The 57671-nt window shown below is 52.7% G+C and carries 56 protein-coding genes, 1 other RNA gene and 1 pseudogene (1 of these 58 only partly in view); 34 read left to right on the plus strand and 24 right to left on the minus strand.

The window, feature by feature from the left end; genetic code table 11:
- Positions 1-46: 46 nt before the first annotated feature.
- Positions 47-322 (minus strand): oxidative damage protection protein, encoded by a 276-nt coding sequence (locus tag E4Z61_RS20760; protein ID WP_042998071.1) that lies wholly within the window; start codon positions 320-322, stop codon positions 47-49.
- A gap of 27 nt (positions 323-349) precedes the next feature.
- Positions 350-1402: an A/G-specific adenine glycosylase gene (gene mutY / locus E4Z61_RS20765; protein WP_135324360.1), complete on the minus strand. Its 1053-nt coding sequence runs from the start codon at positions 1400-1402 to the stop codon at positions 350-352.
- A 161-nt stretch (positions 1403-1563) separates the two neighbouring features.
- Here mutY and trmB point away from each other — a divergent pair, with 161 nt between their 5' ends.
- The 5 genes and pseudogenes from trmB to E4Z61_RS20790 all read left to right on the plus strand — a co-directional run bounded on the left by trmB (position 1564) and on the right by E4Z61_RS20790 (position 5289).
- Positions 1564-2283, plus strand: a complete 720-nt coding sequence (gene trmB / locus E4Z61_RS20770) for a tRNA (guanosine(46)-N7)-methyltransferase TrmB (protein WP_135324361.1) — start codon at positions 1564-1566, stop codon at positions 2281-2283.
- Positions 2283-2609, plus strand: a complete 327-nt coding sequence (locus E4Z61_RS20775; RefSeq protein WP_135324362.1) for a YggL family protein — start codon at positions 2283-2285, stop codon at positions 2607-2609. The genes trmB and E4Z61_RS20775 overlap by 1 nt, the downstream gene beginning before the upstream one ends.
- Positions 2610-2658: 49 nt before the next feature.
- Entirely contained in the window at positions 2659-3378 is a 720-nt protein-coding gene (locus E4Z61_RS20780; RefSeq protein ID WP_135324363.1) for a YggN family protein, read from the plus strand.
- Positions 3379-3566: 188 nt separating this feature from the next.
- Positions 3567-4613, plus strand: coding sequence for an L-asparaginase 2 (ansB, locus tag E4Z61_RS20785; protein ID WP_135324364.1), 1047 nt, complete (start codon positions 3567-3569; stop codon positions 4611-4613).
- A 116-nt stretch (positions 4614-4729) separates the two neighbouring features.
- A pseudogene (locus E4Z61_RS20790) lies at positions 4730-5289 on the plus strand (DUF1202 family protein).
- Between the two features lie 66 nt (positions 5290-5355).
- Here the strand turns inward: E4Z61_RS20790 and hemW are convergent.
- The 5 genes from hemW to E4Z61_RS20815 are packed head-to-tail and all read right to left on the minus strand — an operon-like array spanning position 5356 to position 8662.
- Positions 5356-6492, minus strand: coding sequence for a radical SAM family heme chaperone HemW (gene hemW / locus E4Z61_RS20795; RefSeq protein ID WP_135324365.1), 1137 nt, complete (start codon positions 6490-6492; stop codon positions 5356-5358).
- The gene (locus E4Z61_RS20800; protein ID WP_135324366.1) at positions 6485-7078 is read right to left on the minus strand and encodes an XTP/dITP diphosphatase; all 594 of its coding nucleotides are present in this window, start codon (positions 7076-7078) and stop codon (positions 6485-6487) included. Before E4Z61_RS20800 ends, hemW begins: the two co-directional genes overlap by 8 nt.
- A 7-nt stretch (positions 7079-7085) precedes the next feature.
- A complete protein-coding gene (gene yggU, locus E4Z61_RS20805) occupies positions 7086-7376 on the minus strand; it encodes a DUF167 family protein YggU (protein ID WP_003027101.1) in 291 nt (96 codons plus the stop codon).
- Positions 7373-7939: a YggT family protein gene (locus tag E4Z61_RS20810; RefSeq protein ID WP_003825417.1), complete on the minus strand. Its 567-nt coding sequence runs from the start codon at positions 7937-7939 to the stop codon at positions 7373-7375. Before E4Z61_RS20810 ends, yggU begins: the two co-directional genes overlap by 4 nt.
- Positions 7940-7957: 18 nt before the next feature.
- Complete coding sequence (locus E4Z61_RS20815; RefSeq protein ID WP_135324367.1) at positions 7958-8662, minus strand: YggS family pyridoxal phosphate-dependent enzyme; 705 nt, start codon at positions 8660-8662, stop codon at positions 7958-7960.
- A gap of 17 nt (positions 8663-8679) precedes the next feature.
- On the opposite strand from E4Z61_RS20815, the gene E4Z61_RS20820 reads away from it, so the two are divergent.
- Positions 8680-9660, plus strand: a complete 981-nt coding sequence (locus E4Z61_RS20820) for a type IV pilus twitching motility protein PilT (RefSeq protein WP_135324368.1) — start codon at positions 8680-8682, stop codon at positions 9658-9660.
- Here the strand turns inward: E4Z61_RS20820 and ruvX are convergent.
- From ruvX to metK, 8 genes are all read right to left on the minus strand, one after another.
- Positions 9657-10073, minus strand: coding sequence for a Holliday junction resolvase RuvX (ruvX, locus tag E4Z61_RS20825; RefSeq protein ID WP_135324369.1), 417 nt, complete (start codon positions 10071-10073; stop codon positions 9657-9659). The two genes, E4Z61_RS20820 and ruvX, sit on opposite strands and share 4 nt — an antisense overlap.
- The gene (locus E4Z61_RS20830) at positions 10073-10636 is read right to left on the minus strand and encodes a YqgE/AlgH family protein (protein WP_205746873.1); all 564 of its coding nucleotides are present in this window, start codon (positions 10634-10636) and stop codon (positions 10073-10075) included. Before E4Z61_RS20830 ends, ruvX begins: the two co-directional genes overlap by 1 nt.
- A 111-nt stretch (positions 10637-10747) precedes the next feature.
- A complete protein-coding gene (gene gshB / locus E4Z61_RS20835) occupies positions 10748-11695 on the minus strand; it encodes a glutathione synthase (RefSeq protein WP_135324371.1) in 948 nt (315 codons plus the stop codon).
- Positions 11696-11852: 157 nt separating this feature from the next.
- Positions 11853-12584 (minus strand): 16S rRNA (uracil(1498)-N(3))-methyltransferase, encoded by a 732-nt coding sequence (gene rsmE, locus E4Z61_RS20840; protein WP_135324372.1) that lies wholly within the window; start codon positions 12582-12584, stop codon positions 11853-11855.
- A 75-nt stretch (positions 12585-12659) separates the two neighbouring features.
- Positions 12660-13367 carry a deoxyribonuclease I gene (gene endA / locus E4Z61_RS20845; RefSeq protein ID WP_135324373.1) on the minus strand — a complete coding sequence of 236 codons (708 nt, stop codon included), beginning with the start codon at positions 13365-13367 and terminating at the stop codon, positions 12660-12662.
- Between the two features lie 94 nt (positions 13368-13461).
- Complete coding sequence (locus tag E4Z61_RS20850; RefSeq protein WP_135324374.1) at positions 13462-13959, minus strand: SprT family zinc-dependent metalloprotease; 498 nt, start codon at positions 13957-13959, stop codon at positions 13462-13464.
- Positions 13960-14037: 78 nt separating this feature from the next.
- Positions 14038-15432 carry a galactose/proton symporter gene (gene galP / locus E4Z61_RS20855; protein ID WP_135324375.1) on the minus strand — a complete coding sequence of 465 codons (1395 nt, stop codon included), beginning with the start codon at positions 15430-15432 and terminating at the stop codon, positions 14038-14040.
- 382 nt (positions 15433-15814) lie between these two features.
- Positions 15815-16969 (minus strand): methionine adenosyltransferase, encoded by a 1155-nt coding sequence (gene metK, locus E4Z61_RS20860; protein WP_135324376.1) that lies wholly within the window; start codon positions 16967-16969, stop codon positions 15815-15817.
- Between the two features lie 419 nt (positions 16970-17388).
- Between metK and E4Z61_RS24260 the strand changes: the two genes are divergently transcribed.
- The 4 genes from E4Z61_RS24260 (at position 17389) to speB (ending at position 20797) form a co-directional block, all read left to right on the plus strand.
- Positions 17389-17526: a hypothetical protein gene (locus E4Z61_RS24260; RefSeq protein WP_276608736.1), complete on the plus strand. Its 138-nt coding sequence runs from the start codon at positions 17389-17391 to the stop codon at positions 17524-17526.
- A 91-nt stretch (positions 17527-17617) separates the two neighbouring features.
- The gene (gene yqgB, locus E4Z61_RS20875) at positions 17618-17749 is read left to right on the plus strand and encodes an acid stress response protein YqgB (RefSeq protein ID WP_135324377.1); all 132 of its coding nucleotides are present in this window, start codon (positions 17618-17620) and stop codon (positions 17747-17749) included.
- A gap of 8 nt (positions 17750-17757) precedes the next feature.
- Positions 17758-19734: a biosynthetic arginine decarboxylase gene (gene speA / locus E4Z61_RS20880; RefSeq protein WP_135324378.1), complete on the plus strand. Its 1977-nt coding sequence runs from the start codon at positions 17758-17760 to the stop codon at positions 19732-19734.
- A gap of 142 nt (positions 19735-19876) precedes the next feature.
- The gene (gene speB / locus E4Z61_RS20885; RefSeq protein WP_135324379.1) at positions 19877-20797 is read left to right on the plus strand and encodes an agmatinase; all 921 of its coding nucleotides are present in this window, start codon (positions 19877-19879) and stop codon (positions 20795-20797) included.
- 150 nt (positions 20798-20947) lie between these two features.
- Here speB and loiP read toward each other — a convergent pair whose 3' ends face one another.
- Entirely contained in the window at positions 20948-21706 is a 759-nt protein-coding gene (gene loiP / locus E4Z61_RS20890) for a metalloprotease LoiP (protein WP_135324380.1), read from the minus strand.
- Between the two features lie 279 nt (positions 21707-21985).
- Here loiP and tkt point away from each other — a divergent pair, with 279 nt between their 5' ends.
- From tkt to srsR, 14 genes are all read left to right on the plus strand, one after another.
- A complete protein-coding gene (gene tkt / locus E4Z61_RS20895; protein WP_135324381.1) occupies positions 21986-23977 on the plus strand; it encodes a transketolase in 1992 nt (663 codons plus the stop codon).
- A 316-nt stretch (positions 23978-24293) separates the two neighbouring features.
- On the plus strand, positions 24294-24737 hold the full coding sequence (gene cmtB, locus E4Z61_RS20900) for a PTS mannitol transporter subunit IIA (RefSeq protein ID WP_135324382.1): 444 nt from the start codon (positions 24294-24296) through the stop codon (positions 24735-24737).
- Positions 24738-24764: 27 nt separating this feature from the next.
- On the plus strand, positions 24765-26141 hold the full coding sequence (locus tag E4Z61_RS20905) for a PTS mannitol transporter subunit IIBC (RefSeq protein ID WP_135324383.1): 1377 nt from the start codon (positions 24765-24767) through the stop codon (positions 26139-26141).
- 24 nt (positions 26142-26165) lie between these two features.
- Positions 26166-27443 carry a zinc-binding dehydrogenase gene (locus tag E4Z61_RS20910; protein ID WP_135324384.1) on the plus strand — a complete coding sequence of 426 codons (1278 nt, stop codon included), beginning with the start codon at positions 26166-26168 and terminating at the stop codon, positions 27441-27443.
- On the plus strand, positions 27440-28411 hold the full coding sequence (gene glpX / locus E4Z61_RS20915; protein WP_135324385.1) for a class II fructose-bisphosphatase: 972 nt from the start codon (positions 27440-27442) through the stop codon (positions 28409-28411). The genes E4Z61_RS20910 and glpX overlap by 4 nt, the downstream gene beginning before the upstream one ends.
- A gap of 15 nt (positions 28412-28426) precedes the next feature.
- Positions 28427-28936 (plus strand): MltR family transcriptional regulator, encoded by a 510-nt coding sequence (locus E4Z61_RS20920; RefSeq protein WP_135324386.1) that lies wholly within the window; start codon positions 28427-28429, stop codon positions 28934-28936.
- Positions 28933-29643, plus strand: a complete 711-nt coding sequence (locus tag E4Z61_RS20925) for a nucleoside/nucleotide kinase family protein (RefSeq protein ID WP_135324387.1) — start codon at positions 28933-28935, stop codon at positions 29641-29643. Before E4Z61_RS20920 ends, E4Z61_RS20925 begins: the two co-directional genes overlap by 4 nt.
- A 288-nt stretch (positions 29644-29931) precedes the next feature.
- Positions 29932-30951, plus strand: coding sequence for an erythrose-4-phosphate dehydrogenase (gene epd / locus E4Z61_RS20930; protein ID WP_135324388.1), 1020 nt, complete (start codon positions 29932-29934; stop codon positions 30949-30951).
- Positions 30952-30999: 48 nt separating this feature from the next.
- Positions 31000-32163, plus strand: coding sequence for a phosphoglycerate kinase (pgk, locus tag E4Z61_RS20935; protein WP_135324389.1), 1164 nt, complete (start codon positions 31000-31002; stop codon positions 32161-32163).
- A gap of 89 nt (positions 32164-32252) precedes the next feature.
- Positions 32253-33332 carry a class II fructose-bisphosphate aldolase gene (gene fbaA / locus E4Z61_RS20940; RefSeq protein WP_135324390.1) on the plus strand — a complete coding sequence of 360 codons (1080 nt, stop codon included), beginning with the start codon at positions 32253-32255 and terminating at the stop codon, positions 33330-33332.
- A 190-nt stretch (positions 33333-33522) separates the two neighbouring features.
- Complete coding sequence (locus tag E4Z61_RS20945) at positions 33523-34383, plus strand: small-conductance mechanosensitive channel MscS (protein ID WP_135324391.1); 861 nt, start codon at positions 33523-33525, stop codon at positions 34381-34383.
- Between the two features lie 146 nt (positions 34384-34529).
- Positions 34530-35165, plus strand: a complete 636-nt coding sequence (argO, locus tag E4Z61_RS20950) for an arginine exporter ArgO (protein ID WP_135324392.1) — start codon at positions 34530-34532, stop codon at positions 35163-35165.
- Between the two features lie 93 nt (positions 35166-35258).
- The gene (locus E4Z61_RS20955) at positions 35259-36005 is read left to right on the plus strand and encodes an oxidative stress defense protein (RefSeq protein ID WP_135324393.1); all 747 of its coding nucleotides are present in this window, start codon (positions 35259-35261) and stop codon (positions 36003-36005) included.
- 123 nt (positions 36006-36128) lie between these two features.
- Complete coding sequence (gene srsR / locus E4Z61_RS20960; protein ID WP_135324394.1) at positions 36129-37025, plus strand: LysR family transcriptional regulator SrsR; 897 nt, start codon at positions 36129-36131, stop codon at positions 37023-37025.
- Here the strand turns inward: srsR and E4Z61_RS20965 are convergent.
- The 5 genes from E4Z61_RS20965 to argP all read right to left on the minus strand — a co-directional run bounded on the left by E4Z61_RS20965 (position 37022) and on the right by argP (position 43556).
- On the minus strand, positions 37022-38488 hold the full coding sequence (locus E4Z61_RS20965) for an acetyl-CoA hydrolase/transferase family protein (RefSeq protein WP_135324395.1): 1467 nt from the start codon (positions 38486-38488) through the stop codon (positions 37022-37024). The genes srsR and E4Z61_RS20965 overlap by 4 nt on opposite strands.
- Before the next feature lie 24 nt (positions 38489-38512).
- Positions 38513-39298, minus strand: a complete 786-nt coding sequence (gene scpB / locus E4Z61_RS20970) for a methylmalonyl-CoA decarboxylase (RefSeq protein WP_135324396.1) — start codon at positions 39296-39298, stop codon at positions 38513-38515.
- Between the two features lie 10 nt (positions 39299-39308).
- Positions 39309-40304, minus strand: coding sequence for a methylmalonyl Co-A mutase-associated GTPase MeaB (gene meaB / locus E4Z61_RS20975; protein ID WP_135324397.1), 996 nt, complete (start codon positions 40302-40304; stop codon positions 39309-39311).
- Positions 40297-42441 (minus strand): methylmalonyl-CoA mutase, encoded by a 2145-nt coding sequence (gene scpA, locus E4Z61_RS20980; protein ID WP_135324398.1) that lies wholly within the window; start codon positions 42439-42441, stop codon positions 40297-40299. The genes meaB and scpA overlap by 8 nt, the downstream gene beginning before the upstream one ends.
- Before the next feature lie 221 nt (positions 42442-42662).
- A complete protein-coding gene (gene argP / locus E4Z61_RS20985) occupies positions 42663-43556 on the minus strand; it encodes a DNA-binding transcriptional regulator ArgP (protein WP_003825477.1) in 894 nt (297 codons plus the stop codon).
- A gap of 170 nt (positions 43557-43726) precedes the next feature.
- Between argP and rpiA the strand changes: the two genes are divergently transcribed.
- A complete protein-coding gene (gene rpiA / locus E4Z61_RS20990) occupies positions 43727-44386 on the plus strand; it encodes a ribose-5-phosphate isomerase RpiA (protein WP_136345248.1) in 660 nt (219 codons plus the stop codon).
- A 272-nt stretch (positions 44387-44658) separates the two neighbouring features.
- Positions 44659-45891, plus strand: a complete 1233-nt coding sequence (gene serA, locus E4Z61_RS20995; RefSeq protein WP_135324400.1) for a phosphoglycerate dehydrogenase — start codon at positions 44659-44661, stop codon at positions 45889-45891.
- A gap of 381 nt (positions 45892-46272) precedes the next feature.
- On the opposite strand, the gene E4Z61_RS21000 is transcribed toward serA, so the two are convergent.
- From E4Z61_RS21000 to zapA, 3 genes are all read right to left on the minus strand, one after another.
- Complete coding sequence (locus tag E4Z61_RS21000; protein ID WP_135324401.1) at positions 46273-46869, minus strand: 5-formyltetrahydrofolate cyclo-ligase; 597 nt, start codon at positions 46867-46869, stop codon at positions 46273-46275.
- Positions 46870-46888: 19 nt separating this feature from the next.
- Positions 46889-47072, minus strand: a non-coding RNA gene (gene ssrS, locus E4Z61_RS21005) — 6S RNA.
- 41 nt (positions 47073-47113) lie between these two features.
- A complete protein-coding gene (gene zapA / locus E4Z61_RS21010) occupies positions 47114-47443 on the minus strand; it encodes a cell division protein ZapA (protein WP_096755784.1) in 330 nt (109 codons plus the stop codon).
- Positions 47444-47609: 166 nt separating this feature from the next.
- Here zapA and E4Z61_RS21015 point away from each other — a divergent pair, with 166 nt between their 5' ends.
- The 8 genes from E4Z61_RS21015 to E4Z61_RS21050 all read left to right on the plus strand — a co-directional run.
- Entirely contained in the window at positions 47610-48188 is a 579-nt protein-coding gene (locus tag E4Z61_RS21015; RefSeq protein ID WP_135324402.1) for a YecA/YgfB family protein, read from the plus strand.
- A gap of 25 nt (positions 48189-48213) precedes the next feature.
- Positions 48214-49530, plus strand: a complete 1317-nt coding sequence (gene pepP, locus E4Z61_RS21020) for a Xaa-Pro aminopeptidase (protein ID WP_135324403.1) — start codon at positions 48214-48216, stop codon at positions 49528-49530.
- Entirely contained in the window at positions 49527-50705 is a 1179-nt protein-coding gene (ubiH, locus tag E4Z61_RS21025) for a 2-octaprenyl-6-methoxyphenyl hydroxylase (RefSeq protein ID WP_135324404.1), read from the plus strand. Before pepP ends, ubiH begins: the two co-directional genes overlap by 4 nt.
- A gap of 70 nt (positions 50706-50775) precedes the next feature.
- Positions 50776-51978 carry an FAD-dependent 2-octaprenylphenol hydroxylase gene (gene ubiI, locus E4Z61_RS21030; protein WP_135324405.1) on the plus strand — a complete coding sequence of 401 codons (1203 nt, stop codon included), beginning with the start codon at positions 50776-50778 and terminating at the stop codon, positions 51976-51978.
- Between the two features lie 452 nt (positions 51979-52430).
- Positions 52431-53525, plus strand: coding sequence for a glycine cleavage system aminomethyltransferase GcvT (gcvT, locus tag E4Z61_RS21035; RefSeq protein ID WP_135324406.1), 1095 nt, complete (start codon positions 52431-52433; stop codon positions 53523-53525).
- 25 nt (positions 53526-53550) lie between these two features.
- Positions 53551-53940, plus strand: a complete 390-nt coding sequence (gene gcvH, locus E4Z61_RS21040) for a glycine cleavage system protein GcvH (RefSeq protein ID WP_135324407.1) — start codon at positions 53551-53553, stop codon at positions 53938-53940.
- Positions 53941-54065: 125 nt separating this feature from the next.
- A complete protein-coding gene (gene gcvP, locus E4Z61_RS21045) occupies positions 54066-56939 on the plus strand; it encodes an aminomethyl-transferring glycine dehydrogenase (RefSeq protein ID WP_135324408.1) in 2874 nt (957 codons plus the stop codon).
- A gap of 61 nt (positions 56940-57000) precedes the next feature.
- On the plus strand, positions 57001-57671 hold the 5' portion of the coding sequence (locus tag E4Z61_RS21050) for an SDR family oxidoreductase (RefSeq protein ID WP_135324409.1). It continues 73 nt past the right edge of the window; the window shows 671 of its 744 coding nt (coding positions 1-671); its start codon is at positions 57001-57003; its stop codon lies beyond the right edge, outside the window.

A 57671-nucleotide genomic window follows, 5' to 3' on the forward strand; every position in this document is an offset into this window, starting at 1 on the left:
AGGCAGCCAACAAAAAGGCAGCTTGAAAGACGACGGGTATAGCCGCTTATTTTTTATCTTCCGGCGTATAGCCTTCAATGTGCACGTCTTTGCCTTCAAACAGGAAGTTGATCATCTCCTGTTCCAACAGTTTGCGGTGCTCGACGTTCATCATGTTGAGTTTCTTCTCGTTAATCAGCATGGTTTGCTTATGCTGCCACTGCGCCCATGCTTCCTTCGAGATTTCGTTATAAATGCGTTTTCCCAGCTCGCCTGGGTACAGCTGAAAATCCTGACCTTCTGCTTCGCGTTGCAGGAAAGTACAAAAAATCGTTCTGCTCATAAAAAATCCTCTTAATTGACCGGCACGTTAAACTTGCGCACCGACGCGTAATTGCTGTAACAAACGCTCCACGGGAGCCGCCAGTCCGACCGATGGCGGTTGCGCTAAGTTATACCAGAGCGCGTTGCCTTCATCCATGCAGGCGGTGAATGAGGACACGGGAAGCCACATAGGCACAATATCTAAGTGGAAATGGCTAAAGGTATGGCGAAACGCAGTAAGCTGGGTCAGATTATCTGCGTTAATTTGCCGTTGCGCCAGCCACTCACGTAGCCCGTCTTCATCTTCAAACTGCGGAAAACAGTATAAACCACCCCATAAGCCGCTGGGTGGCCGCTGCGCGAGTAACACTTCATTGTTATGCTGCATCAGCAAAAAATAGCCTGTACGCTCCGGTAGCGTTTGTTTCGGCTTCTTGCCGGGATACTGTGACCAGCTTTCATTGGCGGCAGACAGGCAGCCATTTTGTAATGGGCACAGGGAACATTTGGGCTTCGAACGCGTACAGACCAGCGCGCCTAAATCCATCATCGCCTGATTAAATCGCTCAACGCCGTTGGCGGGCGTAACCTGTTCGCTCAACTGCCACAGCTTTTTCTCGACCTCTTTTTTTCCCGGCCAACCGCTGACAGCATAACAGCGAGCCAGCACGCGTTTAACGTTACCGTCAAGAATCGGAAAATGCTGACCCAGGGAGAGTGAAAGTATCGCGCCAGCGGTGGAACGCCCAACGCCAGGTAGAGCGGCTACTTCATCAAATGTTTGTGGAAATGCGCCGCCGTGCAGCGTTGCCACCTGCTGCGCGGCTTTATGCAGGTTACGCGCACGCGCGTAGTACCCCAGCCCGGTCCACAAATGCAGGACTTCATCGAGCGGGGCATGGGCCAAATCGGTTACCGTTGGAAAGCGCGCCATAAAGCGTTCAAAATAAGGAATAACGGTCGCAACCTGCGTTTGTTGCAGCATGACCTCAGAGAGCCAGACTTTGTAAGGCGTCTTGTCAATTTGCCAAGGCAGCGTTTTCCGCCCGTATTTGTCGTACCAGCTCAACACCTGAGCTGAAAATTGAGACGCTTGCATGGTTACCGTTTCATCATTGCTGGGGGCAAGATTGCAGCACAGAGGCTGCAGGGTGTAAACCGGAACTTTCCGCCGCTGACTTTCTTCCTTTACTTGCATCCGGCAACTAACTTTGGATAATGCCCGTTTTCAGAACTCAATCACAAGCAGACTAAACTTTTATGAAGAACGACGTCATTTCACCGGAATTTGATGAAAACGGCCGCCCTCTGCGCCGGATTCGTAGTTTTGTTCGTCGCCAGGGGCGACTGACCAAAGGGCAAGAACACGCGCTGGAAAACTACTGGCCGGTGATGGGCGTTGAGTTCAGCGAAGAGCCGGTAGATTTTTCCGCACTGTTTGGCCGCGACGCTCCGGTGACGCTTGAGATCGGTTTTGGCATGGGTGCTTCGCTGGTGGCAATGGCTAAAGCGCGCCCGGAACAGAACTTCCTCGGCATTGAGGTACACTCTCCGGGTGTTGGCGCGTGCCTGGCTTCGGCCCATGAAGAGGGTGTCGAAAACCTGCGTGTGATGTGTCACGACGCCGTTGAAGTGCTGCATAAAATGATTCCTGACAATTCTTTATCTATGGTTCAGCTGTTTTTCCCTGACCCATGGCATAAAGCACGTCATAATAAGCGCCGTATCGTTCAGGTACCGTTTGCTGAGCATATCTTAAGCAAGCTGAAACTGGGCGGTGTGTTCCACATGGCAACAGACTGGGAAGCCTACGCGGAGCACATGCTTGAAGTGATGTCCTCCATTGATGGGTATAAAAACCAGTCAGAGAGTAACGATTATGTACCGCGCCCGGAATCGCGCCCGGTAACCAAATTTGAACAACGTGGTCATCGTCTTGGCCACGGCGTATGGGACTTAATGTTCGAGAGGGTGAAATAATGGCAAAGAACCGTAGCCGTCGTCTGCGTAAAAAAATGCACATCGACGAATTCCAGGAAGTAGGATTTTCGGTTGCATGGCGTTTCCCGGAAGGTACAACCGGCGAGCAGGTCGATCAAATCGTTGATGACTTTATCAATGAAGTTATCGAACCGAACAAGCTGGCCTTTGACGGCAGCGGCTATCTGGCCTGGGAAGGTCTGATCTGCCTGCAGGAAATCGGCAAATGTACTGAAGAACATCAGGCAATTGTGCGTAAGTGGCTGGAAGAGCACAAACTTGAAGAAGTGCGCACCAGCGAACTTTTCGATGTTTGGTGGGACTAAGTAGCGAAGGGCCGGCAAATGCCGGCCCGATTTGTATTGAGGGATAGATATGATGCGCAAAACGCTGCTGGCGGCACTCCTGACGTTTACGGCGATGGCCGCACATGCTGATTATAAGTGCAGCGTCACCCCGCGTGACGATGTGATTTTGAGTCCGCAAACGGTGCAAGTGAAGGGTGAAAACGGCAACCTGGTTATTACACAGGCTGGTGATGTCACCTTCAACGGTAAACAGTACAACCTGAATGCCGCACAACGTGAGCAGGCAAAAGATTATCAGGCGGCGTTGCGTAGCAGCCTGCCGTGGATTGATGACGGTGCCAGAGAGCGCGTTGAGAAAGGTCGCGTAGCACTGGATAAAATCATCGCCAAAGAAGTCGGTGAAAGCAGTAACATGCGTGGGCGTTTAACCAAGCTTGATGCCCAATTGAAAGAGCAGATGAACCGGATCATCGAGCATCGTACTGACGGTCTGACCTTCCATTATAAGGCGATTGATCAGGTACGTGCTGACGGACAGCAACTGGTGAATCAGGCGATGGGCGGTATCCTACAGGACAGCATCAACGAAATGGGCGCCAAAGCTGTACTCAAAGGTGGCGGTAACCCGCTGCAGGGCGTGCTCGGTAGCCTTGGTGGTTTGCAAACCTCGATTCAGAACGAATGGAAGAATCAGGAACAAGACTTCCAGCAATTTGGCAAAGACGTTTGCGCCCGTGTGGTGACGCTGGAAAACGATCGTAAAACGCTGGTTAGCACTCTGAAATAATCTTCACCTCTTTTTAACGGCACAGAAACATTCTGTGCCGTTTTATTTTGTACTTTTCTGTCTTTTTGATATCCATCTCTAAGAATAACAATTTCATGGAAATATAAATCTGGTTAATTGGATTGCGTCACATTATTCATCTACGAGATAGACATAATGCAGCAAATTCAAGTAACTGGAGAGATAACATGGAGTTTTTCAGGAAAACGGCACTGGCTGCACTGGTTATGGGATTCAGCGGCGCGGCACTCGCCTTACCTAATATCACCATTCTGGCTACTGGCGGGACGATTGCTGGTGGTGGTGATTCCGCAACAAAATCTAACTACACGGCTGGTAAGGTTGGCGTAGAAAATCTGGTCGATGCAGTGCCGCAACTGAAAGATATTGCCGTCGTTAAAGGCGAGCAGGTGGTGAATATCGGCTCTCAGGACATGAACGACGACGTCTGGTTAACGCTGGCGAAGAAGATCAATACCGAGTGTGATAAAACCGACGGCTTCGTGGTGACTCATGGTACGGATACCATGGAGGAAACCGCGTATTTCCTCGATCTGACCGTCAAGTGCAATAAGCCGGTGGTACTGGTGGGCGCAATGCGTCCGTCTACAGGCATGAGCGCCGATGGCCCGTTCAACTTGTATAACGCAGTGGTGACGGCGGCTGATAAAGCCTCTGCCAACCGCGGCGTACTGGTGGTGATGAACGACACCGTACTGGATGGTCGTGACGTGACTAAAACCAACACCACTGACGTTGCTACCTTCAAAGCAGTGAACTATGGCCCGCTGGGCTATATCCATAACGGCAAAATCGACTACCAGCGTACTCCTGCGCGTAAGCACACGACCTCTACACCGTTCGATGTATCTAAGCTGACTGAACTGCCGAAAGTCGGAATTGTTTACAACTACGCTAACGCCTCCGATCTGCCGGCAAAAGCGCTGGTCGATGCCGGTTACGCCGGGATTGTGAGCGCCGGTGTGGGTAACGGTAACCTGTATAAAACCATTTTCGATACGCTGGCAACTGCCGCGCATAAAGGAACCGTTGTCGTGCGTTCTTCTCGCGTACCGACCGGTGCTACCACGCAAGATGCAGAAGTTGATGATGCGAAGTACGGATTTGTGGCTTCTGGCTCGCTGAACCCGCAAAAAGCCCGCGTGCTGCTGCAACTGGCGCTGACGCAGACCAAAGATCCTAAACAGATCCAGGAAATGTTTAATCAGTATTAATCAAATTACCCCGGTCATTTGGCCGGGGTTCATTCTTTATATACATCAGTTAATTCCGCAAAATAGTATCATTTATCATAATAACCATTGTGATTATATTGGGTGGAAGCCCACGAATGAAACAACAATGGATTGCTGGAATTGCATTGCTGACGCCAGCCTCAACGTACTGCCAGGCTGACGATATAACCCCGCCAACAGACAATATTCTTAAAGACCAGTTTTATGCAGACTTCAACGGTCTGATGCGACTGGATAATATCTCGTTAAAATTGATTAGTGCTGAGGGCAATCGGGCAACCTAGTCTGCAGAGGGCGATATGTCCGCTACGGAAGATCTCTATAACATAGCAGGGATGGCGGGCGATTATAACTTTATGGAAAAAACTGGGTTAAAGGACGTCTGGTTAAGTTTTCGGCTATGGTGACATCCGTTGGCACGCCCGTTTCAGGATGGAGGACGGAGTTTTTTTCCCTGCAGACAGCGGCAAAAGATATAGGTTATCCACTGCCAAAAACGGAAAATAAAGATAAATACCTCGTGATTACTGACAGCAATTTTTACCCGAAGCTGGCTAAGATAGAGGCCAGTTTTCATGATAAAAAAGTTGTACAAGAAAAAGCTCATAGCCAGATGGAGCAAATAGAAAAACAGATTGCTGAAAGGCATTATTAAATAAACCCGTAGCCCAGTAGCGCTACTGGGCTCGACATCCATGTGCCTGTCAGCACATGGATGTCATTACTCCGCCAGGAACAATTCCAGTAGTGAGTTTAAAAACAACTTACCGTGCTGGGTAATTTGCCAGTACTCCTCGCACTCCGTCAGGTACCCCTGTGCGATAGCCTCATCAATCTCTTTACGAATCACCTCTTCAGCAAGCCCGGTGTAGTGCGTGAATTCCGCACGCGGTGCAGCCTCAAGCAACCGAAAGCGGTTCATAAAGAACTCGAACGGTTTATCGGCCTGTGCCACATCGCGCTGGCTTTCCAGATAGCGCCCCTGCATGTAACCGCGCGGATGCCGCGTTTTGGTTGTGCGCAGGATGCGTCCGTCCGGGAAGGTGACTTTGCCGTGCGCGCCGCAGCCAATGCCAAGGTAGTCGCCAAAACGCCAGTAATTCAGGTTGTGTTGACACTGATAGCCCGGCTTAGCATAGGCTGAGGTTTCGTACTGTTGATACCCGGCGGCGGTCAGCAACCGGTGGCCTTGCTCAAAAATATCCCACAGCGCGTCATCGTCTGGTAACACCGGTGGCCGGGAGCCAAACAGGGTATTGGGCTCGATGGTGAGCTGGTACCAGGAGAGGTGCGGCGGATTAAGCGCAATGGCCTGCTGTAAATCGCCCAGCGCTTCTTCCAGCGTTTGATCGGGCAAGCCGTGCATCAGATCGAGGTTAAAGCTGCGTAGCCCCAGACCGTTCGCCAGATGTGCCGCGCGTTTAGCTTCTTCTGGTCCGTGAATACGTCCCAGACGCTCAAGCTTAGTGGCGCTAAAACTCTGTACTCCAATAGAGATCCGGTTTACCCCGGCGCGTTGATAATCAACAAAGCGATCGGCTTCTACTGTTCCAGGATTGGCTTCCATCGTGATTTCAGCATCTGCCGCCAGATTCAGACGTGCCCGCACGCCATCCAGCAGCGTTTGCATTGCCGGCCCGGAAAGCAGGCTCGGCGTACCGCCACCAATAAAAATGGTCTTTATCTCACGGCCCTGCGCGTAGGCAACGTCGGCATCCAGATCGCTCAGCAGATGCCCAACGTAATCATCATGGGGAACTTCGCCCTTTAACGCATGCGAGTTGAAATCGCAGTAGGGGCATTTCTGCACGCACCACGGGATGTGAATATAAAGACTCAGCGGTGGCAGCTTAACCATTACGCAGCGCATCCAGCAGCAGCTTCAGCGCCTGTCCACGGTGTGAGATGGCACTCTTCTCTTCGCGAGTCAGTTCGGCTGCAGTTTTACCCTCAGACGGCACAAAGAAGATGGGGTCGTAGCCAAAACCGCCGTTTCCGGCAGGCTCACGGGTAATGATGCCCGGCCAGCTTCCGTGGCAAACAACAGGCGTTGGATCGTCGGCGTGGCGCATATAGACGAGTACACAGTGGAACTGCGCCTGACGTTTCTCGTCTGGGATATCCTGCAGAGTGTGCAGCAGTTTTTCCAGATTCTGTCTGTCAGTCGCATCTTCACCAGAATAGCGGGCAGAATAAATCCCCGGTGCGCCGCCGAGGGCGTTAACCGCCAGGCCGGAATCATCGGCAATGGCTGGCAGGCCGGTGATTTGTGCGGCATGACGGGCCTTCAGAATGGCGTTCTCAATAAACGTCAGACCGGTTTCTTCTGCGGAATCAACGCCCAGATCCGTTTGGGCAACGACATCAAGCCCGAAATCGCTCAGGAGAGAGGCGAGTTCACGCACTTTACCGGCATTACCGGTTGCGAGGACAACTTTTTGCATGGGATACCTAATCAGTTAGCGCCGCAATTTCTGGCGGGATCTGTTGCGGATGAATAATTTTAACCTGTTTATGGCGGCCAAGCTCTCCCTTCTCAATGACGACCTGGCTTTTCGCTACGCGGAACTGTTTGCCGAGAAATTTCACCAGATGGCTGTTGGCTTGCCCATCGACCGGCGGGGCGGTAATGGCGACTTTTACTTCGTCGCCATGTAAACCCACAATACTGTCACGGCTGGCTTTAGGCTGAATGTAGAGCCGTAAAACCAGACCGTCATCGCAGGGTGTTACGGCACTCATAGCGCCATCCACAGCCCCGGCAGCAGCATGTTGCCTGTCGCTTGTAAAACTTCTGCGATCCCCATGTTGATGACATAGAGCAGCAGAACCAGGATCATCGGAGAGAAATCGATCCCACCCATTCCCGGAAGGATACGACGAATAGGACGCAGCAGCGGGTCCGCCAGTTGAATCAGCACGTATTCCACAGGGCTACGGCCCTGGCTGACCCAGCTCATAATCGCCATTACCAGCAGTACCCAGAAAATCAGCAGCCCGATAGTCTTCAGGACAATCAGTACGGCAGCGATCCAGATAATGGGCTGGAACGTGACCACTTTGAACAGCACAATGGCCTTGATAAAGCTTAGAACGAGCGCGACTAATGCTGATGCGCTGTCAATTGGCCCCATCGGGGGAATAATACGGCGTAACGGCCCAATAATAGGCTGAGTGATTTTCACAATAAACTGCGAGAACGGGTTGTAGAAATCGCAGCGAGACCATTGCATCCACACGCGCAGCAGCAGCGCCATGGTATACAGCTCAATTACCGTTGAGAGCAGGAAGGTCAACGTATTCATGGTGTTCCTTAGTTTTCCTTATTTTTTAGTGTAATCACGAGCACCAAAAATGGCAGTGCCGATGCGCACCATCGTGCTACCCGCCGCGATGGCGGCATCCATATCATCAGACATCCCCAGTGAGAGCGTGTCGATACTTGGGTAGCGTGTTTTCAACCCGGCAAATGCTACAGCCATTTGCTGTGCAACTTCAAACTGCCTTACATAATCTGACTCTGGCGCCGGAATCGCCATCAGCCCACGCAGGGTAATGCGCGGTAGTGCGGCGATTTCAGCGGCCAGTGCATCAAGCTCCGCCAGAGGAATACCTGACTTGCTGTTCTCATCGCTGATATTAATCTGGATAAGCACATTCAGCGGCGGTAAATCTGCCGGGCGCTGTTCACTTAAACGGACGGCGATGCGCAGACGGTCTATCGTATGACACCAGTCAAAATGTTCAGCGACTAGACGACTTTTGTTGGACTGCAGCGGGCCGATAAAGTGCCACTGCAGACCGGTAGCATCGTTTTCTTTGAAGTAGCGGATCTTGTCCACACCTTCTTGAACATAGTTTTCACCAAAGGCTTTCTGTCCGGCAGCAATGGCTTCTTCGATGGCGCTCGCAGGTTTGGTTTTGCTCACTGCAAGTAACGTAACTTCTTCTGAAGACCGCCCGCAACGCGTCGCGGCGGCTGAGATTTTGTCCCGGACATGTGCCAGGTTATGCGCGATATCGTTCATTTTCCGAGGATGTTCATATGAATATGGAAGAAATAGTGGCCCTTAGTGTAAAGCATAACGTGTCGGATCTACACCTGTGCAATGCATGGCCTGCGCGCTGGCGCATATGTGGAAGGATGGAAACCGCACCGTTTACCGCGCCTGACGTGGATGCGCTGCTATTGAGCTGGCTCAGTGAGCAACAACAGGTACAGTGGCGGGAAAATGGCCAGGTTGATTTTGCCATCGCGTTGGCAGATTCCCGGCGTTTGCGGGCTAGCGCATTTGCCCATCAGCAGGGAACTTCGCTGGCGCTGCGACTGTTGCCAGTTGCTTGCCCGCAGTTAGATGAGCTCCAGACGCCCGCTGTTTTGCCAGAACTGCTGCACAGTGAAAACGGATTGATTCTGGTGACAGGGGCAACGGGCAGCGGTAAGTCGACGACGCTGGCGGCGATGGTGGACTATCTTAATCAACACGTTGAAGGACATATTCTGACTCTGGAAGACCCGATTGAATACCGCTATACCAGTCAGCGTTGTTTGATCCAACAGCGTGAGATTGGTGTGCACTGCACCTCTTTTGCTGCCGGTCTTCGAGCCGCATTACGTGAAGATCCGGATGTGATTTTGCTGGGGGAGCTGCGCGATGGCGAGACCATTCGTCTGGCGCTCACCGCAGCGGAAACCGGGCATTTGGTGCTGGCAACGTTGCATACACGCGGTGCGGCGCAGGCGGTGGAGCGGCTAGTGGATACGTTTCCCGCGCAGGAAAAAGATCCGGTGCGTAATCAACTGGCGGGTAGCTTGCGGGCGGTGCTTGCGCAAAAGCTGGAGGAAGATAAGCAGGGAGGGCGCGTGGCGTTATTCGAAATGCTCGTCAACATACCTGCCGTCGGCAATCTGATCCGTGAAGGGAAAACTCACCAGTTACCCGGTGTGATACAAACCGGGCAACAGGTGGGCATGCAGACGTTTGCACAGAGCCAACAGCAGCGGCAGGCGCTGGGGCGGCTTTAGTAGCCCTGCTCGAAATAGCTTTCAAGGATAATAACGGCAGACGCGGAGTCTACTTTGCCTTTATTCAGCGCGCGGTATCCGCCTTGCTCAAACAAGCCGGAACGTGCTTCGACGGTGCTCAGACGTTCATCGTGCAGTGTCACTGTGACGCCAAAACGGCCGTGAATGCGGTTGGCAAACTTGCGTGCGCGTGCGGTCAGCGGCTGCTCGGTGCCATCCATATTAAGCGGCAGGCCAACAATGATTTCATCCGGTTGCCACTCTTTCAGCAGGCGTTCAATCACGTTCCAGTCCGGCGTACCGTCCTGAGCTTTGATGGCGGGCAGCGGTCTGGCTGTGCCGGTAATGCGCTGACCAATCGCCACGCCAATACTTTTGGTACCAAAATCAAAGGAGAGTAATGTTTCGCTCATTATGCGTGTCCCGCCACGCCAGGCATGGTCAGGATATCTATCCCGATAAGTTTGGCCGCGTCGCGCCAGCGGTCGGCGATCGGCGTTTTAAACAGAACGTTGAGATCGGCGGGAGCGGTGAGCCAGGCGTTATCCAGCAACTCTTGCTCCAGTTGGCCTTTTTCCCATGATGAATATCCCAGGGCGACCAATACTTCAGAAGGTTGTTCCTGAGTACCCAAGGTTTCCAGCACATCTCGGGATGTCGTGATAATGGTGTTGTCCGAAATGCGAATACTGGATGCAAAGCGTGAAGGCGGGGTATGGAGAATAAACCCACGGTCTTCAGCCAGCGGGCCGCCGAGCATTACGGGTTTATCCAGACGGATCGCCGGATCGCGCGCCTCAGGGGTGATCTTCAGCTTTTCCAGAATCCCTTCAATCTGTAAGTTTTCGAGGGGTTTATTGACGATAATCCCCATTGCGCCGTTTTCATTATGTTCGCAGATGTACACCACGGAACGGCGGAAAATTGGATCCTGGAGAGCAGGCATGGCAATAAGAAAGTGATGCTGTAAATTCATTGTCAGAGGTTCTGTTTCCTGGTTCAAAAAAGCAACAGCGCCCAGTATGCGTACAAACAGGAGCGCTGTCACTATTAGTATTGGTAGGGTCCCTTCTACCGGCGAGTTCTTTTATTTTTGCAAACGGGCTTCAATGGCATCCATCAGCATGCCGGTAATGGATACCGGGAACTCCGCTTCAATTTCGCGAATACAGGTTGGGCTGGTGACGTTAATTTCCGTCAGGCGATCGCCAATGATGTCCAGACCGACAAAAATCAAACCTTTCGCTTTCAGCGTTGGCCCAATGCGACGTGCAATTTCCCAGTCACTGTCGGTTAATGGGCGCGGTTCGCCACGACCACCGGCGGCCAGGTTCCCACGGGTTTCGCCGCCCTGCGGAATACGCGCCAGGCAGTACGGAACGGGTTCGCCATCGACCACCAGCACGCGTTTGTCGCCGTCTTTAATCGCTGGCAGATAGTTCTGTGCCATACAGTAGCGAGTACCGTGCTCGGTCAGCGTTTCGGCAATGACGCCGAGGTTCGGATCGCCTTCTTTCACGCGGAAGATAGACGCCCCGCCCATGCCGTCCAGCGGCTTGAGAATGATATCGCTGTGTTTTTGCCAGAAGGCTTTCAGCTGCGCTTTGTTACGGGTGACCAACGTTTCTGGTGTCAGGTCGGCGAACCAGGCGGTAAACAGCTTTTCGTTGCAATCGCGCAGGCTTTGCGGTTTGTTGACGATCAGCGTCCCTTGCTCTTCTGCACGCTCCAGAATATAGGTGGCGTAAATAAACTCGGTATCAAACGGCGGATCCTTACGCATCAGAATGACGTCCAGGTCAGCCAGCGGGAGATCCTGCTCGCTGTTGAACTCATACCATTTATCGTAGTTCTGCTCTACGCTCAGGGTACGCGTGTGGGCGCGGGCTTCACCATTGATCAGATAAAGATCGGCCATCTCCATATAATGAAGTTCGTAACCACGACGTTGTGCTTCCAGCAGCATAGCGAAGCTGGAATCTTTCTTGATGTTGATGCTTGCGATGGGGTCCATCACGATGCCGAGCTTGATCATTGTTCTTCTCCGTTAAAAGCCCAACCTCTTAGGCTATTTTTCTTGCCAGTTTAAACCTGGGCAGTGCTCGCAATCCTCACGTACTGTGTGTACGCTCCGGTTGCTGTGCGCTGTCCGTGTTCAAACTAGCTGCGACAATTCGCCTAAAAGGGCGGTCTTAGCCCAGATCGCCAAAACGCACCTGTAGCGCGGTAATGGCGGTGAGAGCAGTTGTCTCAGTACGCAGAACGCGAGGTCCTAGCAGAATATCAGTAAACTGATAACGTGCGGTCATGGCAATTTCATCTGCCGACAGCCCACCTTCTGGGCCAATCAGCAATCGGATGCGCTCCACCGGTAGCGGCAGCGTATTAATACTGGCGTTGGCGCGTGGATGAAGGTTTAGTTTTAACCCCTCGTCCTGTTCGGCACACCACGCTTCCAAATCCATTGCCGGGCGAATTTCAGGCACCCGGTTACGACCGCACTGTTCGCAGGCGGCAATAGCAATTTTCTGCCACTGCTGGAGCTTCTTGTTCAGACGTTCACTGTCCAGTTTAACGCCGCAGCGCTCAGAAAAAAGTGGCGTAATGAGGCTTACACCCAGTTCGATCGATTTCTGGATAGTAAATTCCATTTTTTCGCCGCGCGACATCACCTGGCCCAGGTGGATATGCAACGGCGATTCACGGTCGTCGAGTTCAGCGTTAATTACCTTCACATCCACGCTTTTCTTACTGGCGTGAGTGATTTCGGCGTCAAATACCTGGTTGCTGCCGTCAAACAACTGTAGCGCCTGGCCTGGCCCCATACGCAGCACGCGGCCGATATGGTTGGCGGCATCTTCACACAGTGAAATTTGGCTGCCGGAGGAGAGTGGTTCAGGGTGATAAATGCGAGGAATGCGCATAGTTAACCATCCGCGTCATGGCCCTGACCGACAAAACGGCAGGGCATGGGTTAAAAATATTGACGCTAGTGTAGGTTAGCTCTTTTGCGCCTGGCAAGCGCGTTGCACGTATGGGTTATGGTTCCCCTGTACCTTCGCAATGCGTTCGTCGCGCTCGCACTCCCAGTCGGTCACCGGATATTGCTTATTCCAGACATTGAAAAGCTGGGTTTGTTGGCGGGAGAGTGTCAGGTCGTACTGGTCGCGCATGTAAAAATAGGTACGCGCAATGGCTCCTCGGGCGCGGGCTGGCGGCTCGGCAACTTTCTCTTTGAAATCGACCTTCATGTCGCACTGTCCGTATTGACCCTCGCCACCGTTCCACTGGCTGTACATGAAGTTTGCACGATCGCCATTCACTTCACCCACTGCCGGTTGCAGGTTATGCATATCACTTTCCATCTTGCGATAGACTGGATCTTTGGCGCAGTTTTTGCGTCCACCATCCTGCCAGCACTGGCGCTGATGACCAAATTGCCAGGCTGGCACGACGTGTTCCCACTCAATTCGACTGGCGCGGTTTTCGTTTTTTCGCACTTTATAGCCGCAGGATTCGAGGTCAACGACCCCTTTTTTGCCTTGCCAGTTAATTTTACAGCCGCAGTAAAAATCGCCTGGCGCATCAGCGTTAACTTTGACGCCCGCTGCTTTTGCCTGAGAAAAACTGTTGATGCCTTCGGCGAAAACCGGGCCTGAAAACGCAGCGGCTAATATGGCCGCTGCAAAAGAAAGATTACGGTACATCACGAGCTCCGTGTCAAAACGAGCCCGCAACGTAGCGAAAGTTGTTCTTGTATGCAATCAGCTAGATCAGAAAAGTTCCTGATAATTAGGAATATTATTCGGCAACCAGTGGTTCACCGCAGTGGACGCAGCGGTAGGTTGCTTCGCCGCGCACAATGCGGTTATGACGGCGAACGGTCAACTGGTGTTCCTGGCACTTGCAGCGGTAGGTAAAGGTATTGCGCTGCACGGATTGCAGTTCGAACTGATGCGTGCGTCGGGCCGGAACGCCCAGCACGCTCTCCATCATCCATTTCCACTCTTTACCGTGCGGCGGTACGCGACCAAAGTGTTTCCATACCAGCAAGTGCGCTAGCTCATGCGGCACAACCTCGTTAACAAACGCCTCGACGTTCTCCAGCAGCAGTACCGGGTTAAGGCGAATTTCGTAACTTTGTAGCCACGCGGTACCCGCAGCAGTACCGCGCTGTTGGTACACCAGCTTTGGTTCAGGGTAATTGCGTTCGAGCCTGAGATTGGCCTGAGCGAGTTTTTCCCGCAGGCTGCGCATAACGGCTTGCTGCGTGGCGATGGGAAGACGGGAGATTTTCATAACGCCAGAGGATAGTGCGACAGGAAAAGGACTGCAAGAGGAAGGCTTCCTCCCGCCAGGGGAGGAAGCTGCAGGTGATTAGTCGTGTGCGCCAATTTCGCGCAGTTTACGACCTTTCATCAGGTTACGTTCAATGTGTTCCAGAGAGACATTTTTGGTTTCCGGAATCAGCCACAAGGTCAGGAAGATGAACAGGACGTTCAGACCGCCGTAGACCCAGAAGGTGTTGGCGCTGCCCAGCGAGTTGAGCATCGTCAGGAAGGTTGCGCCGACGATCATGTTGGCTATCCAGTTGGTGGCGGTAGAGCAAGTGATACCGAAATCGCGGCCTTTCAACGGCTGGATTTCAGAACACAGTACCCAAATCAGCGGACCGGCACTCATTGCGAAGCCAACGATAAACATCAGCAGCATCAGTACGGCAAAGTACTGGGCGGCAGCAGAGTGGATACCAATGTGCATCATTGTGCCCAGCACACCCATACCCACAGCCATCACGATAAAGCCGAGGATCAGCGTAGGCTTACGGCCCCAGCGGTCAACCAGGCCAATGGCGATAAAGGTGGCCAGCACGTTGGTCAGGCCAACGATAACGGTGCCCCACATCTGCTCAGTGGTATTGGTATAGCCCGCCAGTTCAAAGATTTTTGGCGCGTAGTACATGATGACGTTCATCCCGGTGAACTGCTGCATCACCTGTAACAGCACGCCAAGGAATACCGCGCGGCGGAAGTTGCTGTTTTCTTTAAACAGCGCCCAGCCGCTTTGTTTTACCTGCAGGCTTTCACGAATTTCATCCAGCTCGCGTTTGGCTTCTGCACTGGTATCGCGCAGACGCAACAGCACGCGTTCAGCATCCACGAAGCGACGTTTAGCGGCGAACCAGCGCGGACTGTCCGGCAGGAAGAACACGCCAACCAGCAGCAGCAGGGCAGGAATGATGATCACGCCCAACATCCAGCGCCATGCACCGCTATAGCTAAAGGCGGTATCGGACAGGTAGGCACCGAGGATCCCGATGGTGATCATCAACTGATACATGGAGATCATGCTGCCACGAATTTTCTCCGGCGCGATTTCAGACAGATACAGCGGCGCGGTGTAGGAAGCAACACCCACAGCCAGACCCAGCAGGACACGGGAGAGCAGCAGCACTTCCACGTTAGGCGCGGCGGCGGAGAACAGTGAACCGGCGACAAACAGGATCGCGCCGATCATCAGGCTTTTTTTACGGCCCAGTTTGAAGGAGAGCCAACCGCTGCCGACAGCACCAACGGCTGCGCCAAACATCATGGAGCTGACCACCCATTCCTGAGTGTGCGGGGTAATTTGAAACTCATCGGTGATGAACGGTAACGCACCGGCAATAACACCGATATCCAAGCCAAAAAGTAATCCTGCGAGGGCTGCCAGAAAGCAGACAAAAAATGTCATGGCTTTGTTGGAACGCCCCTGTTTTTTATTACCAGGCATGATGCCCTCCGGTTGGGTAACTTATTTTGTTGATGTTAAGGGTAGGTGAGTACGGAGTAAAAAAATGCGAATCACATCACATTAGTGTAATCGTTTACACGGCTATTTAGGTGGGTTATGTATTAATAGATTGAAATATAAGTAGTTTAATAAAAATAAAGGGTGAGTGATTGCCTGGAATTAAGACAATGCTGAAAAATAATGTAACATCAATGAAAATGCAGAAACAAAGGGATGTAAAACCAGTGCTGAAAGATAACGGTTGAATGTAATCGCTTTCATTTGTATTGGTGGTCAGAGAGAAACAGAAGAGAGGGGAAGGTGCAGGCAAAAAAAAGACCAGCCTTCAGGCTGGTCTTGGTAAGCGGTCAGTCTTCAGTCATTACTTCAGACCGGCAGCATCACGCAGCAGTTGCGCTTTGTCGGTTTTTTCCCATGGGAAATGTTCGCGACCAAAGTGGCCGTAGGCTGCGGTTTCTTTGTAGATCGGGTGCAGCAGATCCAGCATCTGGATCAGGCCGTACGGACGCAGATCGAAGAACTCGCGTACCAGCAGGGTCAATTGCTCAGAAGGCACTTTTTCAGTACCAAACGTTTCAACCATGATAGAGGTCGGTTCAGCCACACCGATAGCGTAGGACACCTGAATCTCACAACGGTCAGCCAGACCTGCGGCAACGATGTTTTTCGCGACATAGCGGGCTGCGTAGGCAGCAGAACGGTCAACTTTAGACGGATCTTTACCCGAGAATGCGCCGCCACCATGACGAGCCATGCCGCCGTAGGTATCCACGATGATCTTACGACCGGTCAGACCGCAGTCACCCATTGGGCCACCGATAACGAAACGACCAGTCGGGTTGATGAAGAACTTGGTCGATGCGGTCAGCCACTCAGTCGGCAGTACCGGCTTGATGATCTCTTCCATCACCGCTTCTTGCAGTGATTTCTGGTCGATATCTTGAGAGTGCTGAGTAGACAGAACAACTGCATCAATACCGACAATTTTGCCATCGTCATACTGGAAGGTGACCTGGCTTTTCGCATCCGGGCGCAGCCAGGACAAGGTGCCGTTTTTGCGCACTTCAGCCTGACGCTGCACCAGACGGTGAGCATAGGTAATCGGTGCCGGCATCAGCACGTCGGTTTCGTTGGTAGCATAACCAAACATCAGACCCTGGTCGCCTGCGCCTTGTTCCAGTGGGTCGGCACGGTCAACGCCCTGGTTGATATCCGGGGACTGTTTACCAATCGCGCTCAGTACCGCACAAGAGTTGGCATCAAAGCCCATGTCGGAATGCACATAGCCAATTTCGCGAACCGTATTACGCGTGATCTCTTCGATATCGACCCATGCGCTGGTGGTGATTTCACCGCCAACTAAAACCATACCGGTTTTGACATAGGTTTCGCAGGCGACGCGTGCTTTCGGATCCTGTTCGAGGATTGCATCCAGCACGGCATCAGAGATTTGGTCAGCGATTTTGTCAGGATGCCCTTCTGATACGGACTCGGACGTAAAAAGGTGTTTTGCCATATTTAATTTCACCTAAGGAGAATTTGGTTAGCTCAAACTGTCGAGTGGAATAGCCATGTGTAGAAGATTCTACCATGAGTCTGCAGATTTCGAACACTGGCAGTCTGAGTGTTAATCGGTATAGATGGATTAACATCTGGATGGCTATTTTAGGACAGTTCTCCGCCTGATTTCCAGCTTTTTTTGATTGAGGTCGCATTGCACTGCAAATGTAACTGGAAATTTTTCCTGACGGTGCTGGCAATGTGCGCATTTATCTTTTGCTTTTTGACAGTCTTATCGGTATAAAACGCGGCGCGCGGCTCATACAAAAAGCACACGACGTTTTCATCGTGTCGCCACTTCCAGCCGGGTTAACACTTTAGCTTTGGCTTGTGGGTTCGTTCCGTGTGGAGCGACCGTGGAGGTGATACGAGATAATGAACCGTTGTATTCTGCTGAATCTGCCACACCGTTCTGGTGTACATATGTCCCCCGCAATCTGCATCTTGCATACCTGCCGATGTTATACCCATCTCGGCGCTTCTCAGGACTCCAGGGCCGGTAACGGCAATTAAGGACTGAACAAGGGCGCTCTTGGTAAACAAGAGTTTTCTCGTGGTTTCGCCGAACCGTCAGCATTAAGTTCGGTTACGTGTTTACAATGATATGAAAAAGAAACCGGTCGCACAGTCGGAGTGTCAGCACTATCTGCTGGAAAATCTGCCTGTTTATGGGTTGTTATCGCCTCTTCGGATTGCGATAGTAGTCAACTGTTTTACACTTGTTAATAAAATCTGAGGTTCGCTATGTCTGACGACATTTCTATGGGTTCGCCTTCGTCAGCAGGCGGACAGGGTGTACTACGCTCCATGCAGGAGGTTGCAATGAGTTCCCAGGAAGCCAGCAAGATGCTGCGTACATACAATATTGCCTGGTGGGGTAATAACTACTACGACGTCAACGAACTCGGCCACATCAGCGTGTGTCCGGACCCTGACGTCCCGGAAGCACGCGTTGATCTTGCCGAGCTGGTGAAAGCCCGTGAAGCGCAGGGGCAACGTCTGCCTGCGCTGTTCTGCTTCCCGCAGATCCTGCAACACCGTCTGCGCTCGATTAACGCCGCGTTTAAGCGCGCCCGTGAATCTTACGGCTACAAGGGTGATTATTTCCTCGTTTACCCGATCAAGGTCAACCAGCATCGTCGCGTGATTGAATCACTGATCCATTCTGGTGAACCGCTGGGACTGGAAGCGGGTTCTAAGGCGGAACTGATGGCGGTTCTGGCCCATGCGGGTATGACTCGCAGCGTGATTGTCTGTAACGGTTACAAAGACCGTGAATACATTCGCCTGGCGCTGATTGGCGAGAAGATGGGCCACAAGGTCTATCTGGTCATCGAGAAGATGTCTGAAATCGCAATCGTGCTGGATGAAGCCGAACGTCTGAATGTGATCCCGCGTCTGGGCGTGCGTGCGCGTCTGGCATCGCAAGGTTCCGGCAAATGGCAGTCCTCCGGCGGTGAAAAATCTAAATTCGGCCTGGCGGCGAATCAGGTGCTGCAGCTGGTAGAAATTCTACGCGAACGCGGTCGTCTGGACAGTATCCAACTGTTGCACTTCCACCTCGGTTCGCAGATGGCGAACATTCGCGATATTGCTACCGGTGTGCGTGAATCTGCGCGTTTTTACGTTGAGCTGCATAAGTTGGGCGTGAACATCCAGTGTTTCGACGTGGGCGGTGGACTGGGCGTGGACTACGAAGGGACGCGTTCGCAATCTGACTGTTCGGTCAACTACGGTCTGAATGAATACGCCAACAATATTATCTGGGCGATTGGCGATGCCTGTGAAGAACACGGCCTGCCGCATCCGACGGTGATCACCGAATCGGGTCGTGCCGTTACCGCGCATCATACCGTGCTGGTATCTAACATCATTGGCGTTGAGCGTAGCGAACACACAGAAGCAACGCCTCCGGCTGAAGATGCGCCGCGAGCCCTGCAAAACATGTGGGAAACCTGGCAGGAGATGCACGAGCCGGGAACCCGCCGTTCGCTGCGTGAATGGCTGCACGACAGCCAGATGGATCTGCATGATGTTCACATTGGCTATTCATCCGGAACCTTCAGCCTGCAGGAACGTGCGTGGGCGGAGCAACTCTATCTGAACATGTGTCATGAAGTGCAGAAACAGCTCGACCCGAGCAATCGCGCGCACCGTCCGATAATCGACGAACTGCAGGAGCGTATGGCGGATAAGATTTACGTCAACTTCTCGTTGTTCCAGTCGATGCCAGATGCGTGGGGGATCGATCAGCTGTTCCCGGTAATGCCGTTGGAAGGGCTGAACCAGGCTCCTGAGCGCCGCGCGGTGCTGCTGGATATTACCTGTGACTCTGACGGTGCTATTGACCATTACGTTGACGGGGATGGTATTGCCACCACCATGCCGATGCCGGAATACGATCCTGAGAATCCGCCAATGCTGGGCTTCTTTATGGTCGGCGCATACCAGGAAATCCTTGGTAACATGCATAACCTGTTCGGCGATACCGAAGCGGTCGACGTGTTTGTCTTCCCGGACGGCAGCGTAGAAGTTGAGCTGTCAGACGAAGGGGATACCGTTGCGGACATGCTGCAATACGTGCAGTTGGATCCGAAAACGTTGCTGACCCACTTCCGTGATCAGGTTAAGCAAACCGATCTTGACGATGCGCTGCAGCAGCAGTTCCTCGAAGAGTTTGAAGCGGGACTGTACGGCTATACCTATCTCGAAGACGAGTAAGGTTGTGCGGGGTTGCTTGAACCCGGACAAATTAACGGCGATAATTCGCCCATAGAAGTAGTCACGTAAATCAATCCCTTCCTCGTCGGGCTTAACGACGCGGAGGGGATTTTTTTTCACCGATTTTATAAGAGGTCAGTACATGAGCACCTTAGGTCATCAATACGACAACTCCCTGGTTTCTAACGCCTTTGGTTTTTTGCGTCTGCCAATGAATTTCATGCCATACGACAGCGACGCCGATTGGGTGATTACCGGCGTACCTTTTGATATGGCAACGTCCGGCCGCGCGGGTGGCCGCCATGGCCCGGCAGCGATCCGTCAAGTGTCTACCAACCTGGCTTGGGAGCATAACCGTTTCCCGTGGAACTTCGACATGCGTGAACGCCTGAACGTTGTGGACTGCGGCGATCTGGTTTATGCATTTGGCGATGCCCGTGAAATGAGCGAAAAACTGCAGGCGCATGCTGAAAAGCTGCTTTCTGCTGGCAAGCGCATGCTCTCCTTCGGTGGCGACCACTTCGTCACGCTGCCGCTACTGCGCGCGCACGCTAAGCACTTTGGTAAAATGGCGCTGGTGCATTTTGATGCCCATACCGATACCTACGCCAACGGCTGCGAATTCGATCACGGCACCATGTTCTATACCGCACCGAAAGAAGGTCTGATCGATCCGAACCACTCCGTGCAGATCGGTATTCGTACCGAGTTCGACAAAGACAACGGCTTTACCGTGTTGGATGCCTGCCAGGTGAACGATCGCGGCGTTGACGACATCATTGCGCAGGTTAAGCAGATTGTCGGTGATATGCCTGTGTATCTGACCTTTGATATCGACTGCCTGGACCCGGCATTTGCTCCGGGTACCGGTACGCCGGTGATCGGCGGTCTGACATCGGATCGTGCGATCAAACTGGTGCGTGGCCTGAAGGATCTGAACATCGTCGGGATGGACGTCGTTGAAGTGGCTCCTGCCTACGATCAGTCCGAAATCACCGCGCTGGCGGCGGCTACGCTGGCTCTGGAAATGCTTTACATCCAGGCGGCGAAAAAAGGCGAGTAACCGGTATCGGACTATTTTGCTCGCCATTTTGAACCCGGGCAGTGCTCGCCATCCTCACGTACTACGTGTACGCTCCGGTGGCTGTACGCTGTCCGTGTCCAAACTGGCTTCGCCAATAACGTCCGATATCATCGTGGAATAGGGCTAAAACTATTTAATCCCGTCCGCGCTCATGCGATCGCGAATATGCTGGGCGCGTTCGGCAGATGCCGGGTGATCGTCAAACATTGAGCTTTGACGACCGGCTTCCAGTTTCGCCAGTTTCTCGAAGCTGGTGGCTAAGCCTGCCGGATTGATCCCGCGTTTGCGCAACAAATCATATGAGTAATCATCCGCTTCGGATTCTTGGCGCTGGGAGAACTGTGAGTTCACCAGTTTTTCGCCAAGATCGCCCAATTGCGACTGCGACAGGCTGCCGACAATGCCGCCAGCGGAAGCTGCTGCTGCACGCACGGCGTTGGTCCCCAACGCAACCTGCATGCCTTTCTTCACGTGACCCAGCGCAACGTGACCCATTTCGTGACCAATGACCGCCTCAACTTCGTTATCGGTCATCATATCCATCAGGCCGCTGTAAACACGGATGCAGCCATTCGCCATCGCAAAGGCGTTGACGTCTTTCGCCACGTAGACTTTGTAATTCACTGGCTGGCCGTTGATGTTATCGCCAAGCGCTGCGGCGATTTTACCGAGACGTGTCGCATATTCGCTGCCAGCCGGGGCAATGGTCGCTTTGCTGTCCATATCCTGACAGGCTTGATTGCTCAGCGCGATGACCTGAGCATCGCTCAGGCTGTAGGCCTGGAAAGCGCCCGCGCCAGATGAAAGTAGTCCGTTGGAGTCTATATTCTGGCAGCCGGTCAGTGCCGTTGCCATGCTCATAGCAAGCAGTAAAGCGCGAATTTTCATTTTTTCTCTTCCGCACGAAGTCAGGATTTTTCTAAAAAATACATCGTTTGCAGGTAAAACGACGCTCGACCTAAGTATAAAGAAAAGAACAACAAGCGGGCGAGAAGATTGCGCAACATGCGCGCATGATCCAGAGATTTCTGAAGCGGTAAAAGGATGCTCCATGTACATGGCACGCGGCTTGGGTTACATTGTTGGCACTTTTTTCCGGCGTAGCCCAAAACGCGCTGTCGTCAAGTCGTTTAGGGCGTGGCCTTCATTATCCGATCTGGAGTCAAAATGTCCTCACGTAAAGAGCTTGCCAATGCTATTCGTGCGCTGAGCATGGATGCAGTACAGAAAGCCAAATCCGGTCACCCGGGTGCCCCGATGGGTATGGCTGACATTGCCGAAGTCCTGTGGCGTGATTTCCTGAACCACAACCCGAACAACCCGTCCTGGGCTGACCGTGACCGCTTTGTGCTGTCCAACGGTCACGGTTCTATGCTGATTTATAGCTTGCTGCACCTCACCGGCTACGACTTGCCGATGTCTGAGCTGCAGAACTTCCGTCAGCTGCACTCCAAAACTCCGGGTCACCCGGAAGTGGGTTATACCGCGGGTGTGGAGACCACTACCGGTCCGTTGGGGCAGGGTATTGCTAACGCGGTTGGTATGGCTATCGCTGAAAAAACGCTGGCGGCGCAGTTTAACCGTCCAGGCCATGACATTGTTGACCACTTCACCTACGCCTTTATGGGCGACGGCTGCATGATGGAAGGTATCTCTCACGAGGTATGTTCTCTGGCTGGTACGCTGAAGTTGGGCAAACTGATTGCGTTCTACGATGACAACGGTATTTCTATCGATGGTCACGTTGAAGGTTGGTTCACTGATGACACAGCGAAGCGCTTCGAAGCTTACGGCTGGCATGTAGTGCGTGGCGTAGATGGCCACGATGCTGACGCGATTAAGCGCGCAGTAGAAGAAGCCCGCGCAGTGACCGACAAACCGTCCCTGCTGATGTGCAAAACCATCATCGGTTTCGGTTCCCCGAACAAAGCTGGTACCCACGACTCTCACGGTGCACCGCTGGGCGATGCAGAGATCGCACTGACCCGCGAACAGCTGGGCTGGAAATACGCGCCGTTCGAAATCCCGTCGGAAATTTACGCGCAGTGGGATGCGAAAGAAGCAGGTCAGGTTAAAGAAGCCGCGTGGAACGAGAAGTTCGCCGCTTATGCGAAAGCCTTCCCGCAGGAAGCCGCTGAATTCACCCGTCGTATGAAAGGTGAAATGCCGTCTGATTTCGACGCAAAAGCGAACGAATTCATTGCTAAGCTGCAAGCGAACCCGTCCAAAATCGCCAGCCGTAAAGCATCCCAGAACGCCATTGAAGCGTTTGGTCCTTTGCTGCCGGAATTCCTCGGCGGTTCCGCTGACCTCGCGCCATCTAACCTGACTATCTGGTCTGGTTCTAAAGCCATTAACGAAGACGCTGCCGGTAACTACATCCATTACGGTGTACGTGAATTCGGTATGACCGCTATTGCTAACGGTATCTCGCTGCACGGTGGTTTCCTGCCGTACACCTCTACCTTCCTGATGTTCGTCGAATATGCCCGTAACGCGGTGCGTATGGCTGCGCTGATGAAACAGCGTCAGGTCATGGTCTATACCCATGACTCCATCGGTCTGGGCGAAGATGGTCCGACTCACCAGCCGGTTGAGCAGGTGGCTTCTCTGCGCGTGACCCCGAACATGAGCACATGGCGTCCATGTGACCAGGTTGAATCTGCAGTAGCGTGGAAATACGGCGTTGAGCGTCAGGACGGTCCTACCGCGCTGATCCTCTCCCGTCAGAACCTGGCACAGCAGGAGCGTACCGAAGAGCAACTGGCAAACATCGCGCGCGGTGGTTACGTGCTGAAAGATTGCGCCGGTCAGCCGGAGCTGATCTTCATCGCCACCGGTTCTGAAGTTGAACTGGCTGTAGCTGCATGGGACAAACTGACAGCGGAAGGCGTTAAAGCACGCGTTGTCTCCATGCCGTCTACCGACGCATTCGACAAGCAGGATGCCGCTTACCGTGAATCCGTGCTGCCGAAAGCTGTTTCTGCTCGTGTCGCTATCGAAGCAGGTATCGCGGACTACTGGTTCAAATACGTGGGCCTGAACGGCGCTATCGTTGGCATGACCTCCTTCGGTGAGTCTGCACCGGCTGAGTTGCTGTTTGAAGAGTTCGGTTTCACCGTAGACAACGTGGTCGCGAAAGCAAAAGAACTGCTGTAATTACGATTACAACGGTAAAACGGGTCGCTCAGGCGGCCCGTTTTGTATAAGAGGCTTATTTATTTTCATCTTTGCAATTGATTAATGTAGATCTCAGTCACAAATTCAGTATTTATGAATTTTCCGTTATTGTGATACCTGGCACATAATTGGCGTTGCTTTTATTATTTCATTTCGTAATTCATTGTTTCTAAACGGATGAAAAAAACTCACCTCTTACAGCCCACATTTTTGACCTGGATTGATTTCGTTTTGCCGCGCGAGTATTTTATTTTTAACGATAACCCGTACCCTAAAAATAAAATAAGGAATATTTATGCGGTTGATTGATTACTTTCCCGAATCATCTATCTCAATAAAAAATTCAGCAAAGAACTGGCAGGAGGCAATTGATTTTTCTATGTCATCCTTACTCGCTAATCATTATGTCAATTCAGATTATATTCAGGCTATCAAAGACTCAACGATTAACAATGGGCCTTATTATATTCTGGCTCCAGGTGTGGCAATGCCTCATGCCCGCCCGGAATGTGGAGCGTTAAAAACAGGAATGTCATTAACATTACTCAAACAGGAAGTTCAGTTCGCTGTTGATGATGAGCCGGTGAAATTGTTAATTGGTTTATCTGCGGCAAATGCCGATTCACATATTGGCGCTATTCAGGCATTAAGTGAACTGTTATGTGAAGAGGAAATGCTGTCCGCACTGTTAACTGCTAAATCAGAAAAACAACTTGCGGATATTATTGCTAGCGCATAATTCACACTCCTCTTTCAGGATAATATTATGGAAAACAAGTCTGCTCGAGCAAAGGTCCAGGCTTTTGGTGGGTTTTTGACGGCCATGGTCATTCCCAACATCGGCGCTTTTATTGCATGGGGATTTATAACTGCATTGTTTATTCCTACTGGTTGGATGCCGAATGAGCATTTCGCCAAAATTGTCGGTCCGATGATTACCTATTTATTGCCCGTAATGATTGGCTCCACCGGGGGACATCTGGTGGGAGGTAAGCGTGGGGCAGTTATGGGAGGGATTGGTTCTATTGGCGTTATTGTCGGTGCCGATATCCCCATGTTCCTTGGTGCCATGGTTATGGGGCCACTCGGTGGATGGGTGATTAAGCATATAGACCGTCTGCTTGAAAAACGTATCCCCGCCGGTTTTGAGATGGTTATTAATAACTTCTCTCTGGGTATCGCGGGAATGTTGTTATGTCTGCTGGGATTTGAAGTTATCGGTCCGGCAGTGCTCATTGCCAACAACTTTGTGAAAGAGTGCATAGAATCGCTGGTTCATGCGGGTTACCTGCCGTTGTTATCGGTGATTAATGAGCCTGCAAAAATTCTCTTTCTGAATAACGCTATTGATCAGGGCGTCTATTACCCGCTGGGAATGCAGCAGGCGTCTGAAACGGGAAAATCTATTTTCTTTATGGTGGCATCTAACCCCGGTCCGGGATTGGGTTTGTTACTCGGTTTTGCCATCTTTGGAAAGGGAATGAGCAAGAAGTCAGCGCCGGGAGCCATGATCATCCACTTCCTTGGCGGTATTCATGAACTGTATTTCCCTTATGTGTTGATGAAACCGTTAACTCTGATTGGCATGATTGCTGGTGGGATGACCGGTACATGGGTATTCCATCTTTTAGACGGCGGGCTTGTGGCTGGACCGAGTCCAGGATCGATATTCGCTTATCTGGCATTGACGCCAAAAGGTTCTTTCCTGGCAACTATTGCGGGTGTCACTGCGGGTACGCTTGTCACCTTTGTCATTACTGCCGTCATACTGAAAATGGAAAAGAACGTCGAAACAGAACGTGAAGATGAATTCTCTGAGTCAGCCAGAACCGTAAAGGCGATGAAGCAGGAAGGACAATTCGCTTATAAAAATATTAAACGTGTCGCTTTTGTGTGTGACGCGGGAATGGGTTCCAGTGCGATGGGGGCTACCACGTTTCGTAAACGTCTGGAAAAAGCCGGGTATGCTATTAATGTGACGCATTATGCTATCGAAAATGTTCCACAGGATGCAGATATTATCGTCACCCATGCCAGCCTTGAAGGCCGTGTTAAGCGAGTGAGTGCAAAACCTTTAATATTAATTAAGAATTATATCGGTGACCCATTGTTGGACGACTTATTTAAGAAAATCACTGCTTAGCATTGTTCAATTTTTGGAGTAAATATGAAAACGAAAGTAGCTGCTATATATGGCAAGCAGGACGTCCGCATCCGCGAATTCGAATTGCCTGAAATTACAGATAACGAACTGTTAGTGAGTGTTATATCCGATAGTGTGTGCTTGTCTACCTGGAAAGCAGCAGCGTTAGGAAGTGAACATAAACGGGTACCAGACGATCTGGAAAATCATCCAGTAATAACCGGGCACGAATGTGCCGGAATTATTATCGAAGTTGGAAAAAACTTGGCCGATAAATACCAAAAAGGCCAGCGCTTTGTTTTGCAGCCCGCCATGGGATTGCCAAGTGGATATTCAGCTGGCTACAGCTACGAATTTTTTGGCGGTAACGCGACTTATATGATTATCCCGGAGGTTGCGGTTAATCTGGGGTGTGTTTTACCGTATCACGGTTCCTATTTTGCTGCTGCGTCACTGGCGGAGCCGATGTGCTGCATTATTGGTGCGTATAACGCGAATTACCATACGACACCGTATGTTTATGAACACAGGATGGGGGTTAAACCCGGTGGCAACATCGCACTCTTAGCATGCGCAGGTCCCATGGGTATTGGTGCGATTGATTATGCCATTAACGGTGGGCTCCAGCCGTCACGCGTGGTGGTGGTTGATATTGACGAAGCTCGTCTGACGCAGGCTAAAAAGCTGTTGCCGGTTGAGCTGGCGGCACAGAAAGGAATTGAACTCATCTATGTGAATACCATGGGGATGAAAGATCCTGCTACCGAGCTGCGGGCATTAACAAATGATGTCGGATTCGACGACGTTTTTGTTTATGCCGCCGTTCCTGCAGTGATTGAAATGGCTGACGATCTGCTGGCAGAAGATGGTTGCCTGAACTTCTTTGCCGGTCCGACGGATAGCAATTTTAAAGTACCGTTCAATTTTTACAACGTGCACTACAACAGTACGCATGTAGTAGGGACATCCGGAGGTTCAACAGATGATATGAAAGAGGCCATTGCGTTAAGCGCGACGGGGCAGCTTCAGCCTTCGTTTATGGTGACTCATATTGGCGGACTTGACGCGGTACCGGAGACTGTTCTGAATCTGCCAAATATTCCGGGCGGTAAGAAGCTTATCTATAACGGCGTGACGATGCCGCTGACGGCGATTAGCGATTTTGCCGAAAAAGGGAAAACCGATCCGCTGTTCAGAGAGCTTGCGCGTCTGGTTGAAGAGACTCACGGTATCTGGAACGAAAAAGCGGAGAGATATCTGCTGGCACAATTCGGTGTTGATACCGGGGAGGCCGCGGCATGATGTCTCTGGCATGGCCGCTATTTCGCATTACGGAACAGGCTGCGCTGGCAGCCTGGCCGCAAACCGGGTGCGGTGATAAGAACAAAATCGACGGACTGGCTGTCGCGGCGATGCGAATAGCCTTAAATGAAATTTCCATTCGTGGGCGGATCGTCATCGGCGAGGGGGAGATCGATCACGCACCGATGCTGTGGATTGGTGAGGAAGTCGGGAAGGGGGCTGGACCGGAGGTGGACATCGCAGTCGATCCTATTGAAGGCACCCGAATGGTGGCAATGGGGCAAAGTAATGCGCTGGCAGTGATGGCTTTTGCGCCTCGGGGTAGCCTGTTGCATGCTCCCGATATGTATATGAAAAAATTGGTTGTGAACCGGTCTGCCACAGGGGCGATTAACTTGGCGTTACCGCTGGCAGATAACCTACGCAATGTGGCGCAGGCGCTGGGCAAACCGCTGGAACGATTGCGTATGGTCACGCTGGATAAACCTCGAATGCATAAGGCGATTACGGAGGCGACACAGCTAGGCGTCAAGGTGTTTGCGCTTTCGGATGGCGATGTGGCGGCCAGTGTTCTGACTTGTGTGCAAAACAATACCTATGACCTGATGTATACCATTGGTGGTGCGCCGGAAGGCGTTATCTCAGCCTGCGCGGTAAAAGCGTTGGGAGGGGATATGCAGGCAGAACTGATCGATTTTTGTGAGGCAAAAGGTGACACCACTGAAAACCATCTGGTCGCAACGCGGGAGCGTGAACGCTGCGCTGAGATGGGGGTTGAGGTGAATCGTGTCTACTCGCTCGACGAGTTGGTGGGAGGAAATGACATCCTCTTCAGTGCGACGGGCGTTACGGGTGGCGATCTTGTTAATGGCATCCAACAGGTTACGAATGGTGTGCGTACGCAAACTTTACTGATCGGCGGCGCAGATCGAACGTGTAATATAATAGACTCTCTGCATTCATGGTGATTGATCGGATAACGAATGACGACGCTGACAGAAGACGATGTGCTTGAGCAACTGGATGCTCAAAATAACTTACTTGCGTTTATGACGACGGCACATAACATTTTGCTGCTGGGCATTAAACGCTTTCTGCCGTCGCTGTTTGTCGATAACGATGAAGAGATCGTGGAATATGCAGTGAAGCCGTTACTCGCACAGAGTGGTCCGCTTGATGATATCGATGTTGCGCTACGTCTGATTTATGCGTTGGGGAAAATGGATAAATGGCTGTATGCCGATATCACCCATTTTTCCCAGTTTTATCAGTACGTAAATGAACAGGAGACGATCCCCGGTTTCGCCGATGATATTACCTGGGATTTTATCAGCAACGTGAACAGCATTACACGTAATGCCACCCTATATGGCGCGCTGGAATCAATGAAATTTGCTGATTTTACCACGTGGTCTGAGGTGCGTTTTACGGCAATGGTCAAGACGGCGTTAACGCTGGCGATAACGACAATTTTAAAGGAATTAACGCCGTGAAAATCGGGCTAATGGTCAATGGGCTTCATGTTGAAGCGCATTATGATGATGATGAAGTCGAGAACGTTCACAAACCCTTGTTACAACGGCTGGCGAGATTACACTCCACTAACCCGCAACGCCGAACGATTGTTTTTCTTAGCGCACCACCCGGTACAGGGAAATCCACTCTCACCACTTTCTGGGAACATCTCACCCGTCAGGATCCTGCGCTACCGGAGATCCAGACGCTGCCGATGGATGGCTTCCATCATTACAATGCCTGGCTGGATGCCCATAACCTACGGGCATATAAAGGCGCACCGGAAACGTTTGATGTCGATAAACTGGCGCAAAATCTGCGGCGGGTGAAAGAGGGCGAAAGCACCTGGCCACAGTACGACCGGCAAAAACATGACCCAGTTGAAGATGCTGTTGTGGTAACCGCACCGATCGTGATTGTGGAAGGCAACTGGTTATTACGAGATGACGACGGATGGCGAGGATTAGCGGAGTTCTGCGACTTTTCGCTGTTTATTCGCGCCCCGGCTGATGCCCTGCGTGCACGGCTGGTGGGGCGTAAACTGGCTGGCGGGCTTTCACAAGCTGACGCTGAGGCATTTTATGAACGCACCGACGGACCGAATGTTCGCCGGGTACTGGAAGGTAGCCTGCCAGCGGATCTCATGCTGGAGATGACGGTCGAGGGTGAGTATCGGCTTGTGTGAAGGTAAAATTATTCCAGTTATGCCGCGATGATTATTACGGCTTACTGGAATAATTGTCCCTCGTCTTAGCTAGGGAAATGTGACGTAAGTCAGATAATGGTGTTCTGTTGCTGGACAATCATTCCTTTTATTCCTTGTTTCGCTTATTCTAGCTGAAGCGTTTCAGTCGATTAAATGTTCGACAATTAATCAATTAGTCGCAGTTTGCGACAGGTAAGGTTTCCCTGAGCGATTTGCTGCATTACTCTGTCAGCCACATCGTTTCTGAGAAATTCTTGCAGGAGACCTATGACCGTACGCGTAGCGATTAATGGTTTCGGTCGCATCGGGCGCAACGTGGTTCGTGCTTTGTATGAATCCGGGCGTCGGGCGGAAATCACCGTGGTGGCTATCAACGAACTGGCGAGTGCTGAGGGCATGGCGCATTTGTTGAAATATGACACCAGCCATGGGCGTTTTGCCTGGGATGTTCGTCAGGAACGTGACCAGCTCATTGTTGGCGACGACGCGATTCGCATTCTGCATGAGCGAACACTCGATGCGCTTCCGTGGCGCGAACTGGGTGTTGACGTCGTGCTGGATTGTACGGGGGTCTTCGGTAGCCGCGAACACGGCGAAGCGCATATTGCCGCTGGTGCAAAAAAAGTGCTCTTTTCACATCCTGGTAGTCACGACATCGACGCAACCGTTGTGTTTGGCGTTAATCAGGATCAGCTGCGCGCTGAACACCGGATCGTTTCCAACGCCTCCTGTACCACGAATTGCATAATTCCCGTTATTAAATTGTTGGATGATGCGTACGGCATCGAGTCCGGTACAGTTACGACAATCCACTCCGCGATGCACGATCAGCAGGTTATTGATGCCTATCATCCCGACCTGCGTCGTACGCGAGCGGCCAGTCAGTCGATTATTCCCGTTGATACCAAATTGGCAGCGGGAATCACTCGAATTTTCCCGCAATTTAACGATCGTTTTGAAGCGATTGCGGTGCGTGTGCCGACCATAAATGTGACGGCGATCGACTTAAGCGTGACGGTGAAAAAACCAGTAAAAGCTTGTGAAGTCAACCAGTTGCTGCAAAAAGCAGCACAAGGTGCATTTCATGGTATAGTTGACTATACGGAATTACCGTTGGTCTCTGTAGATTTTAACCACGACCCGCACAGCGCCATCGTCGATGGTACGCAAACGCGCGTGAGTGGCGCACACCTGATCAAAACATTGGTCTGGTGCGATAATGAATGGGGCTTTGCTAACCGCATGCTCGACACAACGTTAGCGATGGCTGCTATTGGTTTCAGGTAAGGCGCGTGAGCGCTTGCAAAACTTTAAGAATCAACGAGAGGATTCACCATGTCTGTAATTAAGATGACCGATCTGGATCTTGCTGGTAAACGTGTTTTTATCCGTGCGGATCTGAACGTACCAGTTAAAGAAGGGAAAGTAACCAGCGACGCGCGTATCCGTGCTTCTCTGCCGACCATCGAACTGGCCCTGAAGCAGGGTGCAAAAGTGATGGTAACTTCCCACCTGGGTCGTCCTACCGAAGGCGAGTACAACGAAGAATTCTCTCTGCTGCCGGTTGTTAACTACCTGAAAGACAAACTGTCTAACCCGGTTCGTCTGGTAAAAGACTACCTGGACGGCGTTGAAGTTGCTGCCGGTGAACTGGTGGTTCTGGAAAACGTTCGCTTTAACAAAGGCGAGAAGAAAGACGACGAAGCGCTGTCCAAAAAATACGCTGCACTGTGCGACGTGTTCGTTATGGATGCTTTCGGTACGGCTCACCGTGCGCAGGCTTCTACCCACGGTATCGCTAAATTCGCTGACGTAGCTTGCGCCGGTCCGCTGCTGGCCGCTGAGCTGGACGCACTGGGTAAAGCCCTGAAAGAACCTGCTCGCCCGATGGTTGCTATCGTTGGTGGTTCTAAAGTCTCTACCAAACTGACCGTTCTGGACTCCCTGTCTAAAATCGCTGACCAGCTGATCGTGGGCGGCGGTATCGCTAACACCTTCGTTGCCGCTCAAGGCCACAACGTCGGTAAATCCCTGTACGAAGCAGACCTGGTTGACGAAGCCAAGCGCCTGCTGACTATCTGCGACATTCCGGTACCGGCTGACGTTCGCGTGGCAACTGAGTTCTCTGAAACTGCACCTGCAACGCTGAAATCCGTTAACGACGTGAAAGAAGACGAGCAGATCCTGGATATCGGTGACGCATCTGCACAGCAGCTGGCTGACATCCTGAAGAATGCAAAAACTATTCTGTGGAATGGCCCGGTTGGTGTGTTCGAATTCCCGAACTTCCGCAAAGGTACTGAAATTGTGGCTAATGCCATCGCAGACAGCGAAGCATTCTCTATCGCTGGCGGCGGCGACACTCTGGCGGCTATCGATCTGTTCGGTATCTCCGACAAAATTTCCTACATCTCCACTGGTGGTGGCGCGTTCCTCGAATTCGTGGAAGGTAAAGTCCTGCCAGCAGTAGCAATGCTCGAAGAGCGTGCTAAAAAGTAAGACACTAATGGGCAGGGTAACCTGCCCAATTTTCAGCGCGCTTTAATGGCACGCCCTCTTTCCAAGGCCGAAGATACAGGACTCGCAACATGTCTAAAATTTTTGATTTCGTAAAACCAGGTGTAATCACTGGTGATGACGTACAGAAAGTTTTCCAGGTAGCTAAAGAAAACAACTTTGCTCTGCCAGCCGTTAACTGCGTCGGTACCGACTCCATTAACGCCGTTCTGGAAACCGCTGCAAAAGTTAAAGCTCCGGTAATCGTCCAGTTCTCCAACGGTGGCGCATCTTTCATCGCGGGTAAAGGCGTGAAGTCTGACGTTCCTCAGGGCGCGGCAATCCTCGGTGCTATCTCTGGTGCGCATCACGTTCATCAGATGGCTGAACACTACGGTGTTCCGGTTATCCTGCACACTGACCACTGCGCGAAGAAACTGCTGCCGTGGATCGACGGTCTGCTGGACGCGGGTGAAAAACACTTCGCAGCAACCGGCAAACCACTGTTCTCTTCTCACATGATCGACCTGTCTGAAGAGTCTCTGGAAGAGAACATCGAAATCTGCTCCAAATACCTGGCGCGCATGTCCAAAATGGGCATGACTCTGGAAATCGAACTGGGTTGCACCGGTGGCGAAGAAGACGGCGTAGACAACAGCCACATGGACGCTTCTGCACTGTACACTCAGCCGGAAGACGTTGATTACGCATTCACTGAGCTGAGCAAAATCAGCCCGCGTTTCACTATCGCTGCTTCCTTCGGTAACGTGCACGGCGTGTACAAACCAGGTAACGTGGTTCTGACCCCGACTATCCTGCGCGATTCTCAGGACTATGTTTCTAAGAAACATAACCTGCCGCACAACAGCCTGAACTTCGTCTTCCACGGCGGTTCCGGTTCTACTGCTCAGGAAATCAAAGACTCCGTAAGCTACGGTGTAGTGAAAATGAACATCGATACCGACACCCAATGGGCGACCTGGGAAGGTGTTCTGAACTATTACAAAGCAAACGAAGCTTACCTGCAGGGTCAGCTGGGCAACCCGAAAGGCGAAGATCAGCCGAACAAGAAATACTACGATCCGCGCGTATGGCTGCGTGCTGGTCAGGCAACTATGATCACTCGTCTGGAACAGGCTTTCAAAGAACTGAACGCGGTTGACGTTCTGTAATTTACGCCGTTCAACGTGACATGAGGCCCGCAAATGCGGGCCTTTTTTATTATTATTTCAATATCCTGACGGCAGAAATTTTGTGATCAATTTGGCAACAATGGTATTTTTTGTTTAACCTTGTCAGATTGCCAGCTCTTCAGGGTCGGCATTATTTCTCCCAATTGGGTAAGCAAAAAAGGATTATTGAATGGAAGATTTGAATGTTGTCGACAGCATAAACGGTGCGGGTACCTGGCTGGTGCGTAACCAGGAACTGCTGTTGAGCTATGCCGTCAATATCGTTGCGGCTATTGCCATTGTCATCGTCGGGATGATTGTGGCGCGCGTTGTGTCCAACACCATTAACCGTGTGATGGTGGCGCGTCAAATTGATGCGACCGTTGCTGATTTCCTCTCTGCTTTGGTGCGCTACGGCATTATTGCCTTTACGTTGATTGCTGCGCTGGGCCGCGTTGGTGTACAGACGGCCTCCGTTATCGCCGTGCTCGGTGCCGCCGGTTTGGCCGTCGGTCTGGCGTTGCAAGGCTCGCTGTCTAACCTTGCCGCTGGTGTCCTGCTGGTCATGTTCCGTCCTTTCCGTGCAGGTGAGTACGTAGACCTTGGTGGCGTGGCCGGAACCGTGCTCAATGTGCAGATATTCTCTACCACCATGCGTACTGTAGACGGCAAGATCGTGGTGATTCCCAACGGTAAAATCATTGCCGGGAACATCATTAACTTCTCTCGTGAACCGGTTCGTCGTAACGAATTCATTATCGGTGTGGCGTACGACTCGGATATCGACCAGGTTAAACAAATCCTTACTGATATCATTCAGTCTGATGAACGTATCCTGAAAGATCGTGAAATGACTGTGCGCCTGAATGAACTGGGTGCTTCATCGATTAATTTCGTGGTGCGCGTCTGGAGCAACAGTGGTGACCTGCAAAATGTCTACTGGGATGTGCTGGAGCGTATTAAGCGTGAGTTCGATGCCAACGGCATCAACTTCCCGCACCCGCAGATGGATGTGAACTTCAAGCGTGTGAAAGAGAACGCGGCAGAATAATAACGCGCCGGGTGGTGGCTAGCCGCCACCCGGCAATATCCCTGTGCCATTAAATTCCCTAATCTGCGATTAAAATTATCAATTTCCGCTAATGATTGTCCTGCGTTATAGTCTGCGCTTAAGAGAGAACGCTCGGGATATTCAACGTGTTATCATATTATTTTCAAGGGCTTGCGCTTGGCGCGGCTATGATACTTCCACTTGGTCCGCAAAATGCCTTCGTGATGAATCAGGGCATTCGTCGCCAGTATCACATCATGATCGCCTTGCTCTGCGCTATTAGCGATTTACTGCTGATCTGCGCGGGGATATTTGGCGGTAGCGCCTTGTTAATGCAGTCGCCGTGGCTGATGGCGCTGGTGACCTGGGGCGGGGTGGCATTTTTACTCTGGTACGGTTTCGGTGCGTTAAAAACGGCGCTGAGCAGCAATCTGGAACTGGCCAGCGCCGAGGTGATGAAGCAGGGGCGCTGGAAAATCATCGCCACCATGCTGGCAGTAACGTGGCTTAACCCGCATGTTTATATTGATACCTTCGTGGTGCTGGGTAGCCTCGGTGGTCAACTGGATGTTGAGCCGAAGCGCTGGTTTGCACTGGGGACCGTTAGCGCATCGTTCCTGTGGTTCTTTGGTTTGGCGCTGCTGGCAGCCTGGCTGGCACCGCGTCTGCGCACTGCCAAAGCACAACGTATCATCAATACGCTGGTGGGATTAGTGATGTGGTTTATTGCTTTTCAACTGGCAAAAGAAGGTGTTGGACATGTTCATGCGCTGTTCAACTAAGCGTTGTCTGATGGACAACAGGCTGAGATCCGCTAAGCTTGCCTGCATGTGCCCTGAGTTTCGGGGTAAATAATGAAACATGGAGGAACGACAGTGAAGTTCAAAATAATGGCCCTGGCGGCATTAGTCGGATTCAGTGCACTTTCGGTACAGGCAAATGAATTGCCGAATGGACCGCACATCGTGACTTCCGGAACAGCAAGCGTAGATGCGACACCTGATATTGCGACGCTGGCAATTGAAGTCAACGTGGCGGCAAAGGATGCTGCCTCTGCGAAGAAACAGGCTGACGAACGCGTAGCGCAATACCTTTCTTTCCTGGAACAAAACCAGATAGCGAAAAAGGATATCAGCTCTGCAAACCTGCGTACGCAGCCGGATTATGATTACCAAAATGGTAAGAGCGTACTTAAAGGCTATCGCGCGGTACGTACCGTTGAAGTCACGCTGCGTCAGCTGGACAAACTCAACGCATTGCTGGATGGTGCGCTGAAAGCAGGTTTGAACGAGATTCGTTCGGTGTCACTGGGCGTGGCACAACCGGATGCCTACAAAGATAAAGCGCGTAAAGCGGCCATTGATGATGCGATTCATCAGGCTGAGCAACTGGCGGCGGGCTTTAACAGCAAGCTCGGCCCGGTTTACAGCGTGCGCTACCACGTTTCGAATTATCAGCCGAGCCCGATGGTACGGATGATGAAAGCTGACGCAGCGCCTGCGGCATCGGCTCAGGAAACCTACGAACAGCCGGTCATTCAGTTTGACGATCAGGTTGATGTGGTCTTCCAGATAGAGCCTGCGGCGGGTCAGCCAGCGGCAGCCCCTGCTAAAACCCAGTAGTTTTTTCAGACCCGGCTTATCAGCCGGGTTTTTTCTGTGAGCAACTGTAAAAATGGGAGCTCGCATCCAGTCTTTTTTTTCACCGTAATGAGGATAGGCCATAGCGATTTTTAAGGGGACGCTATGGATATTTTTATCTCGAAAAAGATGCGTAATTTCATTCTGCTGGCACAAACCAATAACATCGCCAGAGCGGCAGAAAAAATCCACATGACCGCATCGCCCTTCGGTAAAAGCATTGCTGCACTAGAAGATCAAATTGGCTATACGCTGTTTACCCGTAAAGATAACAACATCAGTTTGAATAAAGCTGGGCAGGAGCTGTATCAGAAGCTGTTTCCCGTCTATCAGCGTCTGTCTGCTATTGATAACGAAATCCATAACGCCTCTCGCCGTTCGCGGGAAATCGTTATTGGTATCGACAATACTTATCCGACAATCATTTTTGACCAGTTAATTAGTCTTGGTGATAAGTATGAAGGCGTGACCGCCCAGGCCGTTGAGTTCAGCGAGAACGGGGTCATTGATAATCTGTTTGACCGACAGCTGGATTTTATTATTTCGCCGCAGCATGTCTCTTCGCGCGTGCAGGAGCTGGAAAATTTGGCGGTTAGCGAACTGCCGCCCCTGCGCCTGGGATTTTTAGTCTCAAGGCGTTATGAAGAAAAACAGCCTCAGGATCTGCTGCGAGAACTCCCGTGGCTGCAAATGCGCTTCCAGAACCGCGCCAACTTTGAGGCCATGCTGGACGCTTACATGCGGCCTTGTGGCATCAACCCAACGATTATCTACCGTCCGTACAGCTTTATGGCCAAGATTAGCGCGGTGGAGCGTGGGCAGTTTCTGACGGTGATACCTCATTTCGCCTGGCGACTGGTGAACCCGTCGAAGCTGAAATATTTCGATGCACCCGGTAGCCCGATGTACATGCAGGAATTTCTCTATTCGCTGAAAAATCATCGTTATACCGCCACGATGCTCCAGCACATTGCTGAAGATCGTGACGGTACGGCAAGTTAACCGAGCATCGATCCGGTCTCGAGCAGGTTGCGGTGCAGATCGAACGCGTGGCTGAGATCGTGATGAATATGCCCACCGGGTGCCTGTTTCAGATATTGATGCAGGTAATCGCGGTAGAGCGGGTGCGCACAATTGTTGATGATGGTGTGCGCCCGTTGCAGTGGCGATAACCCGCGCAGATCGGCAATGCCCTGTTCGGTGACGATCACTTTGACGCTGTGTTCGCTGTGATCGACATGGCTGCACATCGGGACAATCGTCGAGATTTTCCCGTCTTTGGCAATCGACGGGGCCATAAAGATAGACAGATAGGCGTTGCGCTCGAAATCCCCGCTACCGCCGATGCCGTTCATCAGGTTTACCCCCGCGACATGCGTGGAGTTGGCATGACCGTAGATATCAAACTCCAGGCCGACATTAAGCGCAATCACCCCAAGGCGGCGGATGATCTCCGGATTATTGGAGATCTCCTGCGGGCGCAGAACAATGCGGCTGGCGAAGAAATCCATATTGGCGTAAATCTTCTGTAGCGAGGCGGCGGAAATCGTCAGGCTGGAGGCGCTGGCACCGGTTATCTTGCCCGTTTCCAGCAGATGCACCACCGACTCCTGCAGCACCTCCGAATACATCATAAAGGGCGGGATATCCGGGTTCTCGCCCAGTCTCGCCATCACCGCGTTATTGATATTGCCAACGCCGCTCTGCAAAGGCAGGAACTCCGGAGGGATGCGCTTGTGCGCCATTTCCTCCAGCAGAAAGCTCACCACGTTATCGGCAATTTTCTGGCAGAGCGGATTGGTTTTATCCGACACACTGCCGGCATCGGGCAGGTTTGTTTCCACCAGTGCGACAATCTTTTTTGGGTCAATCTGTACGCACTGGCTGCCGATGCGATCCATGGTATGAAAAATGGGGACGCTGTTACGGCGCGGTGGCGCGCCAGGTATCACGATGTCGGCCAACTCCGCCACGCGCGGATTGTGATAATGATTCAACTCAATAATGACTTTTTTCGCCCGCAGCAGCCAGGTTGGTGCATTGCCGATCCCGCTGGTAAGCCAGACTCTGCCGTCCGGCGCAATGGCTGAGGCTTCAATAACGGCAACATCAATTTCGCCAAAAAAGCCGTAATTGACCATCTGCGCTACTTCACTGAGATGGAGATCAACAAACCGTACCTGGCCCTGATTAATTTTCTGGCGCAGGCCAGACGAGGTTTGATAAGGCGCTCGCCAGGAAACGGCATCCGCCTCTGAGAGCGCATCATCAGCGGCGGCGCTAATTGATGCCCCGGTCAGCAGACGGATTTGAAAGGGCTGTCCGACCAGATGCAATTCGCTGGCATGTCGGGCAATCGCGGCGGGCAACGCTTTTGGCGAACCCGCAGGCGTAAAACCGCTGAACGCCACCATATCATCATGCTGAATAATTTCTGCCGCCTGTTCGGCGCTCATCCGTTTCATGGCTTTTCCTTTAGCTGACCGCGATTAATGGCCGACGAAGTTAGGTTTCCGTTTTTCTAAAAACGCATTCATCCCTTCCTGATAGTCATCGCTGTCATAAACCGCGCGGCGCATCCCCTGGATGCGTTCAAATTCATCGGAGTTCATGGTGTGCGCTTCGCCCAGCACGCGTAGTTCTTCTTTGATCACTGCAATCGCCAGCGGCGCTTTCTCCGAGATGTGGTGCGCCATTTGCAGGGTAAAATCTTCCAGCTCTTCGACAGCGACCACATGGTTGAGAATACCGACTGCTAACGCACGCTGAGCGGTGATGGGCGAGGCGGTAAAAATCAGCTCTTTGACGATATGAAATCCCGCATCGCGGGTCAGATTATGAATGCCTACCAGGTTATACGGCACGCCGAGGTTGACCGGCGTCATTGAGAAGGTGGAGGTGCTGGCAGCGATGATCAGATCGGAACTCATGATCATTTCGAATGCGCCGCCCCACACGCTGCCTTCAACCATTGAGATAATCGGTTTCGGGTATTTTTGGATCATTCGGGTGATCTGGCGCAGCGGATCGTCATACGAGAGCGGATCGCGACGCCCGGTAGGGAGTTCATGAATGTCATGCCCGGCTGAGAACACTTTGGCTCCGCTCGGTGCGCGCAGAATAATACAGCGAATTTCCTGGCGATTGAGATCGCTCAGCGCCAGCATAAGATCGTCAATAAATACTTTGCTCAGGGCGTTAAGTTTGCGGGCGTAATTAAACTCAATGACTGCGACTTTCTGGATGATGACCACGTTGACGTATTGATAAGACATAATGTTCTCTTTAATCAAAGTAATGATGTTGGATAAATTCGCTGATGTGCCGCAGACCGGTACGCGGTGAAAGGTCGTTGTTCCTGACCGACTGCAGTGTTTGCTGGAAATAGTGCTCGAAATCAGCGCGGGCAAACAGTAGGTGCAGCGCCTCTTCTTCAGCCTGTTTTTGTAACCAGTTCACCGCCTGTTGCTGGCGAACTTTTTCCAGCCGACCGCTGGTCGTAAGGCATGTTTTAAAGTCAGTGATTGCCTGCCAGATTTCCTCAATGCCGCGCTTTTCCAGTGCACTACAGGCCAGAGCCTGCGGCTGCCATTCGTCATACTTGCGGCGCAGAATGTGTAGGGCGGATTCATACATATGGCGGGCGATCGCGACGCAGGCGCGGTTTTCACCGTCGTCCTTGTTGATGACAATCAGATCCGCCATCTCCATGATCCCTTTTTTGATGCCCTGCAGATCGTCACCGCCACCGGCGATTTGTAGCGAGAGAAAGCAATCAACCATACCGGCTACTTCGGTTTCGGACTGCCCGACGCCGACGGTTTCGACAATCACCACATCGAAGCCTGCCGCTTCGCACAGCAACATTAATTCACGGGCGCGCTGGCTGGCGCCGCCTAAATGCCCGCTGGAAGGAACCGGGCGAATAAACGCCGCCTCTGCGCGCGCCAGTTCCGTCATCCGGGTTTTATCACCCAGAATGCTGCCGCCGCTGACCGGGCTACTGGGATCGACGGCGATCACCGCCACTCGCAGACCCTTACGGATCAACAACATACCGAAGGCTTCCAGAAAGGTGCTTTTTCCTGCGCCCGGCGTGCCGGTAATACCCAGACGCAGGGCATTACCGGTGAACGGCATAATGGCGTCCAACAATTGTGTACTTAGCGCCTGATGACGCGGATGCTGGCTCTCGACCAGCGTCATGGCCTGGGCGAGCGTGGCGCGCTCCCCCTGACGCAGACGGAGGACGCTATCAGCCAGCGTGGCGGTGCTAATCATGGCGCTGGCCAATGCGGGTTAATACATCACGCACGCTATCGAGCATCGGTGTACCGGGACCATAAATGGCGGCGACGCCGTGCGCCTGCAGGAAGGCGTAATCCTGCGGCGGGATAACCCCACCGGCCACTACGCAGATATCTTCGCGGCCCCAGCCTTTGAGAGCCGCTACCAGTTCAGGAATCAATGTTTTATGACCCGCCGCCAGTGAAGAGGCGCCAACCACATGCACATCGTTTTCCACCGCCAGGCGGGCGATCTCTTCCGGTGTGGAGAACATTGGGCTGAGATCAACATCGAAACCGAGATCGGAATAGGCACTGGCGATCACTTTGGCCCCGCGATCGTGACCGTCCTGACCCATCTTGGCGATCAGAATGCGCGGGCGGCGGCCATTGTCTGCCAGGAAGCGTTCGGTTTGCGCAACAATGGCGTCAAACTCGTCAGCGGATTTTTCAGACTGGTGGTAGCTTTGCGCAATCACCCCTGTGACGCACTGGCTGGGCACCAGGTAACGGTCAAAGGCTGACTCCAACGCGTCGGATATTTCACCGAGGGTGGCACGAACGCGGGCGGCATCTATCGCGGCGGCCAGCAGGTTTTCATTGTGCTGTGCCGCGTGGGTCAACGCCTTCAACGCGGCTTTCACTGCGTTGTCGTTGCGGGTCGCGCGGACATGTTGCAACGAGGCAATCTGCTCGTTGCGCACTTTCACGTTGTCAATTTCCAGCACCGTTGTGGCGTCTTCTTTATCCAGCTTGTATTTGTTCACACCGACGATGACCCGGTTACCCTGGTCGATCAGCGATTGTTCTCGTGCGGATGCTTCTTCGATCATCCGTTTAGGGAGTCCAGCTTCGATCGCTTTTGCCATTCCACCCGCGTCATCAATCTGTTTGATGATCGTGCGTGCCTGCTTAACGATCTGATCGGTCAGCGACTCGACGTAATACGATCCGGCCAGCGGATCGACGGTACGACAGATCTCCGACTCCTCCTGGATGATGATCTGCGTATTGCGTGCAATACGTGCGGAGAAATCGGTCGGCAGGCCGAGTGCTTCATCAAAGGCGTTGGTGTGTAAAGACTGAGTGCCGCCCAGGGTTGCGCCCAGCGCTTCGATGGTGGTGCGCACTACGTTGTTGTAGGGATCCTGCTCGGTCAGGCTCCAGCCAGACGTCTGGCAGTGGGTGCGCAACGCTAAGGATTTTGGGTTGGTGGCACCAAAACCGCTAACCGCCTCGCTCCACAGATAGCGCGCAGCGCGCAGCATGGCGACGTTCATAAACAGATCCATGCCAATGCCGAAGAAGAATGACAGGCGCGGGGCGAAATCATCAATTTCCAGCCCGGCGGACAGTGCGGCTTTGATGTACTCAATACCGTCTGCCAGCGTAAACGCGACTTGCTGTACGCAGTTAGCACCAGCTTCGCCCATGTGATAACCGCTGATGCTGATGGTGTTAAAGCGCGGCATATTACCTGAACACCAGGCGATGATGTCCGCGATAATTCGCATTGAGGGCTTGGGAGGATAAATGTATGTGTTACGACACAAATACTCTTTCAGGATATCGTTTTGTATTGTGCCAGTGAGCAGTTCCGGCGTTACACCTTGCTCTTCTGCCGCCACGATATAAAACGCCATCACTGGAAGTACCGCGCCGTTCATGGTCATTGATACCGACATTTTATCCAGCGGGATTTGGTCGAACAGTACCTTCATGTCTTCAACGGTATCAATTGCCACGCCCGCTTTGCCAACATCGCCCGCTACGCGTGGATTGTCCGAGTCGTAGCCGCGGTGGGTGGCAAGGTCAAAGGCGACGGAAAGTCCTTTTTGTCCGGCGGCGAGGTTGCGGCGATAAAATGCGTTAGATTCTTTGGCGGTGGAGAAACCGGCGTACTGGCGAATGGTCCACGGCTGCGCGGTATACATGGTGGCGCGGGGGCCACGAACGTAAGGCGGTAGGCCGGGGAGGGTGCCCGTCACTTCCAGGTTATCGAGGTCAGCTTCGGTATACAGTGGCTTGATGGAAATTCCTTCTGCCGTCTGTTTTACCAGCGAGTCGACGGTTTTTTCCCGCCGGCTGAGTTCTTTGTTGGCGAGTGTTTGCCAGTCCTGCATATTGGCCATTTTTTGCTCCGTATTACGCAATAAGTTGAATCTTTGCGAATACGGTGAGCTTTTTAATCTGGCTTGTCGCCAGCAAAAAATAGCCAACCGGGCGTCGTTTTTTGCCGCGTGCTGTGTATTATTTTGTGATGGGTTTCAAAGACGTGTTGGGAATAACGTGAAAAGGCGGTGGGCCGGATAAGGCGTTCACGCCGCCCTCCGGCATCAATGTAGGGATCGAGTTAGTCCTGACGCAGGACGTTATGCCCGTAGGCCAGCAGCGCGTCGGTGACGTTGCGCATCATGCGGCTTTCAGGTGCAAAGCGATGCCAGTAGAGCATCCGGCGCTGGAACAGGCCTGGCGTTAAGTCGATAAGTTCGCCGCTTTCCAGCTCTTTCTCGATTTGTAAGTGTGGGATCATGCAGCAAGTTGTGCCCTGACGTGCCAGTTGTACAAAGGCTTCAGACGAGTTGACGATATGGCACGGTACGCTGCCCGGCGGCAGATCGAAGTTTTGCTGCAGGAAGGCCTGGTGCATATCGTCGAGGTGGTCAAACGCCACCGCCGGCGCTTTCAGCAGGGCTGAGCGGGTGACGCCATTAGGGAAATAGCGTTCGGCAAAAGGCTTTGAGCCGACAAACAGGTAGTCCAGCGCGCCGAGTTTATCCACCAGACAGCTTGGCAGCGCCTGATGCTGGATACTGACCGCGCCCACCACTTCACCACGACGCAGGCGCTCCTGGGTACGCGTTTCATCTTCAACCTGCAGGTTCAGGCGAATCGGTGAATTTGCCAGCACCGGAGCCAGCGCCGGGAGTAACCATGTCGCCAGACTGTCGGCGTTGACGGCAAGGGAGAGCAGCAGCGGTGTCGAACCGGTTTGTTCATCTCCCAGCCACTCGTCTTCCAGCAGTTCAACCTGACGCAACAGCGCCAGCAGTTTTTGCCCTTGTTCAGTTGGGCGAGGCGGTACGGTACGCACCAGCAGCGGTTGTCCGAACATATTCTCAAGCTGTTTTATGCGTTGTGAAACTGCGGATTGCGTGATGCACAGCTTTTGCGCCGCGCGCTCAAATCCTCGTTCACGAATAACCGCATCCAGTGCTTGTAGTGTTCTGTAGTCCGGACGTTTCATTGCTTTGACGCACTCCTGAAATTTTTGCTTGTTCTGCACTATGACACAAATTTAGGTTGGGTAAAGACGAAATCCGCCGCTTGCGAGCGGGTGTGGGAACATTTTTCTGCACAATGTTCTATAATGCGCGTGAATTTTCCCACCATATTCACACCACAGGCGAAACGATCATGACGCAGGATGAACTGAAAAAAGCAGTAGGATGGGCGGCACTTCAGTATGTACAGCCCGGCACCATTGTGGGCGTAGGTACAGGTTCAACAGCCGCACACTTTATTGATGCGCTGGGCACCATGAAAGGTCAGATTGAAGGCGCGGTGTCCAGTTCGGACGCATCGACTGAAAAACTCAAAAGCCTCGGTATCCACGTGTTCGATCTTAACGAAGTGGACAGCCTTGGCGTTTACGTTGATGGCGCGGACGAAATCAACGGTCACATGCAGATGATCAAAGGCGGCGGCGCGGCGCTGACCCGCGAAAAAATTATTGCTTCCGTGGCGAAGAAATTTATCTGTATCGCTGATGCGTCCAAAGAAGTCGATATTCTGGGTAACTTCCCGCTGCCGGTAGAAGTGATCCCGATGGCGCGTAGCGCGGTTGCCCGTCAGTTGGTGAAGTTGGGCGGTCGTCCTGAATACCGTCAGGGCGTGGTGACTGACAACGGCAACGTGATCCTTGATGTTCACGGTCTGGAGATCCTCGACGCCGTGGCGATGGAAAATGCCATCAATGCGATTCCGGGGGTTGTGACCGTGGGTCTGTTTGCCAACCGTGGCGCGGATGTCGCACTGATCGGCACGGCGGATGGTGTGAAAACTATCGTAAAATGATCTGACGGCGAGATCTTCTGTCGTTAAAAAAATTTTGGCAGGGCAAATTTGGTGACTTGTGTCACGTTTACAATATTGTCCTGCCGATCCCTCCAAAGAAAAAGTTATCACCAGAATTTTACTCTGACATTTCTCTTTGAATGACACTTCTTCAGCACGACGACGCAAACGTTCATATTGCCGCAATATTTTTTTTTGATATGTTGAAGAGGAGGATGAAAATCCCACACACAACACATCAGATTGAACTAAAAAAAGACAGGGTCGGGGAAATGGCAAAGGTATCACTGGAGAAAGAAAAGATTAAGTTTCTGCTGGTTGAAGGTGTGCATCAAAAAGCACTGGAAAGCCTTCGTGCGGCAGGTTACACCAACATCGAGTTTCATAAAGGCGCTCTGGACACTGAACAACTGAAAGAGTCCATCCGTGATGCCCACTTCATTGGCCTGCGATCCCGTACTCATCTTACTGAAGATGTGATTGACGCCGCAGAGAAACTGGTCGCGATTGGCTGCTTCTGTATCGGCACCAATCAGGTTGATCTGGGGGCGGCGGCAAAACGCGGGATCCCCGTGTTTAACGCACCATTCTCTAACACGCGTTCCGTTGCTGAACTGGTGATTGGCGAGCTGCTGCTGCTGCTGCGCGGCGTGCCGGAAGCCAATGCCAAAGCGCACCGTGGTGTCTGGAACAAACTGGCAACCGGCTCTTTTGAAGCGCGTGGTAAAAAACTGGGGATTATCGGTTACGGCCACATCGGCACCCAGTTGGGTATTCTGGCAGAATCGCTGGGGATGCACGTCTATTTCTATGATATTGAAAACAAACTCCCGCTGGGCAACGCCACGCAGGTACAGCACCTTTCCGACCTGCTCAATATGAGCGATGTGGTTAGTCTGCACGTGCCAGAAAATGCCTCCACTAAAAATATGATGGGCGCGCAAGAGATAGCTCTGATGAAGCCTGGTGCGCTGCTGATCAACGCCGCTCGCGGAACGGTCGTCGATATTCCGGCGCTGTGCGATGCGTTAGCCACAAAACATCTGGCAGGGGCGGCAATCGACGTCTTCCCTACGGAACCGGCGACCAACAGCGATCCGTTTACGTCTCCACTGTGTGATTTCGACAACGTGATCCTGACGCCGCACATTGGCGGTTCAACGCTGGAAGCGCAGGAAAACATTGGCCTGGAAGTGGCCGGTAAACTGACGAAGTATTCCGACAATGGTTCTACGCTGTCTGCGGTTAACTTCCCGGAAGTGTCGCTGCCGCTACACGGTGGTCGTCGTTTGATGCACATTCACGAAAACCGTCCAGGCGTACTGACTGCGCTGAACCAAATCTTCGCCGAACAGGGCGTTAACATTGCCGCGCAGTATCTGCAAACCTCCGCGCAGGTGGGGTATGTGGTTATTGATATCGAGGCGGATGAAGATGTGGCGGAGAAAGCTCTGCTGGCTATGAAAGCCATTCCGGGGACAATTCGCGCGCGCATGCTGTACTGATTGATGTTAAATGGGCAGGCGGATAACCTGCCCGTACTTCCTCTTAATTCCTTTCCGCATAATCTCTTTCTGTAACTTATACATCTTGTTTTCGAGCCTTGCCGCAATTGGCAATTAAAGGCTGCGCTTTGCGTTGTACATAAATAAAAGGAACTTACGATAGGGGCGCAGCATAGTGCTGAAACGGGAAAGCCCCTACCGAAGCAGGGGCTTTAAAAAGGAAAGGGACGATGATGAGATACGTCATCATGCTGCTGATCCTGTTAATCATCGCTTGCCCAGCATATTAACAGAGAGTACGCAGGAGGGTGGTTCGCCTCCCTCGCCCTTCACCGAGGAATTTAGGTCAAAAAAACGGCGCTGTCAATCGGCAAAAAACGGCTACCATTCCCACACTTTTGACGGCGTCACCACTGCAGGTAGCGGGATATCCCACTCTTCGACCGGTAGTTTTTCGACTAATTGGCAATCATGTGCATAACCCACGGGTTGGATCTTATATTGCTGCCAGTTTTGTAGCGTGCGGTCGTAAAAACCACCGCCCATACCTAAACGTTGTCCGTCGTCGTCAAATGCCACTAACGGTGTAATCAGCACATCCAGTTTCGACAACGGTAATACGTCGCGTACATCTAGTTTAGGTTCCTGGATTTTTAACCGGTTTGTCACCAAGTCGCTGTGCGGATGATAGTGCAGAAACAGTAGGTTACCGGGACTGAACGGATGCAGTACCGGGAGATAGACGCGCTTGCCAGCACGCCACAGCTGTTCGATCAGCGGTTGGGTATCGAGTTCGCCATCAAAAGAGAGAAACACCGCCACGGTGTGGGCGAGTAAAACAGGGGGAAAGCTCAGCATTCTGCTCGCGGCCTGTTGACCGAAATCGCGCTGTTGCTCGGGGGTTAGTGCACGGCGACGTTGCCGAATCAGTTGACGAATTTCTTGCCGGGATAAAGGAAGTTCAGAAAGTAGTGTCATGGCTGTTGCCAGGTAGAAGGGAATCTCCGAGATGCCGCCGCAGGCTGTAACCCTTGAACCCTTGGTTCAAGGTGAATGTGTCGTCACAGTTTTAAGGCTTCTCGGACGAACCGAGCATGCTCACCAACCGTGGAGCGCCACATTCTTGTGGTATGAAATATCGGCTCAGGGGACTGGCCCGCTTGCAAACATCTCAGAGAAATTTTGTCTTCACGGTCACTCTACCACAGTAAACCGAAAAGTGTTATTCAAAGTTTTGGCCCGTTTTTTCGGTTATGCGACCCTGATCAAGCAACGCCTGCTCAATGGTCTGTTGTAGCATCCGAATACGTTGTTCCATGCTCGCCGCGTAGTCACGCGTCTTCGCTTTTTCCTGAGTTAATTCATAGCTGATGTTCAACGCGGCGATGAAAACCAACTGCTCAGTATTTGTGACTCTAGTGCGAACTTTCAGATCTTGCAATCGCTGATTCAGATCGTCCGCAGCCTGATTCAACGCATCTTGTTGTTCAGGCGGGCAATTCACTCGCAGTGAACGGCCAAAAATTTGGATATCGACGGGTTGTGCAGACATGCCACCTTCCTGCTGATTGACTGCGCTGCCTTCGTCTCCAGACCTTGGGTCCGCGAAGGGGCGACACTATAGCTACCCTGGTATGAACATACAAGCCCTTTTCTGGTCCACCAGGGCCCAAAGTGGTAGCATATCATGAATATCCTCCCTTTGATGACGAATGCTTATGTCTATACAGAACGAAATGCCTGGTTACACCGAAGTTAGCCAGTTTTTGAACCAACAAGGGGCTGGATTAACCCCGGCCGAAATGCACGGTTTGATCAGTGGGATGATTTGCGGTGGCAACAATGACAGCTCATGGCAGCCGCTGTTGCACGACCTGACCAACGAAGGTCTGGCCTTTGGTCATGAGCTGGCTCAGGCTCTGATCAAAATGCACGCTGCGACCAGCGATGCGCTGGAAGACGACGGCTTCCTTTTTCAGCTTTATCTGCCTGAAGGTGACGATGTCAGCGTGTTCGATCGCGCCGATGCGCTGGGCGGCTGGGTAAATCACTTTTTGCTTGGCCTTGGGGTTACACAACCCAAGCTCGACAAAGTGACCGGCGAAACCGGTGAAGCGATCGACGATCTGCGCAATATCGCCCAGTTGGGATATGACGAAGACGAAGATCAGGAAGAGCTGGAAATGTCGCTCGAAGAGATTATCGAGTACGTGCGTGTTGCTGCGCTGCTGTGCCATGACACGTTTACGCGTCAGCAACCGACTGCGCCGGAAGTTCGTAAACCGACTCTGCACTAAGAACAACAACGCCAGGGAGAGTGTCATGACTCAGCAAGAATACTTACGCCGTCGCCAGGATTTGCTGGCGCAAATGCAGCCGGGCAGCGCCGCGCTGATTTTCGCCGCTCCGGAAGCGACGCGCAGTGCGGACAGTGAATATCCGTACCGCCAGAGCAGTGATTTTTGGTACTTCACCGGTTTTAACGAGCCTGAAGCCGTGCTGGTGCTGATTAAAAGTGATGACACTCATAACCATAGCGTTTTGTTCAACCGGGTACGCGATCTCACGGCGGAGATCTGGTTTGGTCGCCGTCTGGGGCAGGATGCCGCTCCGGAGAAACTGGGCGTTGATCGGGCGTTAGCTTTCAGCGAAATCAACCAACAGCTGCATCAGTTGCTTAACGGTCTGGACACGGTGTACCACGCGCAGGGCGAATATGCCTGGGCTGATGAAATCGTGTTTAAGGCGATGGATAAGCTGCGCAAAGGCTCCCGACAGAATCTGAAAGCGCCGGCTACGATAATTGACTGGCGTCCGATGGTACACGAGATGCGTCTGTTCAAATTACCGGAAGAGATAGCGGTCATGCGTCGCGCGGGTGAAATCAGCGCGCTGGCGCATACGCGTGCGATGGAAAAATGTCGTCCGGGAATGTTCGAGTACCAGTTGGAAGGGGAGATTCACCACGAGTTTACCCGTCATGGTGCGCGTTATCCGTCCTATAACACCATCGTCGGCAGCGGCGTAAACGGCTGCATTCTGCATTACACCGAAAACGAAAGTGAAATGCGCGATGGCGATTTGGTACTGATTGACGCCGGATGTGAATACAGAGGTTACGCTGGCGACATTACGCGCACCTTCCCGGTGAACGGTAAATTTACCGCAGCACAGCGTGAAATCTACGACATCGTACTGGAGTCGTTAGAGACCAGCCTGCGTTTGTATCGTCCGGGTACGTCCATCCAGGAAGTAACGGGAGAGGTGGTGCGCATCATGATTACCGGTCTGGTAAAACTGGGCATTTTGCGTGGTGATGTCGATCAGCTTATTGCCGACAACGCGCATCGTCCTTTCTTTATGCATGGCCTGAGTCACTGGCTGGGGTTGGATGTCCACGACGTCGGTGCCTATGGTCAGGATCGCTCGCGTATCCTCGAACCGGGGATGGTGCTTACCGTCGAACCTGGGCTGTATATCGCACCGGATGCCGACGTCCCCGCAGCTTATCGCGGTATCGGTATTCGTATTGAAGATGACATCCTGATTACCGAAGACGGTAATGAAAACCTGACTGCTAGCGTAGTGAAAAAGGCGGATGACATTGAAGCCCTGATGGCTGCGGCGCGATTGCAATGAGCGTGATTATTGTTGGTGGCGGTATGGTCGGCGCGACGCTGGCGCTGGCTATTTCAGAGCTTAGCCATGGGACGCTGCCGGTCCATCTTATTGAAGCGAGCGAACCTGATACTGACCGCCATCCTGGGTTTGACGCTCGGGCGATCGCGTTGGCGGCAGGCACCTGCCAGCAGCTGGCGCGAATTGGCATTTGGCAGGCTATCGCCGATTGCGCAACCGCGATCAAAACGGTACACGTCAGCGATCGCGGCCATGCCGGATTTGTGACGCTGGATGCGCAGGAATACCGTATTCCGGCGCTGGGTCAGGTGGTGGAACTGCATGACGTCGGGCTGCGTTTATTTGCGCTGTTGCGCAAGGCGCGCGGTGTTACGCTACATTGTCCTGACCGTGTTGCCAGCGTGTCGCGTACTCAGGAACACGTTGAGGTTACGCTGGAGAATGGCAAGGTAATTACCGGCCGTGTGCTGGTAGCCGCTGACGGAACACGCTCTGCGCTGGCTAGCGCCTGTGGCGTTGACTGGCAGCAGCAGCCGTACGAACAGCTGGCTGTGATTGCCAACGTCACGACCTCTGTTCCGCATAACGGGCGAGCGTTTGAGCGCTTCACGCAGCATGGTCCGCTGGCTATGTTACCGATGTCAGATGGTCGGTGCTCGCTGGTGTGGTGCCATCCACTGGAGAAGCGTGATGAGATTATGGCCTGGTCTAACGAACAGTTTTGCCGTGAACTGCAAACAGCGTTTGGCTGGCGACTCGGCCATATTACGCAAGCGGGTAAACGCAGCGCCTATCCGCTTTCGTTAACCACTGCCGTGAAGGCGGTGACCCATCGTACCGTGCTGGTCGGCAATGCTGCACAAACGCTTCATCCGATCGCCGGACAAGGTTTTAACCTCGGCCTGCGCGATGTGATGAGCCTTGCCGAAACGCTGACACAGGCACAGTCTGCCGCCGAAGACGTGGGTGATTATGCGGTGCTGTCGCGCTATCAGCAGCGTCGCGAGACCGATCGCGAGACAACGATTGGCGTGACGAATAGCCTGGTGTATCTGTTTGCCAATCGCTGGGCCCCGCTGGTCGTTGGGCGTAATGCCGGATTGGTGGCGATGGAATTGTTTACCCCCGCGCGCGATGCGCTGGCAGAGCGGACCCTGGGGTGGGTTGCGCGTTAATGATGGTCTGTAGACCAGTAGGCCTTATCTGGCCTACGGTATTTGAACGTCCCGTTTTCAGGAGCAAACAGTGCAAAGTGTTGATGTAGCAATTGTTGGTGGCGGCATGGTAGGACTGGCGGTTGCCTGTGGCTTGCAGGGCTGCGGGTTACGCGTTGCAGTGTTAGAACAACATGTTCCGCAGCCTCTGGGGGCGGATGCACCTCCTCAGCTCCGCGTGTCGGCCATTAACGCCGCCAGCGAAAAACTGCTGACCCGTCTGGGTGTATGGTCAGATATCGTTGCCCGCCGGGCTTGCTGTTACCACGGCATGGAAGTCTGGGACAAAGATAGCTTTGGGCGCATCGAATTTGATGACCAAAGCATGGGTTACAGCCATCTGGGACATATCGTTGAAAATTCGGTGATCCACTACGCATTGTGGCAAAAGGCGCAGCAGTCGGCGGATATTACGCTGATGGCGCCAGCAGAACTACAGCAGGTGGCCTGGGGTGAGAACGACGCTTTTCTGACCCTGAAGGACGGCTCGATGCTGACCGCGCGCCTGGTTATCGGTGCGGACGGCGCGAACTCCTGGTTGCGTAACAAAGCAGATATTCCGCTGACTTTCTGGGATTACCGCCATCATGCGCTGGTGGCAACCATTCGTACCCAGGAAGCGCACGGTGCGGTTGCCCGTCAGGCGTTCCATGGGGAAGGTATTCTGGCTTTCTTACCACTGAGTGACCCGCATCTGTGCTCTATCGTCTGGTCACTCTCGCCGCAGGAAGCCGAACGCATGCAGCAGGCAAGCGTTGATGAGTTTAACCAAGCGCTGAATATCGCCTTTGATAATCGCCTGGGATTGTGTCGCGTTGAGAGTGAACGTCAGGCGTTTCCGCTGACGGGACGCTATGCTCGCCAGTTTGCCGCCCATCGTCTGGCGCTGGTGGGTGACGCGGCGCATACCATCCATCCGCTGGCTGGACAGGGAGTTAACCTCGGCTTTATGGATGCAGCGGAGCTGATCGACGAGCTTAAGCGTCTGCAACGGCAGGGCAAAGACATCGGTCAGTACCTCTATTTGCGTCGTTATGAGCGTAGCCGTAAGCACAGTGCGGCGATGATGCTGGCCGGTATGCAGGGGTTCCGCGAGCTGTTTGCCGGCGAGAATCCGGCGAAGAAACTGCTGCGTGATATTGGTCTGAAACTGGCCGATACCCTTCCTGGCGTAAAACCGAAACTCATCCGTCAGGCGATGGGGTTAAACGATCTTCCTGAGTGGTTGCGCTAACGTCCTTAAGGACAATCTTAAGAGTTTGAGACCCGTCACACTTTCCTCTCCCGGCCTGCGCGCCGGGATGCTTCTCTCATTTGAAATAATCTAATTCCACGCCTTTTTTCGCATTAGTTTTTTTAATATTACTATTTTCTCATAACGCCATTTTTTACATTTTTTCAACATTTAATATGGATTGTCGCAGGTAAGCCCCACCATTAAGTGTCATATATTCTGATTTTATGGTGATTTTTTGGTTTTTTATTCTGCCGGCGATCTGGTCATTTTTAGCCATAAGCTAATGTGATGGCTAATTTTGCCTTATGGTTTAGCGTCTGTTTCAGTGGTAAGTTCAAGACAAAGAGAACGTTTGCGTCGTAGCCCCTGGAGCGGCTGCGGTGCTGGGTTTCGTGGTGAAGATTTTGCCGCGAAAGAGTTGATAGCCCCGCTTATTCAACGAGGAAAAGATGGCTCAACAGACTCCTTTGTACGAACAACACACGCTATGTGGCGCGCGCATGGTCGATTTCCATGGCTGGATGATGCCTCTGCATTACGGTTCCCAGCTCGATGAGCACCACGCTGTCCGCACCGACGCCGGTATGTTTGATGTGTCGCATATGACCATCGTCGATCTACGCGGTAGCCGCACCCGGGAGTTCTTGCGTTATCTGCTGGCAAACGACGTCGCGAAGCTAACGAAAACCGGCAAAGCCCTTTACTCCGGTATGCTCAACGCTTCAGGCGGCGTGATAGATGACCTGATCGTCTACTACTTCACTGAAGATTTCTTCCGCCTCGTTGTAAACTCCGCCACCCGCGAAAAAGACCTCTCCTGGATTACCCAACACGCTGAACCTTACGCCATCGACATCACCGTGCGTGATGACCTGTCGATGATTGCGGTACAGGGACCGAATGCTCAGGCCAAAGCCGCCACGCTGTTTAATGAAGAGCAGCGCCATGCGGTTGAAGGCATGAAGCCATTCTTTGGTGTGCAGGCCGGTGATTTGTTTATCGCTACTACTGGTTATACCGGCGAAGCGGGCTATGAAATCGCTCTGCCAAACGAACAAGCGGCGGATTTCTGGCGTGCGCTGGTTGACGCAGGTGTACAGCCGTGTGGTTTGGGCGCGCGCGATACTCTGCGTCTGGAAGCCGGTATGAACCTGTACAGCCAGGAAATGGACGAGGGGATTTCTCCGCTGGCAGCCAACATGGGCTGGACCATTGCGTGGGAACCTGCTGATCGTGACTTTATTGGTCGCGAAGCGCTGGAAATGCAGCGTGAAAAAGGCCACGAACAGCTGGTCGGCCTGGTGATGACCGAGAAAGGCGTGCTGCGTAATGAACTGCCAGTGCGTTTCACCGATGCTTCCGGCAACCAGCATGAAGGTATTATCACCAGCGGGACATTCTCTCCAACCCTGGGTTACAGCATCGCGTTGGCGCGTGTCCCTGCGGGTATTGGCGAGACGGCGATAGTACAGATTCGTAACCGCGAAATGCCGGTAAAAGTGACTAAACCTGTTTTTGTGCGTAACGGCAAAGCCGTCGCGTAATTCATCCTTTTTTGGAGATTGATTGATGAGCAACGTACCAGCAGAACTGAAATACAGCAAAGAACACGAATGGCTGCGCAAAGAAGCTGACGGTTCTTACACCGTTGGTATCACCGAACACGCTCAGGAGTTGTTGGGCGATATGGTTTTCGTTGACCTGCCAGACGTTGGCGCAACCGTCAGCGCGGGCGATGACTGCGCCGTTGCGGAATCTGTAAAAGCGGCCTCCGATATCTATGCGCCAGTAGGCGGTGAGATTGTGGCGGTTAACGACGCACTCAGCGACTCCCCGGAACTGGTGAACAGCGAGCCGTACACCGGCGGCTGGATCTTCAAGATTAAAGCCAGCGACGAAAGCGAAATCGAATCGCTGCTGGATGCCACGGCATATGAAGCATTGTTAGAAGACGAATAAATACGCGTCATTCTTCACGTTGCAGGTGTGCGAGGAAACCAACACACCTGCAACGCGAATTATTTTGCGTATTCAGGTAAGTAGAGACACCTACGATTCACTGCACGTTTCAGGAACCATCGCCCATGACACAGACGTTAAGCCAGCTTGAAAATAGCGGCGCTTTCATTGAACGCCACATCGGACCGGACGCCGCGCAGCAGCAAGAAATGCTGAATGCCGTTGGTGCCGAGTCGTTAAACGCGCTGATCGGCCAGATTGTGCCGAAAGACATTCAGCTCGCAACCCCGCCACAGGTGGGCGAGGCGGCGACCGAATACGCTGCGCTGGCTGAATTAAAAGCCATCGCCGGGCGTAACAAGCGCTTCACGTCCTACATTGGCATGGGTTATACCGCCGTACAATTACCGCCGGTTATCCTGCGCAACATGCTGGAAAACCCAGGCTGGTACACTGCGTATACGCCGTATCAGCCAGAAGTCTCTCAGGGACGCCTGGAAGCGCTGCTCAACTTCCAGCAGGTGACGCTGGATCTGACCGGTCTGGATATGGCCTCCGCTTCTCTGCTGGATGAAGCTACTGCTGCCGCTGAAGCAATGGCGATGGCAAAACGCGTCAGCAAACTAAAAAACGCCAACCGCTTTTTCGTCGCCTCTGACGTTCATCCGCAAACGCTGGATGTTGTGCGCACCCGTGCGGAAACCTTTGGTTTTGACGTCATTGTTGATGATGCGGCAAAAGCGCTGGATCATCAGGATGTATTTGGCGTGCTGTTGCAACAAGTGGGCACCACCGGTGAAGTGCACGACTACAGCGCACTGATTGCTGAACTGAAAGCGCGTAAAGTTGTGGTCAGCGTTGCGGCCGATTTTATGGCGCTGGTTTTGCTGACTGCGCCGGGTAAACAGGGCGCGGACATTGTTTTCGGCTCTGCTCAACGCTTCGGCGTACCGATGGGCTACGGTGGTCCACACGCGGCATTCTTTGCTGCCAAAGACGAATTCAAACGCTCCATGCCAGGCCGTATTATCGGCGTATCCAAAGATGCTGCGGGCAATACCGCACTGCGTATGGCGATGCAAACTCGCGAGCAGCATATCCGCCGTGAGAAAGCGAACTCTAATATTTGTACCTCGCAGGTACTGCTGGCTAACATCGCCAGCCTGTATGCCGTTTACCATGGTCCGGTCGGGCTGAAGCGCATTGCCAATCGTATCCATCGTCTGACTGATATTCTGGCAACGGGTCTGCAACAGAAAGGATTGAAGCTGCGTCACGCGCACTATTTCGACACTCTGTGTGTCGAAGTTGCTGACAAAGCCTCCGTGCTGGCGCGTGCTGAAGCGGCAGAAATCAACCTGCGCAGTGATATTCATAACGCGGTAGGTATTACGCTCGACGAAACGACCACCCGTGAAAACGTGGTGCAGTTGTTTGATGTTCTGCTGGGCGACAGTCACGGCCTGAACATTGACTCGCTGGATAAAGATGTGGCACTCGACAGCCGCTCCATTCAGGACAGCATGCTGCGTGATGATGCCATCCTGAGTCATCCGGTGTTCAACCGCTACCATAGCGAAACCGAGATGATGCGCTACATGCACTCGTTGGAGCGTAAAGATCTGGCGCTGAACCAGGCAATGATCCCGCTGGGTTCCTGCACCATGAAGCTGAACGCAGCCGCCGAGATGATCCCAATTACCTGGCCTGAATTTGCTGAACTGCACCCGTTCTGCCCACCAGAGCAGGCGGAAGGGTATCAGCAGATGATTGGTCAGCTTTCTGACTGGCTGGTAAAACTGACCGGCTATGATGCTGTTTGCATGCAGCCGAACTCCGGCGCACAGGGCGAATATGCGGGCCTGCTGGCGATTCGTCATTATCACGAAAGCCGTAACGAAGGTCATCGTGATATCTGCCTGATCCCGGCCTCAGCCCACGGTACTAACCCGGCTTCCGCTCAGATGGCGGGTATGCAGGTGGTGGTTGTCGCCTGTGATAAGAACGGCAATATCGACCTGGACGATCTGCGTGCAAAAGCAGAACAACACGCCGAAAATCTCTCCTGCATCATGGTGACCTACCCGTCCACCCACGGTGTATACGAAGAAACTATTCGCGAAGTGTGCGAAATCGTGCATCAGTTTGGCGGTCAGGTTTACCTCGATGGCGCGAACATGAACGCCCAGGTGGGGATCACCACGCCGGGCTTTATCGGTGCAGATGTATCACACCTCAATCTGCATAAAACTTTCTGCATTCCGCACGGCGGCGGCGGCCCCGGTATGGGACCGATCGGCGTTAAATCGCACCTCGCACCGTTCGTGCCGGGTCACAGCGTGGTACAGATTGAAGGTATGCTCACCCGTCAGGGCGCGGTTTCTGCCGCTCCGTTCGGTAGCGCATCTATTCTACCAATCAGCTGGATGTATATCCGTATGATGGGCGCAGAAGGTCTGAAGCAGGCAAGCCAGGTGGCAATTCTGAATGCTAACTACATTGCCAGCCGTCTGAAAGATGCCTATCCGGTGCTGTATACCGGTCGCGATGGCCGTGTGGCACACGAGTGTATTCTCGATATTCGTCCACTGAAAGAAGAGACCGGTATCAGCGAACTGGATATTGCCAAGCGCCTAATCGACTACGGTTTCCATGCGCCGACCATGTCGTTCCCGGTTGCGGGTACGCTGATGGTGGAACCAACGGAATCTGAAGGTAAAGTGGAACTGGATCGCTTTATCAATGCGATGCTGGCAATCCGCGCAGAGATCGATCGTGTGAAAGCGGGTGAATGGTCGCTTACAGATAACCCGCTGGTTAACTCCCCGCACACTCAAAACGAGCTGGTGGCGGAATGGGACCACGGTTATAGCCGTGAAATCGCCGTCTTCCCGGCGGGCGTGGCAAACAAATACTGGCCGACCGTGAAGCGCCTTGATGACGTTTACGGTGACCGTAACCTGTTCTGCTCCTGCGTGCCGATGAGCGAATATCAGTAATTAGCTTAATCAACTACCTTTTAAAGGCGCTTCGGCGCCTTTATTTTTTGGGAGAAACGTTATGACCATCGCACTTGTTACGGGCGGCAGTCGCGGTATTGGTCGCGCAACCGCGCTGCAGCTGGCAGACGAGGGTTACACCGTTGCGGTTAACTTTCATCACAATATTCGTGCTGCAACCGAGGTGGTGAATCACATTACGGCAGCAGGCGGCAAGGCATTTGCTCTGCGGGCGGATATCAGTGATGAAAACCAAGTTGTGGCAATGTTTGAGACTATCGACCGCGAAGGTGAATCGCTGACCGCACTGGTGAATAATGCCGGGATTTTGTTTGAGCAGAGCACGGTCGAAAACTTTACCGCCGAGCGGATCAACCGCGTACTGGCGACCAACGTCACCGGCTATTTCTTATGTTGTCGGGAAGCCGTTAAGCGAATGTCGTTGAAGCACGGCGGTAAGGGTGGGGCGATTGTTAACGTCTCGTCGGCAGCATCAAGGCTCGGTGCCCCATTTGAATATATCGACTACGCCGCGTCGAAAGGCGCGGTGGACACGCTGACGACCGGGCTGGCGCTGGAAGTAGCGGCGCAGGGGATACGGGTAAACGGTGTACGTCCTGGTCTTATCTACACAGATATGCATGCGTCAGGCGGCGAGCCGGGAAGGGTTGATCGCGTGAAATCCATGCTGCCCATGCAGCGTGGCGGGCAACCGGAAGAAGTTGCGCAGGC

This window comes from Citrobacter tructae (assembly GCF_004684345.1).
In the GTDB taxonomy this organism is placed as follows: Bacteria; Pseudomonadota; Gammaproteobacteria; order Enterobacterales; family Enterobacteriaceae; genus Citrobacter; species Citrobacter tructae.

Excerpts from the sequence above, each read along its gene's own strand:
- E4Z61_RS20760 (WP_042998071.1), bottom strand. The coding sequence starts at position 322 with ATGAGCAGAACGATTTTTTGTACTTTCCTGCAACGCGAAGCAGAAGGT.
- mutY (WP_135324360.1), bottom strand. The coding sequence starts at position 1,402 with ATGCAAGCGTCTCAATTTTCAGCTCAGGTGTTGAGCTGGTACGACAAA.
- trmB (WP_135324361.1), top strand. The coding sequence starts at position 1,564 with ATGAAGAACGACGTCATTTCACCGGAATTTGATGAAAACGGCCGCCCT.
- E4Z61_RS20775 (WP_135324362.1), top strand. The coding sequence starts at position 2,283 with ATGGCAAAGAACCGTAGCCGTCGTCTGCGTAAAAAAATGCACATCGAC.
- E4Z61_RS20780 (WP_135324363.1), top strand. The coding sequence starts at position 2,659 with ATGATGCGCAAAACGCTGCTGGCGGCACTCCTGACGTTTACGGCGATG.
- ansB (WP_135324364.1), top strand. The coding sequence starts at position 3,567 with ATGGAGTTTTTCAGGAAAACGGCACTGGCTGCACTGGTTATGGGATTC.
- hemW (WP_135324365.1), bottom strand. The coding sequence starts at position 6,492 with ATGGTTAAGCTGCCACCGCTGAGTCTTTATATTCACATCCCGTGGTGC.
- E4Z61_RS20800 (WP_135324366.1), bottom strand. The coding sequence starts at position 7,078 with ATGCAAAAAGTTGTCCTCGCAACCGGTAATGCCGGTAAAGTGCGTGAA.
- yggU (WP_003027101.1), bottom strand. The coding sequence starts at position 7,376 with ATGAGTGCCGTAACACCCTGCGATGACGGTCTGGTTTTACGGCTCTAC.
- E4Z61_RS20810 (WP_003825417.1), bottom strand. The coding sequence starts at position 7,939 with ATGAATACGTTGACCTTCCTGCTCTCAACGGTAATTGAGCTGTATACC.
- E4Z61_RS20815 (WP_135324367.1), bottom strand. The coding sequence starts at position 8,662 with ATGAACGATATCGCGCATAACCTGGCACATGTCCGGGACAAAATCTCA.
- E4Z61_RS20820 (WP_135324368.1), top strand. The coding sequence starts at position 8,680 with ATGAATATGGAAGAAATAGTGGCCCTTAGTGTAAAGCATAACGTGTCG.
- ruvX (WP_135324369.1), bottom strand. The coding sequence starts at position 10,073 with ATGAGCGAAACATTACTCTCCTTTGATTTTGGTACCAAAAGTATTGGC.
- E4Z61_RS20830 (WP_205746873.1), bottom strand. The coding sequence starts at position 10,636 with ATGAATTTACAGCATCACTTTCTTATTGCCATGCCTGCTCTCCAGGAT.
- gshB (WP_135324371.1), bottom strand. The coding sequence starts at position 11,695 with ATGATCAAGCTCGGCATCGTGATGGACCCCATCGCAAGCATCAACATC.
- rsmE (WP_135324372.1), bottom strand. The coding sequence starts at position 12,584 with ATGCGCATTCCTCGCATTTATCACCCTGAACCACTCTCCTCCGGCAGC.
- endA (WP_135324373.1), bottom strand. The coding sequence starts at position 13,367 with ATGTACCGTAATCTTTCTTTTGCAGCGGCCATATTAGCCGCTGCGTTT.
- E4Z61_RS20850 (WP_135324374.1), bottom strand. The coding sequence starts at position 13,959 with ATGAAAATCTCCCGTCTTCCCATCGCCACGCAGCAAGCCGTTATGCGC.
- galP (WP_135324375.1), bottom strand. The coding sequence starts at position 15,432 with ATGCCTGGTAATAAAAAACAGGGGCGTTCCAACAAAGCCATGACATTT.
- metK (WP_135324376.1), bottom strand. The coding sequence starts at position 16,969 with ATGGCAAAACACCTTTTTACGTCCGAGTCCGTATCAGAAGGGCATCCT.
- E4Z61_RS24260 (WP_276608736.1), top strand. The coding sequence starts at position 17,389 with ATGAACCGTTGTATTCTGCTGAATCTGCCACACCGTTCTGGTGTACAT.
- yqgB (WP_135324377.1), top strand. The coding sequence starts at position 17,618 with ATGAAAAAGAAACCGGTCGCACAGTCGGAGTGTCAGCACTATCTGCTG.
- speA (WP_135324378.1), top strand. The coding sequence starts at position 17,758 with ATGTCTGACGACATTTCTATGGGTTCGCCTTCGTCAGCAGGCGGACAG.
- speB (WP_135324379.1), top strand. The coding sequence starts at position 19,877 with ATGAGCACCTTAGGTCATCAATACGACAACTCCCTGGTTTCTAACGCC.
- loiP (WP_135324380.1), bottom strand. The coding sequence starts at position 21,706 with ATGAAAATTCGCGCTTTACTGCTTGCTATGAGCATGGCAACGGCACTG.
- tkt (WP_135324381.1), top strand. The coding sequence starts at position 21,986 with ATGTCCTCACGTAAAGAGCTTGCCAATGCTATTCGTGCGCTGAGCATG.
- cmtB (WP_135324382.1), top strand. The coding sequence starts at position 24,294 with ATGCGGTTGATTGATTACTTTCCCGAATCATCTATCTCAATAAAAAAT.
- E4Z61_RS20905 (WP_135324383.1), top strand. The coding sequence starts at position 24,765 with ATGGAAAACAAGTCTGCTCGAGCAAAGGTCCAGGCTTTTGGTGGGTTT.
- E4Z61_RS20910 (WP_135324384.1), top strand. The coding sequence starts at position 26,166 with ATGAAAACGAAAGTAGCTGCTATATATGGCAAGCAGGACGTCCGCATC.
- glpX (WP_135324385.1), top strand. The coding sequence starts at position 27,440 with ATGATGTCTCTGGCATGGCCGCTATTTCGCATTACGGAACAGGCTGCG.
- E4Z61_RS20920 (WP_135324386.1), top strand. The coding sequence starts at position 28,427 with ATGACGACGCTGACAGAAGACGATGTGCTTGAGCAACTGGATGCTCAA.
- epd (WP_135324388.1), top strand. The coding sequence starts at position 29,932 with ATGACCGTACGCGTAGCGATTAATGGTTTCGGTCGCATCGGGCGCAAC.
- pgk (WP_135324389.1), top strand. The coding sequence starts at position 31,000 with ATGTCTGTAATTAAGATGACCGATCTGGATCTTGCTGGTAAACGTGTT.
- fbaA (WP_135324390.1), top strand. The coding sequence starts at position 32,253 with ATGTCTAAAATTTTTGATTTCGTAAAACCAGGTGTAATCACTGGTGAT.
- E4Z61_RS20945 (WP_135324391.1), top strand. The coding sequence starts at position 33,523 with ATGGAAGATTTGAATGTTGTCGACAGCATAAACGGTGCGGGTACCTGG.
- srsR (WP_135324394.1), top strand. The coding sequence starts at position 36,129 with ATGGATATTTTTATCTCGAAAAAGATGCGTAATTTCATTCTGCTGGCA.
- E4Z61_RS20965 (WP_135324395.1), bottom strand. The coding sequence starts at position 38,488 with ATGAAACGGATGAGCGCCGAACAGGCGGCAGAAATTATTCAGCATGAT.
- scpB (WP_135324396.1), bottom strand. The coding sequence starts at position 39,298 with ATGTCTTATCAATACGTCAACGTGGTCATCATCCAGAAAGTCGCAGTC.
- meaB (WP_135324397.1), bottom strand. The coding sequence starts at position 40,304 with ATGATTAGCACCGCCACGCTGGCTGATAGCGTCCTCCGTCTGCGTCAG.
- scpA (WP_135324398.1), bottom strand. The coding sequence starts at position 42,441 with ATGGCCAATATGCAGGACTGGCAAACACTCGCCAACAAAGAACTCAGC.
- argP (WP_003825477.1), bottom strand. The coding sequence starts at position 43,556 with ATGAAACGTCCGGACTACAGAACACTACAAGCACTGGATGCGGTTATT.
- rpiA (WP_136345248.1), top strand. The coding sequence starts at position 43,727 with ATGACGCAGGATGAACTGAAAAAAGCAGTAGGATGGGCGGCACTTCAG.
- serA (WP_135324400.1), top strand. The coding sequence starts at position 44,659 with ATGGCAAAGGTATCACTGGAGAAAGAAAAGATTAAGTTTCTGCTGGTT.
- E4Z61_RS21000 (WP_135324401.1), bottom strand. The coding sequence starts at position 46,869 with ATGACACTACTTTCTGAACTTCCTTTATCCCGGCAAGAAATTCGTCAA.
- zapA (WP_096755784.1), bottom strand. The coding sequence starts at position 47,443 with ATGTCTGCACAACCCGTCGATATCCAAATTTTTGGCCGTTCACTGCGA.
- E4Z61_RS21015 (WP_135324402.1), top strand. The coding sequence starts at position 47,610 with ATGTCTATACAGAACGAAATGCCTGGTTACACCGAAGTTAGCCAGTTT.
- pepP (WP_135324403.1), top strand. The coding sequence starts at position 48,214 with ATGACTCAGCAAGAATACTTACGCCGTCGCCAGGATTTGCTGGCGCAA.
- ubiH (WP_135324404.1), top strand. The coding sequence starts at position 49,527 with ATGAGCGTGATTATTGTTGGTGGCGGTATGGTCGGCGCGACGCTGGCG.
- gcvT (WP_135324406.1), top strand. The coding sequence starts at position 52,431 with ATGGCTCAACAGACTCCTTTGTACGAACAACACACGCTATGTGGCGCG.
- gcvH (WP_135324407.1), top strand. The coding sequence starts at position 53,551 with ATGAGCAACGTACCAGCAGAACTGAAATACAGCAAAGAACACGAATGG.
- gcvP (WP_135324408.1), top strand. The coding sequence starts at position 54,066 with ATGACACAGACGTTAAGCCAGCTTGAAAATAGCGGCGCTTTCATTGAA.